At 67.7% G+C, this 57,671-nt stretch carries 48 protein-coding genes (1 of these 48 running past the window's edge); 28 read left to right on the forward strand and 20 right to left on the reverse strand.

Annotated features, from left to right (window positions below):
* The first annotated feature begins 268 nt into the window (after positions 1-268).
* From VGK20_14115 to VGK20_14125, 3 genes are all read left to right on the forward strand, one after another.
* Positions 269-1,678, forward strand: coding sequence for an OB-fold domain-containing protein (locus VGK20_14115; protein HEY2775178.1), 1,410 nt, complete (start codon positions 269-271; stop codon positions 1,676-1,678).
* A 12-nt stretch (positions 1,679-1,690) separates the two neighbouring features.
* On the forward strand, positions 1,691-2,863 hold the full coding sequence (locus VGK20_14120; GenBank protein HEY2775179.1) for an acetyl-CoA acetyltransferase: 1,173 nt from the start codon (positions 1,691-1,693) through the stop codon (positions 2,861-2,863).
* 125 nt (positions 2,864-2,988) lie between these two features.
* Positions 2,989-3,681 (forward strand): transglutaminase-like domain-containing protein, encoded by a 693-nt coding sequence (locus VGK20_14125; GenBank protein HEY2775180.1) that lies wholly within the window; start codon positions 2,989-2,991, stop codon positions 3,679-3,681.
* Positions 3,682-3,708: 27 nt separating this feature from the next.
* On the opposite strand, the gene VGK20_14130 is transcribed toward VGK20_14125, so the two are convergent.
* A complete protein-coding gene (locus tag VGK20_14130; protein ID HEY2775181.1) occupies positions 3,709-5,688 on the reverse strand; it encodes an ATP-binding protein in 1,980 nt (659 codons plus the stop codon).
* 201 nt (positions 5,689-5,889) lie between these two features.
* On the opposite strand from VGK20_14130, the gene VGK20_14135 reads away from it, so the two are divergent.
* Positions 5,890-6,651: a crotonase/enoyl-CoA hydratase family protein gene (locus VGK20_14135; GenBank protein ID HEY2775182.1), complete on the forward strand. Its 762-nt coding sequence runs from the start codon at positions 5,890-5,892 to the stop codon at positions 6,649-6,651.
* Here VGK20_14135 and VGK20_14140 read toward each other — a convergent pair.
* Genes VGK20_14140 through VGK20_14150 form a run of 3 tightly spaced genes read right to left on the reverse strand, consistent with a single transcriptional unit; the run spans position 6,614 to position 10,019 of the window.
* A complete protein-coding gene (locus VGK20_14140; protein ID HEY2775183.1) occupies positions 6,614-7,294 on the reverse strand; it encodes a nitroreductase family protein in 681 nt (226 codons plus the stop codon). The two genes, VGK20_14135 and VGK20_14140, sit on opposite strands and share 38 nt — an antisense overlap.
* Complete coding sequence (locus VGK20_14145) at positions 7,291-7,554, reverse strand: hypothetical protein (protein ID HEY2775184.1); 264 nt, start codon at positions 7,552-7,554, stop codon at positions 7,291-7,293. Before VGK20_14145 ends, VGK20_14140 begins: the two co-directional genes overlap by 4 nt.
* A gap of 38 nt (positions 7,555-7,592) precedes the next feature.
* Positions 7,593-10,019: a hypothetical protein gene (locus VGK20_14150; GenBank protein HEY2775185.1), complete on the reverse strand. Its 2,427-nt coding sequence runs from the start codon at positions 10,017-10,019 to the stop codon at positions 7,593-7,595.
* 187 nt (positions 10,020-10,206) lie between these two features.
* On the opposite strand from VGK20_14150, the gene VGK20_14155 reads away from it, so the two are divergent.
* The 4 genes from VGK20_14155 (at position 10,207) to VGK20_14170 (ending at position 12,504) form a co-directional block, all read left to right on the forward strand.
* Entirely contained in the window at positions 10,207-10,917 is a 711-nt protein-coding gene (locus tag VGK20_14155) for a HEAT repeat domain-containing protein (protein ID HEY2775186.1), read from the forward strand.
* Positions 10,918-10,922: 5 nt separating this feature from the next.
* Positions 10,923-11,684 (forward strand): glucose 1-dehydrogenase, encoded by a 762-nt coding sequence (locus tag VGK20_14160; protein ID HEY2775187.1) that lies wholly within the window; start codon positions 10,923-10,925, stop codon positions 11,682-11,684.
* A gap of 79 nt (positions 11,685-11,763) precedes the next feature.
* A complete protein-coding gene (locus VGK20_14165) occupies positions 11,764-12,102 on the forward strand; it encodes a 4a-hydroxytetrahydrobiopterin dehydratase (GenBank protein ID HEY2775188.1) in 339 nt (112 codons plus the stop codon).
* A gap of 21 nt (positions 12,103-12,123) precedes the next feature.
* A complete protein-coding gene (locus VGK20_14170; GenBank protein HEY2775189.1) occupies positions 12,124-12,504 on the forward strand; it encodes a DoxX family protein in 381 nt (126 codons plus the stop codon).
* A gap of 16 nt (positions 12,505-12,520) precedes the next feature.
* Here VGK20_14170 and VGK20_14175 read toward each other — a convergent pair whose 3' ends face one another.
* Positions 12,521-16,942: a DEAD/DEAH box helicase gene (locus VGK20_14175; GenBank protein HEY2775190.1), complete on the reverse strand. Its 4,422-nt coding sequence runs from the start codon at positions 16,940-16,942 to the stop codon at positions 12,521-12,523.
* Positions 16,943-17,287: 345 nt separating this feature from the next.
* Between VGK20_14175 and VGK20_14180 the strand changes: the two genes are divergently transcribed.
* The 4 genes from VGK20_14180 (at position 17,288) to VGK20_14195 (ending at position 20,047) form a co-directional block, all read left to right on the forward strand.
* The gene (locus VGK20_14180; GenBank protein HEY2775191.1) at positions 17,288-17,611 is read left to right on the forward strand and encodes a hypothetical protein; all 324 of its coding nucleotides are present in this window, start codon (positions 17,288-17,290) and stop codon (positions 17,609-17,611) included.
* 204 nt (positions 17,612-17,815) lie between these two features.
* Positions 17,816-18,409: a hypothetical protein gene (locus tag VGK20_14185; protein HEY2775192.1), complete on the forward strand. Its 594-nt coding sequence runs from the start codon at positions 17,816-17,818 to the stop codon at positions 18,407-18,409.
* Positions 18,410-18,494: 85 nt separating this feature from the next.
* Positions 18,495-19,097: a TetR/AcrR family transcriptional regulator gene (locus tag VGK20_14190; protein HEY2775193.1), complete on the forward strand. Its 603-nt coding sequence runs from the start codon at positions 18,495-18,497 to the stop codon at positions 19,095-19,097.
* Between the two features lie 74 nt (positions 19,098-19,171).
* The gene (locus VGK20_14195) at positions 19,172-20,047 is read left to right on the forward strand and encodes a lipid-binding SYLF domain-containing protein (GenBank protein ID HEY2775194.1); all 876 of its coding nucleotides are present in this window, start codon (positions 19,172-19,174) and stop codon (positions 20,045-20,047) included.
* A 131-nt stretch (positions 20,048-20,178) separates the two neighbouring features.
* Here the strand turns inward: VGK20_14195 and VGK20_14200 are convergent, their stop codons facing one another.
* Positions 20,179-20,628, reverse strand: coding sequence for a nuclear transport factor 2 family protein (locus VGK20_14200; protein ID HEY2775195.1), 450 nt, complete (start codon positions 20,626-20,628; stop codon positions 20,179-20,181).
* 47 nt (positions 20,629-20,675) lie between these two features.
* A complete protein-coding gene (locus VGK20_14205; protein ID HEY2775196.1) occupies positions 20,676-21,662 on the reverse strand; it encodes an NAD-dependent epimerase/dehydratase family protein in 987 nt (328 codons plus the stop codon).
* Between the two features lie 346 nt (positions 21,663-22,008).
* Between VGK20_14205 and VGK20_14210 the strand changes: the two genes are divergently transcribed.
* Positions 22,009-23,910, forward strand: coding sequence for a PQQ-dependent sugar dehydrogenase (locus VGK20_14210; protein HEY2775197.1), 1,902 nt, complete (start codon positions 22,009-22,011; stop codon positions 23,908-23,910).
* Here the strand turns inward: VGK20_14210 and VGK20_14215 are convergent, their stop codons facing one another.
* Complete coding sequence (locus tag VGK20_14215; protein HEY2775198.1) at positions 23,911-24,558, reverse strand: glutathione S-transferase family protein; 648 nt, start codon at positions 24,556-24,558, stop codon at positions 23,911-23,913.
* Positions 24,559-24,822: 264 nt separating this feature from the next.
* The gene (locus tag VGK20_14220) at positions 24,823-26,463 is read right to left on the reverse strand and encodes a hypothetical protein (GenBank protein ID HEY2775199.1); all 1,641 of its coding nucleotides are present in this window, start codon (positions 26,461-26,463) and stop codon (positions 24,823-24,825) included.
* 77 nt (positions 26,464-26,540) lie between these two features.
* On the opposite strand from VGK20_14220, the gene VGK20_14225 reads away from it, so the two are divergent.
* From VGK20_14225 to VGK20_14250, 6 genes are all read left to right on the forward strand, one after another.
* Positions 26,541-26,945 carry a VOC family protein gene (locus tag VGK20_14225; GenBank protein ID HEY2775200.1) on the forward strand — a complete coding sequence of 135 codons (405 nt, stop codon included), beginning with the start codon at positions 26,541-26,543 and terminating at the stop codon, positions 26,943-26,945.
* A 167-nt stretch (positions 26,946-27,112) separates the two neighbouring features.
* Positions 27,113-28,747, forward strand: a complete 1,635-nt coding sequence (locus VGK20_14230; protein HEY2775201.1) for an acyl-CoA synthetase — start codon at positions 27,113-27,115, stop codon at positions 28,745-28,747.
* Positions 28,748-28,790: 43 nt separating this feature from the next.
* Entirely contained in the window at positions 28,791-29,588 is a 798-nt protein-coding gene (locus VGK20_14235) for a glycerophosphodiester phosphodiesterase (GenBank protein ID HEY2775202.1), read from the forward strand.
* Positions 29,585-30,376: a Rieske (2Fe-2S) protein gene (locus VGK20_14240; protein ID HEY2775203.1), complete on the forward strand. Its 792-nt coding sequence runs from the start codon at positions 29,585-29,587 to the stop codon at positions 30,374-30,376. The genes VGK20_14235 and VGK20_14240 overlap by 4 nt, the downstream gene beginning before the upstream one ends.
* The gene (locus VGK20_14245) at positions 30,373-31,989 is read left to right on the forward strand and encodes an adenylate/guanylate cyclase domain-containing protein (protein ID HEY2775204.1); all 1,617 of its coding nucleotides are present in this window, start codon (positions 30,373-30,375) and stop codon (positions 31,987-31,989) included. The genes VGK20_14240 and VGK20_14245 overlap by 4 nt, the downstream gene beginning before the upstream one ends.
* On the forward strand, positions 31,986-33,011 hold the full coding sequence (locus tag VGK20_14250) for a hypothetical protein (GenBank protein ID HEY2775205.1): 1,026 nt from the start codon (positions 31,986-31,988) through the stop codon (positions 33,009-33,011). The genes VGK20_14245 and VGK20_14250 overlap by 4 nt, the downstream gene beginning before the upstream one ends.
* Before the next feature lie 22 nt (positions 33,012-33,033).
* Here VGK20_14250 and VGK20_14255 read toward each other — a convergent pair whose 3' ends face one another.
* Positions 33,034-34,383: an Npt1/Npt2 family nucleotide transporter gene (locus VGK20_14255; GenBank protein ID HEY2775206.1), complete on the reverse strand. Its 1,350-nt coding sequence runs from the start codon at positions 34,381-34,383 to the stop codon at positions 33,034-33,036.
* Between the two features lie 233 nt (positions 34,384-34,616).
* Between VGK20_14255 and VGK20_14260 the strand changes: the two genes are divergently transcribed.
* A complete protein-coding gene (locus VGK20_14260) occupies positions 34,617-35,324 on the forward strand; it encodes an MgtC/SapB family protein (protein ID HEY2775207.1) in 708 nt (235 codons plus the stop codon).
* A gap of 25 nt (positions 35,325-35,349) precedes the next feature.
* Here the strand turns inward: VGK20_14260 and VGK20_14265 are convergent, their stop codons facing one another.
* From VGK20_14265 to VGK20_14275, 3 genes are read right to left on the reverse strand one after another with little or no spacing between them, the layout of a single operon-like run.
* Positions 35,350-36,678, reverse strand: coding sequence for an FAD-binding oxidoreductase (locus tag VGK20_14265; protein HEY2775208.1), 1,329 nt, complete (start codon positions 36,676-36,678; stop codon positions 35,350-35,352).
* The gene (locus VGK20_14270; protein HEY2775209.1) at positions 36,675-37,715 is read right to left on the reverse strand and encodes a fatty acid desaturase family protein; all 1,041 of its coding nucleotides are present in this window, start codon (positions 37,713-37,715) and stop codon (positions 36,675-36,677) included. The genes VGK20_14265 and VGK20_14270 overlap by 4 nt, the downstream gene beginning before the upstream one ends.
* Complete coding sequence (locus tag VGK20_14275) at positions 37,712-38,581, reverse strand: PaaX family transcriptional regulator (GenBank protein ID HEY2775210.1); 870 nt, start codon at positions 38,579-38,581, stop codon at positions 37,712-37,714. The genes VGK20_14270 and VGK20_14275 overlap by 4 nt, the downstream gene beginning before the upstream one ends.
* Positions 38,582-38,767: 186 nt before the next feature.
* Here VGK20_14275 and VGK20_14280 point away from each other — a divergent pair, with 186 nt between their 5' ends.
* From VGK20_14280 to VGK20_14305, 6 genes are all read left to right on the forward strand, one after another.
* Entirely contained in the window at positions 38,768-39,034 is a 267-nt protein-coding gene (locus tag VGK20_14280; GenBank protein ID HEY2775211.1) for a hypothetical protein, read from the forward strand.
* Positions 39,034-39,789: an N-acyl homoserine lactonase family protein gene (locus VGK20_14285; protein ID HEY2775212.1), complete on the forward strand. Its 756-nt coding sequence runs from the start codon at positions 39,034-39,036 to the stop codon at positions 39,787-39,789. Before VGK20_14280 ends, VGK20_14285 begins: the two co-directional genes overlap by 1 nt.
* Positions 39,790-39,793: 4 nt before the next feature.
* Complete coding sequence (gene ilvA, locus VGK20_14290) at positions 39,794-41,347, forward strand: threonine ammonia-lyase, biosynthetic (GenBank protein ID HEY2775213.1); 1,554 nt, start codon at positions 39,794-39,796, stop codon at positions 41,345-41,347.
* 1 nt (position 41,348) lies between these two features.
* Positions 41,349-42,227 carry a DUF2461 domain-containing protein gene (locus tag VGK20_14295; protein ID HEY2775214.1) on the forward strand — a complete coding sequence of 293 codons (879 nt, stop codon included), beginning with the start codon at positions 41,349-41,351 and terminating at the stop codon, positions 42,225-42,227.
* Between the two features lie 122 nt (positions 42,228-42,349).
* Positions 42,350-46,471, forward strand: coding sequence for a chemotaxis protein CheB (locus VGK20_14300; protein ID HEY2775215.1), 4,122 nt, complete (start codon positions 42,350-42,352; stop codon positions 46,469-46,471).
* Between the two features lie 35 nt (positions 46,472-46,506).
* Entirely contained in the window at positions 46,507-47,343 is an 837-nt protein-coding gene (locus tag VGK20_14305) for a glycoside hydrolase family 16 protein (GenBank protein HEY2775216.1), read from the forward strand.
* A 2-nt stretch (positions 47,344-47,345) separates the two neighbouring features.
* On the opposite strand, the gene cysA is transcribed toward VGK20_14305, so the two are convergent.
* From cysA to VGK20_14330, 5 genes are all read right to left on the reverse strand, one after another.
* Positions 47,346-48,488: a sulfate ABC transporter ATP-binding protein gene (gene cysA / locus VGK20_14310; GenBank protein ID HEY2775217.1), complete on the reverse strand. Its 1,143-nt coding sequence runs from the start codon at positions 48,486-48,488 to the stop codon at positions 47,346-47,348.
* Positions 48,485-49,612, reverse strand: a complete 1,128-nt coding sequence (locus VGK20_14315; GenBank protein ID HEY2775218.1) for an ABC transporter permease subunit — start codon at positions 49,610-49,612, stop codon at positions 48,485-48,487. The genes cysA and VGK20_14315 overlap by 4 nt, the downstream gene beginning before the upstream one ends.
* Positions 49,602-50,426 carry a sulfate ABC transporter permease subunit CysT gene (gene cysT, locus VGK20_14320; protein HEY2775219.1) on the reverse strand — a complete coding sequence of 275 codons (825 nt, stop codon included), beginning with the start codon at positions 50,424-50,426 and terminating at the stop codon, positions 49,602-49,604. The genes VGK20_14315 and cysT overlap by 11 nt, the downstream gene beginning before the upstream one ends.
* Before the next feature lie 37 nt (positions 50,427-50,463).
* On the reverse strand, positions 50,464-51,468 hold the full coding sequence (locus tag VGK20_14325) for a sulfate ABC transporter substrate-binding protein (GenBank protein ID HEY2775220.1): 1,005 nt from the start codon (positions 51,466-51,468) through the stop codon (positions 50,464-50,466).
* A gap of 189 nt (positions 51,469-51,657) precedes the next feature.
* Entirely contained in the window at positions 51,658-53,244 is a 1,587-nt protein-coding gene (locus tag VGK20_14330) for a sigma-54 dependent transcriptional regulator (GenBank protein HEY2775221.1), read from the reverse strand.
* A 194-nt stretch (positions 53,245-53,438) separates the two neighbouring features.
* On the opposite strand from VGK20_14330, the gene VGK20_14335 reads away from it, so the two are divergent.
* Positions 53,439-54,824 (forward strand): porin, encoded by a 1,386-nt coding sequence (locus VGK20_14335; GenBank protein HEY2775222.1) that lies wholly within the window; start codon positions 53,439-53,441, stop codon positions 54,822-54,824.
* Between the two features lie 12 nt (positions 54,825-54,836).
* Here the strand turns inward: VGK20_14335 and VGK20_14340 are convergent, their stop codons facing one another.
* Complete coding sequence (locus tag VGK20_14340; GenBank protein ID HEY2775223.1) at positions 54,837-55,691, reverse strand: alpha/beta hydrolase; 855 nt, start codon at positions 55,689-55,691, stop codon at positions 54,837-54,839.
* A 236-nt stretch (positions 55,692-55,927) separates the two neighbouring features.
* On the opposite strand from VGK20_14340, the gene VGK20_14345 reads away from it, so the two are divergent.
* Complete coding sequence (locus tag VGK20_14345; protein ID HEY2775224.1) at positions 55,928-56,695, forward strand: 3-hydroxyacyl-CoA dehydrogenase; 768 nt, start codon at positions 55,928-55,930, stop codon at positions 56,693-56,695.
* 215 nt (positions 56,696-56,910) lie between these two features.
* Here the strand turns inward: VGK20_14345 and VGK20_14350 are convergent, their stop codons facing one another.
* Positions 56,911-57,671: the 3' portion of a zinc-dependent alcohol dehydrogenase gene (locus VGK20_14350; GenBank protein HEY2775225.1), read on the reverse strand. Its footprint extends 406 nt past the window's final position; only the last 761 of its 1,167 coding nucleotides appear in the window; its start codon lies off the right edge, out of view; the stop codon is at positions 56,911-56,913.

Here is a 57,671-nt window from a genome sequence, read left to right on the forward strand (position 1 = left end):
CCTTGCCCGCGCTCGCTACGTCCTCGGCCGCGATCGCGGTACGCGCTTCGCGCGTCAATGCGGCCTGCGGAGCCGCTCGCACGGGCAAGGCCTGCGCCCGCCCGGCGGCGCGGAGGTTTGCGCGTAGGCAATGCCCGCGCCTGCTACGTCCTCGGCCGCGATCGCGCTGCGCGCTCCGCCCCACGCGTTCGTGCGGTTTGCCCGGGTCGCTCGTTACGGGAAGTAGAAGGCGGGGGCACCCACTTTTCTTTTCGCGACGAGGATCACGATGGCTGGTATCGTTTCGTTCGCAAGCTACGTTCCCTTCCACCGCATCGCGCGCAAGACCATTGCGCAGGCGCTCGGCACCGGCGGCGGCAAGGGCGAGCGTTCGGTTGCCTCCTACGACGAAGACACGGTGACGATGGCGGTCGAAGCCGCGCGCGATTGTGTTCGCAGGCGCGATACGGCCGGGGTCAAGGCACTGTACTTCGCGACGACGGAGCCGCCTTACGTCGAGAAGCTCAATTCCGCGACGATCCATGCGGCGCTCGATCTTCCTGCTGCCGTGCGCTGTCTCGACATCTCGTGCTCGATCCGCGCCGGAGCCGGCTCGTTGCTCGCGGCGCATGACGCCGCAGTGGCCGGCGGACAGGCGCTGGCGACGATGGCCGACATCCGCATCGGTGCCCCCGAGGGAAGCGCCGAGAGCAGCGGCGGCGACGGCGCGGCCGCGTTCCTGTTCGGCACGAGCGACGTCATCGCGCAGGTGGAAGCCACCTGGAGCGGGACCCTCGAGTTCCTCAGCAGCTGGCGCGTGGCGGGACAGCGGTATTCGAAAACCTGGGAGGAGCGCTTTTCGCTGACCCAGGGTTGGGGGCCGCTGCTGGCAGACGCCGCAAAAAACCTTCTCGCTTCGGCCAAGGTTTCTCCCGCCGACATCGCGTGGTTCGTCGTCGACGCGCCCAACGCCCGTGCCAGCGCCGGTTTTCTCGCGCAGGCCGGAATTCCCGCCGAAAAGATCATCGATGCGCGCCTCGACACGATCGGGCACGCCGGCGCCGCCCAGGTGGGGCTGATGCTCGCGACCGCGCTGGAGAAGGCCAGACCCGGCGACAGGATCGCCGTGATCGCGGCTTCCGACGGTGTCGATGCGATGCTGCTGCGCGCCACCGGCCTCATCGCGGACGGGCGGCCCGAACGCACCGTGGACCGCTGGGTCGACTCCAAGCGCGCCGATTTGCCGTACACGCGCTTCCTCAAGTGGCGCGGCATCCTGGAGACCGAGCCGCCGCGGCGACCGGATCCCCAGCGGCCGGCCGGGCCGCCGTCTCTTCGCAGCCACCGCTGGAAGTTCGCGCTCGTCGGCAGCGAGTGCACCGCCTGCGGCGCCCGCCACCTTCCTCCGCAGGAGGTTTGCGTCGCGTGCCGCGCTTCGCACAAGATGCGCGACGTTTCGTTCGCCGACGGCAAGGCCACGATCAAGACGTTTGCCGTGGACCGCCTGGCGTTCACGCCGCAGCCGCCGATGGTCGTCGCGGTGATCGATTTCGAGGGAGGCGGACGCGTGCAGAGCGAGCTCACCGACGTCGAGCCGGCCAAAGTCGCGATCGGCGATCCCGTCGAGATGACGTTCCGGCGGCTGTTCACCGCCGACGCAGTACACAACTACTTCTGGAAAGGGCGCCCGGCGCGCTGAAGAGGGAAGCATATGGCGAGCAACGGAATCCGCGACCGCGTGGCAATCGTCGGCATGGGCTGCACGTCGTTCGGCGAGCACTGGAACCGCGGCCTCGACGACCTGCTGATCGAGGCGGCAGAGTCCGCGCAGGCTTCGGCCGGAATCGACGCCGACAAGATCGATGCGTACTGGCTCGGCACGATGGGGAACCTTTCGGGACTGACGCTGTCGGAACCGCTCAAGATCAACTACAAGCCGGTCACCCACGTCGAGAATTACTGCGCCACCGGCAGCGAGGCGCTGCGCAATGCAGCGTACGCGGTGGCCTCGGGCGCTTACGATTGCGTGATGGCAATTGGAGTCGAGAAGCTCAAGGATTCGGGTTTTTCGGGCCTCGTCGTCACGCCGCCTCCGAGCGACGGGACGCATCCGGCGATGACCGCTCCCGCGCAGTTCTCGCTGCTGGCCCCTGCCTACTTCAAGAAGTACGGCCTCGACGACGAGACCGGCAAGGAAGTGCTTTCGCGCATCGCGTTCAAGAACCATTCGAACGGCGCGAAGAATCCGAAGGCCCAGTTCCGCAAGGAAGTGCCGATGGAGCAGATCCGCAACTCGCCGCGCGTGGCCGATCCTCTCGGCATCATGGACTGCTCGGGAGTGAGCGACGGCTCGGCGGCGGCGATCGTCGTGAGGGCCGAGGACGCGCACAAGTACACGGACAAGCCGATTTTCATCAAGGCGCTGTCGTTCATCGCCGGACCGGCCGCCGGTCCCCTGTCCCAGGACTACGACTTCACGACCTTCCCCGAAGTCGTGGCCTCTGCCCGGGACGCCTACTCGCAGGCCGGCGTGAAGAACCCGGCCGAAGAAATTTCGATGGCCGAGGTCCACGACTGCTTCACGCCCACCGAGCTGGTTCTCTACGAGGACCTGGGCTTTGCCGAACGAGGCGGCGCCTGGCGCGACGTCCTCGCCGGTGCCTTCGACCTCGGCGGCCGCCTTCCGGTCAATCCGGACGGGGGGCTGAAATCTTTCGGCCATCCGATCGGCGCCTCGGGCCTGAGGATGATGTACGAAATGTGGCTGCAGCTTCGCGGAGAGGCCGGGCCGCGGCAGATTTCCAATCCGAAGCTGGGACTTACCCACAACCTCGGGGGAGCGCCGGGCCGCTGCGTGAGCTTCGTGTCGGTCGTCGGTCTCTGATCGCCGTTTCAGCTTTCCCTGCGGCCCCTCTTGTTGTCAGCGCCGGGAAGACCCTTAATGCTTTCGAGGGGGCCACGCCCGTCGGGGCGTGGCCTTTCCAATTGAGAAATCCCGGAGGACCACCGGTGTCCGCTCATCAGGATACCGTCAATCTTTTCGTCGACCTTGTCAGCCGCGCTGACGAGGACATCCATCTGCCCGCGGCGGCCCTGGCGATCGCCCGCATCGCTTACCCCACCCTGGACATGGACCTTTGGCTCGACGAGCTCACTGCGCTGCGCCACGAGGCGCGGGCAGCGGCAGACGCATACACGGGCTCCGATCCGCTCGAGCCGGTGCTCGACGTCGTCTTCGAGGAACGGGGCTTCGACGGCGACCGCGAGAACTACTACGATCCGCGCAACAGTTTTCTGAGCGACGTGATCGAGCGGCGCCGCGGCATTCCGATCACGCTGGCGATGGTGCTGCTCGAAGCCGCGCGCGGCGCCGGCGTCCGCGTCGTCGGCATCGGCTTTCCGGGCCATTTCCTGGTCTGTCATCCGCAGAGCCAGCGTTACCTCGACGTTTTCCGCAAGGGACTGGTGCTCGACCGCCCGGGTCTTCTCGAGCTGCTGCGTCGCCAGGGCCTCGGGCCCGATGCGTGGAGGGACGAGTTCCTGGCGCCGGTGGGCCGCTCGCAGATGCTCGCGCGCATGCTCAACAACCTGAGGCGCCACTACACGCAGACCGGCAACGAAGGCGCACTTGCGACGGTGATCGCGATGTCGCACGGCCTCGAGCTGGCCCGCGAGCACAGCTCCGCGGCGCTCGTTCAGTAGCGGCACGCTTGCGGCGCGCCGCGCCGCTCAGAGCGGCTCTCCCGCCGGGCGCGGGCGTGCGTCGACTTCGCTCGCGTCGAGCGCCGTACGCAGCGTCCGCAGAAGTTCGTCATCCGAAAACGGCTTCTCCAGCACCGCGGCAAACCGGCCGCTGCCTCGGTCGACGAGCCCCCCGGTCATCAGCACGATCGGCAGTTCGGGTTGCTCGGCGTGCAGGCGTTGCTCGAGCTCGCGGCCGTTGCCGCCGGACATCACGAGGTCGGTGACCACCGCATCGATGTCGCCGGTGTGTTCGCGAAACCGTTCGAACGCCTCGTTGCCGCTGGCGGCCGTGACGATGCGATAGCCGCTGCGCTCCAGGTTCTGGCGGCAGCGCAGCACGACCATCGGCTCGTCGTCGACGAGAAGAATGGTCTCGGTGCCGCGAAAGTCGGCGCGGGCGGCAGACGTCTCCGTGCTGACGGCAAGCGGCAGGTGAAGCTCGACCGTCGTCCCGCTGCCGACTTCGGAGCTGATCTCGACCGTTCCCCCGTGGGCGGTCGCGCATGCATACACCATCGCGAGACCGAGGCCGGTTCCGCCCCCTTCGGATTTGGTCGTGAAGAACGGCTCGAAAAGCCGGCCGCGCACGTTTTCGGCAATGCCCACGCCGTCGTCGCGGACACTCAGGACGATCATCGAACGGCCGTTTGACGGCTTCTCCCAGGCGCGGATCTCGATGCTGCCGTCCGCCGCGATGGCGTCGCGCGCGTTGAGCCCCAGGTTGAGAATCGCCTGCGTGAGCTGGCCGGCGTCGGCGAGCACCGCCGGCAGCTTCTCGCTCGCGACCCGGACCGACATCCGCGACGGGACGGATGCACGCAGGAGCCGGGCGGTCGTCTCGACGATCTCGACGAGATCGCACCTGGCCAACCTCGCCGGCGACCGGCGGCTGAGCTGCAGGAGGCGGCGCGTGAGCTCGGAGGCTTGCTCAGCTGCCTGGCGGATGGAATCGGCGTACTCGGCAACCTGCTGCCGGCTCGTCGTCGGCAGGCGCAGCAGATCCGTATAACCGAGGATCCCGGTCAGCGAGTTGTTGAAGTCGTGCGCGAGTCCGCCGGCCAGCGTGCCGAGCGCTTCGAGCTTCTGGGACTGCGCGAGGCGCTGCTCGAGCAGGATCCTGCGACGCTCGGCCTCTTTCTGCTCGCTGACGTCGCGGCCGACGGCCTGCACCTCGACCAGGCTGCCGTCCTCGTCGAAGATCCCGCGATCGACCCAGTGGGTCCAGCACAGCACGCCGTCGTGGCGCCGCGAAAGGTGTTCGTCGACGAGCACCTCGACTTCTCTCGAAACGAGGCGCTGGATCTTCTCGCGCACTCCTTGACGGAACTCTTCGGCGATGAGGTCGAAAAAGTTCGTACCGATATGGTCGTCGGGCCTGCCGCCGAAAAAATCGGCGTACGCCTGGTTCACGAACGTGCGGACACCGTCGATCGTGTAGCGCACGATGAAATCGGTCTGGTCGCGCACGATCGCTTCGTAACGGGCCTCGCTGCGACGCAGTCGCCGAGCCGCCGTGGTTTCGACCGACCGAAGGATCATGATCGAGTAAGGCTCTTCGCGTGAAGGGCGATGCAGGCGCACGCCGCTTACCGTTCGCTCGTCGAAGACCGCGGCCGGAGCAGCAGCCTCGTACCTGCCCCCGTTCTGGAACTCGCGCAGCCCGAAAAGGCCGCCGCCGGGAATCATCCCGAGGCCGATGCGGAATCTCTCGGTGATCACCGCAAGATCGCTGGTCCGGAAGATCGCTTCCGCGGCCGCTGTCGCGTAACGCACGAAGAGCATCGGCGGCAGGAGATCGGAGCGTTCGGGCACCGATCGGAGCCACGCCTCGAACCGGTCGTCGTCCCAGAAGTCTTCGCGATCGAACAAGGACCGCACGCCGGTCCAGTCGACCACGATGAGCGCTGCCGCCTCGCCATCGGTCGAGCAGGCGAACGCGACGGCATCCTCGAACGTGCGGATCATCGGTGTCCTCCTACCATGAATCGCCCGAGCGTAGCGTTCCGGCGTCACTCAGACGAGCCGCGGCGTCGCGCCCAGTCCGTGGATCGCGTGTCGTCCAGGGTGCCGCGCTCGATCGGCAGCCGCATTGACACCAGCCCCCGCATGGGCAAGCAGTGCTCGCCCGCCGGCGGCGGGACATCTCGCCATGCGGAGGCCCGCAACGTGATCGACTTCGAAACTCGCGGCAACATCGCCGTCATCTCCATCAACCGCCCCGAAGCTCGCAACGCCGTCAACGGCGCCGTCGCAAGCGGCATCGAAGCCGCGATCGACCGGCTCGAGTCCGACGATTCGTTGTGGGTCGGCGTGCTGACGGGAAAGGGCCCGGTGTTCTGCGCCGGGGCCGACCTCAAGGCGATCAACTCGGGACAGGCCGCCGACCTTGCCACGGCAAAAGGCGGATTCGCAGGCTTTGTCGCGCGCGAGCGCAGCAAGCCGGTGATCGCAGCCGTGGACGGCCCCGCGCTGGCCGGCGGCTGCGAGATCTGCCTTGCCTGCGATCTCATCGTCGCCAGCCGCGAAGCCCGCTTCGGCGTGCCCGAGGTCAAGCGTTCGCTGGCTGCCGCAGCCGGCGCCTTGTTCCGTCTGCCGCGCGTGCTGCCGCGCAACGTCGCAACGTGGATGATCGCCACCGGCGAGCCGATCTCGGCCGAAGAGTGCGCGCGCTACGGCATGGTGAACACGCTGTGCGATCCGGGCCAGGCCGTGGACCAGGCCGTCGAGCTTGCCGGACTGATCTGCAAGAACGCACCGCTTGCCGTGCGCGAAAGCCTGCGCGTGATGCGCGAGACCGCGATGGCCGGCGACGAGGCCGCGTTCCGCCGCTCGACCGAAGCGATGATGAACCTGGCTGCGACCGAGGACTTCTGGGAAGGACCGAAGGCTTTTATCGAGAAGCGGCCGCCGGTGTGGAAAGGGAAGTGACGCCGGGATCGATGTTCTCCCAGTGCAGGCACGTATCGATGCTGCGCCGCTGCGGTCTCCTGTAGGGCTGCAGCGGCCAGCCGATCGGGATCAGCGCTGCCGACGGCTGCGAAGGCGCGAGGCCCAGCCAGCGGTCGAGCTCGTCGTGGAACGCGAGCTGCATCATCGTAAGGCACGCTCCGAGCCCCACGGCACGACACGCCAGCAGGATGTTCTGGATCGCGGGGAACAGCGCCTGATACTGCGCGTGACCGCGGCGCGTCCAGCCCGCGACGACCAGGTGCACCGGCACTTCGTGGAAATGCTCGGCGAGCCAGATCGCCGATTCCATGTTGCGCCGTTTGGCCGGCGCGTACGATGGATCGCGCGCCGCTTCGACGGCAGGCGCGATGTACGCCGAAAAGGCGGCGCGGTAGCGCTCGGCGATCCACGCGCGCCGCTGCGGCTCGGTCACGGCGATGAAGATCCACGGCTGGCGGTTGCCGCCGCTCGGCGCGAAGGTGCCGGCCTCGCAAACCTTGCGGATGAGCTCGCGCGGCACGGGATCGGGTTTCAGGCGCCGGATGGCGCGCGTCGTGCGGATCCCTTCGAGAAGAGGAACGTCCTCGCCGATGGTCTCCGGATCGGGAACGGACCTGCTCACTGGCACTTCTCGCTGGCCGGCGGCACGCGGTGGCAGGCCATCGAGTCGGTGACGCCGCCGGAAATGTACGCGCAGGCGTTGGTGATCGCGCCTTCGCGCGCGAGCTCGACGGTTGCAGCGGCGACCGAGCGGCACTGGGAGCGGCCGTTGTAGGCCATGCAGACGTCGCAGGTATGCTCGCCCGCCGACATGCTGCCTGCGAGAATCCAGCCGAGCCCGGCAAGGCTCAGCACGAGTCCAACGATACCGGCGCGGCTCATCGGCGCGCACCATAGCGGCGGCCCTGCCGCCCGGCAACTTACGCCGCGCGCTCCGTCAGCAGCAGCCCGGCCGCGCCGATCACGTAGACCAGCGTCGCCCAGGCCGCGACGAACGGAAAGCCGTACGTCATCGCCAGCACGATCGCGACGACGGTGCCGATCACGGTCGTGCAGCCGTTGACGGCCCACGCCCACGGGATCAGGCGCTCGTCGATGGCCGCGACGATGCGGATTCCGGTCGGGAAGAAGGTTCCCAGCACCAGGCCCAGCGGCGCGAGCAGCGCGACCGAGATCGCGATGCGGGTGGCAAGCGAGGCGCTGAGGTTCGCGGAGATCAGGCTCGAGGCCACCTGGTCGAACAGTCCGACCAGCACGACGAGCAGCGAAACCTGGACGAGGATCGCCGTGCGTGCCGGCAGCGGGAGTCGTTCGGACAGCATGCTTCCGGCCCCGGCCGAGACCAGCAGCGAGCACATCACGACCGACAGCGAGTAGGTCGGATAGCCGAGGAACAGCACGAAGCGCTGCAGCAGCGTGATCTCGAGCAGCATGAAGCCGAGACCGAGAGCGGAAAAATAGAGGATCAGTCCGAACGGTTTGCGCACGGCGCGACTGCCTCGCAGGCGCGTCAGCGGCCACACGATCATCGCGAGCGACACGACGATCGATTCGACGAGCATCACCAGCAGGATCCTCTGGCCGGTGGCCGGCGTCGTGCGCGCGTCGTCGGCGCGCGGGAACACGAGGCCCTTCCACGTGTAGAAATTGAAGAAAAAGGGGCTCGAATCCGCCACCGGATCCAGGCGCAGGTAATGGTTGGCGATGAACGACTGCTGGCCTTCGGCATCGAGCGCGAGGAACTCGGATACCTTGTGCGGCTCGCGCGCGCCCGGCTCGTGCCAGAACGAAAACCCCTCGGCGGCCGCGAACGATTCGAGCGCGGAGAGCTCCGTGGCCGTAAAAGGCTCGCGCTTGACCAGCGTCGTCACGAGCGGCGTCGTGCCGGCGCTTGCGAGGATCACCATCTGCGACTTCGGGTCTTTGGCGCCTGTTGCCGCCAGCGCGCGCTCGATCGTCGTCGCAAAGCGCAGGATGATGTACGTCGGAGCCGCCACGCCGAAGTTGTCGAACGAGAACAGCGCGAACGTTCCCCCCGGTTTCAGCTGCTCGAGATAGCGCGTGAACGCGTCGGTCGTGTACAGGTAGCTTTCGGCGAGCACGTAGGCGCCGGATGACAGTGCCGACAAGGTGTCGATGCTGTTGAGCTCGATCAGGTCGAACTTTCGTTCGCGGTTGGCTTCGATCCAGTGTCGCGCTTCGGCGTTGACCACCGTCAGGCGCGGCGAGCGGAAAAGATCGCCGTTGAAATCGCGAAACCGGTCGCGGCCGAGCTCGATGGTAACCGGGTTCAGCTCGAGGCCGGTCATGGGCCCCGCGCCGTTGGCGATGCCGGCCAGCGCGTCCGCGCCGCCCCCGAGGCCGATGACGAGCGTCTCCGGCGACTTCATGATCCGGTACGGGGCGGCCATCAGGTGGTGCCGGAACATGTCGAGGGACTCATCCTTGCCGTCCCACTGGTACATCACGGCGAAGGATCCGCCGTCGTAGCCGACCATGCGGAACTCGGGCGCACGCGCGGTCGAGCCTTTGCCTGCACCCGACAGCGCGTAGCTGCCCGCCCAACTCGTCTCGGTCCTGTCCCAGCCGACGGCGTCGACGCGATTGATCGGGGTCCAGCGCTCGAAGAGATGATGCGATCCGGGCGAGGCGAGGAACTGGGCGAGGAATTTTTCCGGAGAAGGAGGAAACGGTCCGTAACGATCGACGAGCGCGCCGCCGGTGAGTGCGACCGCGGCCGACGCCAGCGAGACCAGCGCCAGTTGCCGCCTGCCGCGTACGTACGGAAGGCCGCTTGCGGCCATCGCCGCGGCACCGAGAACCACGGCGGCCGGCGTGCCGACTGCCCAGATCACCGGTACCGACAGCGCGCAGCCGAGCGCCGCCCCGGCAAGATCCAGGCCGTACAGGATCCCGACGCGCGAGTGCATGGCCGAAAGTACGGTGACGACTCCGGCACCGGCGAAGAAGAACGGAACGGTGATCACCGCTCCGTACAGCGTCAGCGTGACGATTGCCGCGGCGTCGTTGCCGAAGACGGCAGGGTCGAGGCGCACGACCGAGCTGAATGCGAGAGCTGCAATCGCTGCAAGGCCGGCAAGCGCGCCGCTGACAACGAGTCGCCGGCGGATGCTCGATGCGGGGCGAGACACGGCCAGCAGCGAGCCGGCGCTGCCGAAGCCGAGCAGCGCCGTGGCGATCGTCACGTAAGCGAAGTGGTACGAGATCGCCATCGAGAAAATGCGCGTGAACGCGATCTCGATCGAGAGCACCCCGTACGAAAGCAGGAAAATGCCGGCAGCGAGCTGGCGCAGCGACGGGCAGTCGTCTTGGTCGGGCGGGTGCAAGGGTGGGTCGGCTCCGTGGGACTCGGTGGGGCTTCGTCGGGCTCGATTGCGCTTCGTCAAGGGAAAAGACAGGCACGCAGCGAGCCTGTCCGCAGCTTGCCAATGTAGCGGAGCCCGCAGGTTCGTTCGAGCCTGGCACGGGGTCAGCGGCTTGGCCTCGACGCTGCGCCGACGCTAAGAGACGCTCGTGACCACGATCCCCGGCAAAAGCCGCGAGCTGCACGACGACGAGGCGCATTTGCTCGCGGCGCTGGCGGCCATCGATGCAGCGGATGGCCGCCTGGATGCAGCGCAACAGACGCTGGTCATCGAAGCCCTGTCGCATCCGGCCAAACCGGCACGGCGCGAGGCTGCCGTTCTCGTTGCGCGGCTGCTGCAGGCGAAACGGATCGAGGCATCGCCGGTCGCGGCCCAGCTCGAAGGGCAACCCGCGGCGCGCTGGGGCGCAGCGTTTGCTCTTGCCCGAGCCGGCCTCTGCGACGATCGCGTCGTCGACGCGGCGGTCGCGGCTCTCGGCGACAGCGACGGCGATGTTCGCTGGGCTGCCTCTTCGATCGTCAGCCCGCGCGCGCGTGTCTCCGAGGGTCTGGCGCGAAGGCTCGCCGGGCTTTCGCGCACCGGGGCGCCGGCCGTGCGCAAGATGGCGCTGCTGTGCCTGTGCGACAGCGGTTGCACCGACGCGGCGCTCTTCCGCCACGGACTCGACGACGACGACCGCTACGTGCGGCTCGCCGCGCTGGCGTGTCTCGGCCGCATCGCGGATCGCTCGCAGGAAACCATCGCGGGAGTCGAGCGAATCGCCTCTTCGGATCCGTACCCGAACGTCCGGCGCGCCGCCTGCGCGATCCTCGAGCGCCGGCTCACCAATCCTGCACCTTCGAGCACCGGCAAGGAGTGACGGCGATGCCCCGATCCGTGCGTGGTCTGTTCGACCTCAGCGGCAAAGTCGCCGTCGTCACCGGCGCAAGCCGCGGGCTCGGGCGGGAGATGGCGCTTGCGATGGCCGAGGCCGGCGCCGACGTCGTCGTCGCGAGCCGCAAGCTCGACGCTTGCGTGGCCACGGCGCGCGAGATCGAGGCTCTCGGTCGCCGCGCGCTTGCCCACGCCTGCCACGTCGGCATCTGGAAGGACGTCGACTCGCTGGTGGACGCGGCGTACTCGAAGTTCGGCCGTGTCGACGTGCTCGTGAACAACGCCGGAATGTCGCCGCTTTATCCGTCACTCGACGCAGTCAGCGAAGAGCTGTGGGACAAGGTGCTCGCCGTCAACCTGAAGGGGCCGTTCCGCCTTTCGGCTCTCGTCGGCACGCGGATGCAGGCCGCAGGCGGAGGATCGATCATCAACATCGGCAGCATCGCGGCCGAGCGGCCGACACCGACGGAAACGCCTTACGCCGCTGCCAAGGCCGGTCTCCATGCGATCACCGTCGCATTCGCTCACGCGTTCGGACCGACGGTTCGCGTCAACGCGATCCAGGCCGGGCCCTTTCTCACCGACATCTCGAAGGCGTGGCCGGAAGGCGTCGAAGCGGTCCTGGCGGCGCGCTCGGCACTGCGGCGGGCCGGGCGGCCCGACGAAATCGTCGGAACGGCGCTGTACCTCGCCTCGAACGCGTCCAGCTTTACCACCGGCGCGGTGATCCGGGTCGACGGAGGGCAGGTGTGATCGTGCGACGCGGCCTCGTGCGCAGCCGCTGCGGCGCACTGCTTGCAGCGGGGCAGTTTCTCGCGCAGGAAGGGACGCCATGACTCGCCTTTCGCAGAAGCGCTGCACGCCGTGCCACGACGGGATGCCGTCGCTGACCATTCCCGAAGCGACTGCGCTGGTGCGCGATCTGGACGGCTGGCAGCTCGAGCCGGGGCCCCGTCTGGTCAAGCAGTGGAAACTGCCCGACTTCGCGTCGGCCCTCGCGCTGGTCAATCGCATCGGGGCGATTGCCGAGGCCGAAAACCATCATCCCGACATCACGCTCGGATGGGGAAAAGTGGCGGTCGAGCTGTGGACGCACGCGGCGCGGGGGCTGACCGAGAACGATTTCATCGTCGCGGCCAAAATCGACGAAGCCCAGGCCGGGCACCACTGAGAAAAGGAGACGACGACGGCGATGCACTGGATCCAGCTTCTGACCGCGGCTTTCCTGGCCGTGCTTTTCCTGCAGTCGGGCCTCGACAAGCTGATCGATCGCGACGGGAACGCAGCGTGGTTGCGCGAACATTTTCAGGCTTCCCCGCTGGCCGGCCAGGTGGAATTGATGCTGACGGTGGTCACCGTCTTCGAAATCCTTGCCGGAACGCTGAGCGGGCTCGGCACCGTCGCGCTGCTGCTGTGGGGAGGACGAAGCTTTGCCTACGCGGGCGCGATTGTCGCGGGCGTCACGATCGTGATGCTGTTCCTCGGCCAGCGTGTCGCCAAGGACTACGCGGGAGCGGCCGTGCTCGTGCCGTACTTCCTGCTGACGCTCGTCGCGTTGCAGGTGCTCCAGTAGTCGCACTTCGCACGATTCATGTTCTTGCCGGACCCCGGCGCCGCGACGCTGCTCCTTCGGCAAAACGTCCGCCGAAGGACTGCAGGCGGCTTCGCACTTCGCCGAGCTCTCCGACCTCGATGACGCTGCCGCCGCGGTAGGCGATGACCGCCGAGCTGGTGGGTGAGAGGCGCGCGCCCGGCACGATCGTCCCGAGAAGATTGAGCGGGTCTGCCGCCGAGACGACCGCGATTTCGGCGGAGCCGTCCTCGCGCCGCACCGCTCGCAGCGCCTCGACCGCATGAGGCAGCGCGAACTGCTCACCGACGAAGCCGGCAACGAAGCGGCCGCCACGCACGACGCCTCGCGCTTCCATTCGGCGCAGCGCCCACAGGATGCGACGCCACGGCGGTAGTCCCCGCTCGCGAAGGACCACGTCGCGGAAGACGACACCGTAGCGATGCAGCAGACGCGTGGCGGTGCGCGCGTCGGTCTCGTCGTCGGCCGCGACAGGCTCCAGGCCCGCGCGCAGCAGCGACCAGCGCCCGGTCGGCAGCAGGCGCCGGCTGCTGCGGCCGGAAATGGCGCGAAGGCGGGTGCCGGCAACGGCGCGCGCGCGCGCGCCGCCGGCACCGGCGCGCGGGCGCGCGCCGCCGGAAAGTCCGAGGCTTGCCGCGGCTGCGCCGACATTGGTCGTGCGCGCTTTTCGCCGGTCGTCGCGCTGCAGCAGGGCACGCAGGCCCGCGATGCCGTCGCCGGTCACCAGCCCGCAGGCAACCAGCTCCCACAGCGCGTCTTCGACTTCGGCCGCGAGCTTGCCCGTGGCCCGCGAAAGATCGGCGAGGAAGGATGCACCGCGGGCCTCGAGCGCGCGCAAGACGGCGCAGCCGGCGGCCGTAAGCGAATCTTCGAGGCTCACGCCCGGCGCGACCGGCTGGAGAAGATCCTCGAGCACGCTGCGCAGGCAGAACGCGATCGGCGCAGAGCGCGTCGGTCCCCGCGTGCGACGCCGGCGCGCGACTGCAGCTTCGTCGTCTTCGTCAGACAGGCTCGGTGCCAGGCGACCCCACGCGACTTCTCCGCTCAGGCACAGCTGCTCGAGATCGGCGCCGTCGTAATTGTCGATGCGCGCCGGCAGCACGTCGCGCTCCCACGCCGTCGCCGGCAGCTCCAGGCCCGAAAGCTGGGCGACGATGCTGCGCACGCCATCGCGGCCGTGCAGCTGCGAGTTGTCGTGCACGTGCTGCCAGCGCAGCAGGAAGCGCACGAAATCGGCGGAGGACACCGGCTCGATCTCGCTTCGCAGGCGCCCGATAGTCAGGCGGTGGATTCGCGCCAGCAGGCCGCGCTCGCACCACTCGATTTCCCCGGGCGCCTCGTCGGTGAAACTTCCCTGCAACACGCAGCCTTGGGATTCCAGGCGCGCAAGGGCCGCATCGACGCGCTCCGGCGCAAGGCCGATTCGTGCGGCGAGGGCGGCAGCAGTGGCTGGGCCGACGCTGTCCATCCACCCGCGCACCACGTCGAGAGCCGCCTGCTCTTCGTCGAGGGCACCGCCGCGGGAGGGGATCGAAATATCCGGAACTTCCGGTTCGACGTGCGCCGCGGGGAACAGCATGCGAATCGCGCGAACGTATTCCGTGGCAACGACGGCTGCCTCGCGCCCTCCTGCAACCAGTCGAGTCGCGCGCCGCGATGCGATCAGCGTTTCGATGTGCGCGCTCCACGCAAGCGCATCCCGAATCGGAACCAGCCCGAGCGTCAGCAGCGCATCGTGCACTTCGTCGGCCGTCCTCGCCTGGGGCCACGCCTGGCGCCGCACCTCGTCGATGGCGGCGCGATCCAGAGCGCCGATGTCGCCCGTAGAGACGGCATCGGTCCGTCGAAGGCTCACGGCGCGAGCGCGGCGTTCCTCGAGCGGCGCGTCGTCGAGAAAGGCGTAAGGCCCCGCGCCGAGCAGCTCGTGCGCGAAGGGCGACGGCGCGGGCGTCTCGACGGCGATCGTGCGGATCCTCCCGTCGTCGATGGCTGCAAGCACCTGCGCGAGACCTTCGGTGTCCATCGCCTCGTACAGGCAATCGTCGATCGTCTCGTCGACCAGCGGATGCGACGGCGGCTCGATGCGGCCCGGGTGATTGTCCTGGCAGCCGGCCTGCTCGGGAAAGACGGCGGCCAGCAGGTCCTCTGCCTGCATGCGCTGCAACGCGACCGGCACCTTGCGGCCGCCGCGGAATCGCAGCAGCACCAGCGCGCGCGAGGCGTTCCAGCGCCAGCGGTTCGTGAACATCGGCGACTGCAGCGCGGCCTGAACGAGGTCGTCACGGAACGTGGCCGGCCTGACGAAACGGAACACCGACTCCAGCGGAAAGCTGTGCTGCTCACCGAGCGAAATCAGGATGCCGTCATCGGTCGCGGCGGCCTGCAGCTCGAAATCGAACGAAACGCAGAAGCGCTTGCGCAGCGCCAGCCCGAACGCGCGATTGATGCGCGCGCCGAACGGGGCGTGCAGCACGAGCTGCATGCCGCCTGCTTCGTCGAAAAAGCGCTCGGCGATGATCGTGTCGGGCGCGGGCACGGCGCCGAGCGAGGCAATGCCGTCGCGCACGTACGCGACGAGCTGGATCGCGCCCTCGCGCGATACCCGGGTCTCGGCGACGAGCCAGCGCACCGCGCCCTCGACGTCGTGGCGGCGCGCGGCGATCTCGCGGCGCAGATCGCCGACGGCAGTGGACAGCTCGATCGAGCGTCCGGGGCCTTCGCCGAGCCAGAAAGGGATCGTCGGCGGCGTCACTCCCGCGTCTTCGACCCTCATTCGTCCCGTCTCGACGCGGCGCACCCGCCACGAATGGTTGCCGAGCTGGATGATGTCGCCTGCCAGGCTCTCGACCGCGAAATCCTCGTTGACCTTGCCGAGCAGGGTGCCGTCGGGCTCGAGCACGACGTCGTAGTCGGCAGTGTCGGGGATCGCGCCGCCCGACGTGATCGCAGCGAGGCGGGCGCCGCGACGCGCGCGGATCACCCCGCCGACGCGGTCGAAGTGCAGATGAGCGCCGCGCCGTCCGCGCCTGGCGCTGACGCCTTCGGAAAGCATCTCGACGATGGCATCGAACTCGCTGCGCGGGAAATCGCGATAGACGAACGCGCGAGTCACCAGCGTGAACAGCTCGTCGACGCCGATCTCGCAGGCGGCGGCAATCGAGACGATGTGCTGCGCGAGAACGTCGCGCGCCGGGCGCGGCAGCTGGATCGCGTCGAGCTCTCCGGCAAGCGTCGCACGGACCGTTGCCGCGGCCTGCAGCAGCTCATCGCGTGTTCCGGGGAACACGACGGCACGCGGCACCGCACCGAGCCAGTGCCCGGCGCGACCGACACGCTGGAGGAACGTCGCGATCCTGCGCGCAACACCGAGATGGCACACGAGGTCGACGTGACCAACGTCGATGCCGAGCTCGAGGGATGCGGTCGCGACCACCACGGGCACTTCGCCGGATTTCAGTTTCTGCTCGGCCTCCAGCCGCGCCTCGCGCGAGAGGCTGCCGTGGTGCGCCGCCACTTTCTCCTTGCCGAGCCTCTCGCCGAGCGCATGCGCGACGCGCTCGACCATGCGCCTGGTATTGACGAACACGATCAGTGAGCGGTGCTCGCCGGCCAGTGTCGCGATGCGATCGTGAATCGCCGCCGCGAGCTCGTGGGTCGCAACGGGTCCCAGCTCGAAATCGGGGATTTCCACGCGCAGGTCGAGCGGGCGGCGATGGCCGCTGTCGACGATCGTGCAGATCGCGTTGCCGTCGCCGTCGAGGCGTCCGGCGCCGACGAGCAGCCGCGCGATCTCGTCGATCGGCTTTTGCGTTGCGGAAAGGCCGATGCGTGCAACGGGGCGACCGGCTTCGCGGTCGAGGCGCTCGAGCGACAGCGCGAGGTGGAGACCGCGCTTGTCCTGCGCGATCGCGTGGATCTCGTCGACGATGACGCGACGGATGCCGGCCAGCAGGCGGCGGCTGCGCTCGGCTGTCAGCAGGATGAACAGCGACTCGGGAGTCGTGATCAGGATGTGCGGCGGATGGCGCAGCTGCATCGCGCGCTCGCGCTGCGAGGTGTCGCCGCTTCGCACGGCGACGCGGATCTCGCCGAGAGGCTCGCCGCGCTCTTTGGCAAGCGCGCGGATGCCGGCCAGCGGCACCGCGAGGTTTTTCTCGATGTCGTTGCCGAGAGCTTTCAGCGGCGAGACGTAAAGCGTGTGGATCGTGTCGGCGAGCGAGCCGTCGCCCGCTTCGCGCACCAGCTCGTCGAGCGACCACAGGAACGCCGCCAGCGTCTTGCCCGAGCCGGTAGGGGCGGCAACGAGCGTGTCGCGTCCGGCGGCGATGCTGCGCCAGCCCTCCTTCTGGACCGCCGTCGGCGCGCGGAACGACTGCTCGAACCAGTCGCGCACGAGAGGGTGGAAGCCGAGATCCTGCACTTCGGGCCTTTTATCCGATCCACGCCGCAAAAGCGGGGACCGCTGTGCCCGGTGGCGTGCGGGCGGGGCCGGATCGCCCGGCCCGGTCGGTCGTCAGCGGCCGGGGGCCAGCCCGGACCGCCGGGCGATCGGCATGGCTTTGATCACCTTGCCGCCGGCCTGATCTGCGTGACTGCGAAGTGGGCACGGCCGCAGGGCTGGACTCGTGCCCCCATCGACGGGCACAATGACGGTATGCGTCGGGCATGGGCCCGCCCGTTGCCGGTTGTCGCCGGATACCCCCTTAAAAAGGACGCAACAAAAGGACGAGCCATGGCAGTCAAACCCGTAGATCGAATCCGAAAGATGATCACTGAGCTGGAGCGAGGCGCCCGCACGCTGGGTGACGACATTCGCAAGAGGGCGGGCAACGTCACGGTCGGTCCCGATCTCGACAGCGCGCTGCGCCAGTTCCTCCAGGGCCTGTCGGCGATCGCGGCCCAGCTCGAGAAGGCGGCCGGGGAGCTTCGCCGTTACCTCGCGGCCGGTGCCAAGGGCGGCAAGAAGGCGGCTCGCAAGACGGCGCGCAAGACTTCGAAAGTCTCCGCCAAAGCGGCAAAGGCCGGCAAGGCCGCGGCAAAGAAGCCGTCGAAGAAGAAGAAAGCCACTGCCAAAAAGGGCGCACGCTAGGCCGCTCGCCGGGCCGGCCGAGGCCGCCAGGCCGTTTGGATGAGAAACCGGCACCGGGACAGCAGCTGCCGGCACCTCGGGCCGAGGGCCGTGCACGAAGTGATTGTGACGGGTCGGGAGCGCTTCTAGATTCCCGCATGCTGAGGGTGGTGCACCCGTGAACCACGGGTGCACCTGGAAGACCGAAAGAAGGAGACCAAGCAGATGACGAGACTGATCCCGGCATCCCGGGCAATCGCGGTGGCCACCGGCCTCGTGTTGGCGAGTGCAGTATGGGCGACGGCGGCGGAAACGACGACGACCGAGACCACGACCACAGAGGTGAAGCCGTTCCACCCGACGATCTACGCCGGCTCCACTATCGGCTGGGGAGAGCAGGAGTCGACCGGCAGCGGCGCCAATGCCGTCGGTAGCCGCTCGAACATGGGCTGGGGCGTGCAGGCGCTGGCCAGGCTGATCAAGTACGGCGGGCTGCAACTCGAGTACTGGAGCGTCGGCGAGGCTCGCCATAACCCGGCACAAAGCGACAATTCGGGACACCTGGACGGTTTGTATCTCGGCGTGATGCCGATCCTGCCCGTCGGCGCAGGATTCTCGCTGTTCGGCCAGGTGGGACCGGTATTCTCCGGCCACGGCGACAACGTCGCCGGCGGCGGCGGCGTGCTCTACGCCGTCCCGATCGATTTCCTCATTCGCAACAACATGGACCTCGAGCTGAGGGCCGACTACAAGTACATCAACGTGGACGGAGGCGACCACCTGCTGACGTTCGGATTCATGCTCGGCTTCCACAAGTAGGACGCCCGGCGTCGGCAGGCGACTGCACCGCCTGCCTCGGATCGAAGACGGGGGGAGCAAAACGCTCCCCCCGTCTCGTTTTTCGATGGCCTATCACCACGGAGACCTGCGTCGCGCGCTTTTGCAGGGAGCCCTCGAGCTTCTGGCAGAAGGCGGTCCCGCCCACCTGACGCTCCGGGGGGCGGCGCGCCGCGCAGGTGTGTCGGTCGCTGCGCCGTACCGTCATTTCGCCGACAAGAGGGAACTGCTGGCCGCCGTGGCCGAGGAAGGATTCCTCGCGCTGCAAAGGGCCTGCGACGAGGCCCTGGCAGAAGCGGGACACGACGTCGTCGCACGGTTCTGGCGTCACGGCATGGCCTACGTCGGCTACGCGGTCGGCAATCCCGCGCACTACCGCGTGATGTTCGGGCCGGAGATTCCCGACAAACGTTTGTACGAAGACCTGAACAAGGCGGCGCGCGCGGCGTTCGATTCGCTCCGGGACACGCTGCAGCGATGCGCTGGAGCAGGTCTTTTCCCGGCCGAACAGATCGACATGCGGGCGATGAGGGCGTGGGGACTGGTTCACGGACTGGCGTCCCTGTTCATCGACGGACAGCTCAATTTCGACGAGGAAGTCGATCGCGAAGGTTTCCTCGCGCGGGTGGGCAGCGTACTGGCTCTGGAGGCAGCGATCCTCGAAAAGTGAAGCACAACGCCTTCCTCGCCTCGCCACGGCAGCGGTATACTCGACGTACTTTTTGCCCGGCCGCCGAGGTTGCGATGCAGTTCACGCCGATCCGCGTTCTTCCCATCCTTGTCCTTGGAACCGTTCTGTCGACGGCCCTTCCGGCGGCGTCGTCGCCTGCCGCCACGAGCCGCGCCGAGCTGGACGACAGGGTCGAGCACGCCTCTCAGGTCTTCCGCGAGCTGCGTGACACTCCCGACCGCCAGATTCCCGACGACCTGATCGCACGCAGCCGCTGCGTCGCGGTGGTTCCGAACGTCCTCAAGGCGGCGTGGATCTTCGGCGGCCGCTACGGTCGCGGGATCCTGTCGTGCCGGACGCGCAGCGGAGAATGGAGCCCGCCGGTGCACGTGATGATGACCGGAGGCAGCTTCGGCCTTCAGTTCGGCGCCAGCTCGACCGACATCGTGCTGTTCTTCATGACGACCGACAGCGTGCGGTCGCTGCTCACGAACCGGGTCAGCCTTTCCGGCGAGGCGGGAGTGGCGGCCGGGCCGGTAGGACGCGAGACGGCGGCCGGTACCGATGGCCGCTTCCGTGCGGCGATCTACTCGTATGCCCGCTCGCGCGGGCTGTTTCTCGGCATTTCGCTGGCCGGCGGCTACCTCGGCGTGCAGCGCGAGGATACCGATGCCTATTACGGGCAGCGCTACACGACGACGGGAATCCTGTTCGACGGCAAGGTCACCAGCGTACCGAAGTCGGCGTGGAGTTTTTTGAGCTCCCTGCCCGGATCGCGCGTCGCGACGATGCGCGGTGACGCTCCGGTCGCGGCGCGAAGCGCGGCGTCGGCGACTGCGCCGACCGTGCACGGCCCTTCGGCCGCCGCGCCGGTTCCCGCCCCGGTGCCCGGCGAGACGTTCATCGGCCCTCCCCAGCCGATCGATCCCGGATCAGCCTATCCGCGCTGATGGGGTCAGGGTGGGGTCAGGCACCAGGCGCGCGGTGCGGCACCTGCATTCACTGTGGCTGCTGCTGCTCCAATGAACGTCTGGTGCCTGACCCCATTCCTCTGGTGCCTGACCCCATAACATAGCTGTCATCAGGGCAACCAGCTGCAGTGGCTCCTTTCGGTGATGCCGGCGGGGATGAACAGCTTTCGATATGCATAGAGCGAATCGAGGTGCTCGCGGATCTCGATGATGCGGCCGTCGCGGATCCGGAACAGGAAGTGGTACCAGTTCTCGTAGTCTTCGCCGCCTGCGGCCGCCCGGCCGCGGATCTGCAGCTCGGCTGCCACGCGGTCTTCGTCGGCTGTCAGCGTGTGGATCTGCACCGTGAGGCCCGCACTGGTGTCGTAGAGCCCCACCGACTGCGTGAACAGCTTGAGCACGTTGTCGCGTCCGCGAAACACCACTCCGTCGGGCAGCGACGGCGGCACCCAGAAGCTCGCGCTCTCGTCGAGCAGCGAAGTGATCGTCTGCATGTCCCCCGCATCGACCGCTGCAAAATAGCGGCGCACGACCTGCTTGTTGTCGTTCGGCGAATCCATCGGCGCTCTCCTCGTGTTGCGGCCACTCCGCGGCAGGATCAGGCAGGTCAGATGCGCCCGCTCGAGCGCAGGAAATCCAGTGTTTCGGCCAGGCCCTGTGAAAATGGACGGGGATTCCAGCCGAGCTCCCTCCGCGCCTTGTCCGCCGCGGGCACGGCGCCGTACTGAAGGAACGTGAGCTGGCCTCGCGGCAAGAGCGGCAGCCGGCCCGTCCATCCGGAGACGAATTCGCCGACGGCGGCGACGATGCTCGCCACCCCGACCGGCATCACCGGCGGCACGCGACTGGCGCCGCCGGTCGCGGCGCGCACGGCCGCGGCGATCTCCGTCAGCGACAGCGTCGATTCGCTCAGAATGTAACGCGCACCGATCTCGGCGTGCTGCTCGGCAAGCAGATGCCCGCGGGCGACGTCATCGCTGAACACCATCGGGATCGCGCCGGGAAGCAGCATCGGAACCTTGCCGCGCACGAGGTCGGCAATGAGGTGATTGGTGCCGGGCGAAGTCAGCGGTCCCGGCCCGTAGATTCCCGATGGATGCAGGAACACTGCCGGAAGGCCTCTGGTGACTTCGTCGGTGACGAGGCGATCGGCGACCTGCTTGGATCTTTCGTACGCCGTGGCCTTCGGTGACGCGTCGATCTCACTCTCGTCGAAAGGGCGGCCCGGCGGCGGAAAGCGGAACACGTCGATCGTGCTCGCGTAGACGAGGCGGCGCACCGAGCACGCCTTCGCCGCAGCGATGATGTTGCGCGTGCCGTCGACGTTGACACGATCGAACTCGCGCTCGTCGGCAAGCCACTGCTCGGGCAGGCCCGACGCGTGGTAGACGACGCTGCAGCCGCGCGTCGCTTCGAGCACAGAGCTCGCGTCGGTAACGTCGCCGGCAACGAGCTCGCAGGCCTCCGGAACGACGGCCCAGGCGCGGGCGGGGGAGCGCACCAGCGCGCGCACCGTGCGACCGTCGGCGACGAGCAGCCGCGCAATCGCGTTGCCCAGCAGGCCCGTAGCACCGGTCAGCAAAACTTCGGCCATCGCATGTTCCTTTGCGGCCGCGGCTCGGGCCCGCCGGCCGGCCGCTACGTAGCACGGCGCCAAGGAAGCGAGAAAGGAAGCGAGAAAGGAAGCGAGAAAGGAGGCGGGAAAAGCAGCGGGAAAAGCAGGCGGAAAGGCAAGCGGGCACGAAAGCGTGCGGTGAACCCTGGAGCGGGAACCGGCCGGGCCGGGCCGGGATCGCCGGCGGGAAAGGTCTGGCCGACCGCTCGACGGCGCTCTATCATGCTGCCGTGCGCCCTGCCCGGCGCACCACGGGGAGAACACCATGACGGGACCTGGTCGAAACGCTGGAAGAGCGGCTGCACGGACTCTGGCAGCCATTGCCATGCTTGTGACCCTGGGCGACGCGACGTCGGCGCTGGCGGACACCGCTGCCGATCGCTGCGCCGGCGCCAAGGAAAAAGCGGCCGGACGTTACGGGCTCGGGCTGCTGCAATGCCAGTCGGCCGCAACCCGCGCCAATACGACCGTCAGCATCGACTGCACGTCGAAGGCGTCTGGCAAGCTCACGACGTCGTTCGGCAAGGCCGAGACCGCCGGCGGCTGCGTGACCAGCAGCGATTCGGGAACGATCGCAACGGCCGTCGGCAATGACGTGCAGGCGATCGTCTCGGCGCTGGCTCCCGATGACAACGATGCCGCGCGCCAGTGCGCGGCGACCAAGATGAAGGCTGCCGGCAAGCAGTACGGCGGCCGCTTGTCATGCTACTCCAAGGGCGCGCTGCAAAGCAGCGGCCCGTCGATCGATTGCCTCGGCGCGACGAGCGAAAAGCTCACGTCCGTGTTCTCCAAGGCCGACAATCACGGCGGCTGCACCGCCGTCGGCGACTCGGACTTGATCGAGGGACTCGGCGAAAGCGGCGTACGCGGCGAGGTCGCGACGCTGTCGCCGGTTTGCGGCGACGGGATCACCGGACCGACCCAGCAGTGCGAGGCGGCCGACGATGCGGCGTGCCCGGGCCTCTGTTCGGCCGCCTGCGCCTGCGTGATTCCTGCGAACTGCGGCAACGGCACCGTCGAGGCGCCCGAGCAGTGCGACGACAACAACAACACGAACGGCGACGGGTGCTCCGCGACGTGCCAGCTCGAGAACGCGAGCGCGATCTGCGCCGGAATCCCTACGTCTTCGGGCACCGGCGTCACGGCCGAGTTCGTCGCGAGCTTCTCGTTCCCGATCCATGCGACCGCGCCGCCGCTCGACCCGTCGCGACTGTTCGTCGTCGAGCGCGAGGGCTACATCCGCATCGTCAATCTTGCCGACGATTCGGTTCGTCCGACGCCGTTCCTCGACATCCACACGATGACGACGACCGACGGCGAGCGCGGGCTGCTCAGCATGGCGTTCGACCCCGACTACCGCACCAACCACCGCTTCTACATCGACTACACGAACAACAGCGGCGACACGACGATCGCACGCTACGAGACCAGCAGCGGTGATCCGAACGTTGCCGACCCTTCCACGGCCAAGATCCTGATCGTGATCACGCAGCCGTTCTCGAACCACAACGGCGGCCAGCTCGCGTTCGGTCCCGACGGATACCTGTATTGCGGGATGGGAGACGGTGGGAGCGGCGGCGATCCTTTCGGCAACGGGCAGAGCGATACGACGCTTCTCGGCAAGATGCTGCGTTTCGACGTGCACGTGGACTCTCCGCCGTACTACGCGGTGCCGGCGACCAATCCCCACTACACCGACGGCAGCGATCCGCTCCAGCTCATCTGGGCCAAGGGCACGCGCAATCCGTGGCGCTTCAGCTTCGACCGTTCCACCGGCGACCTCGTGATCGGCGACGTCGGCCAGGACACCGAAGAGGAAATCGACTTCCAGCCGGCGGGCGATGCGGGCGGCGAGAACTACGGCTGGAACCTGTTCGAAGGAAACCAGTGCTACAGCCCGCCGTGCCCGCCGCCGGCGGGGTTCACGTTCCCGATCTACACGTACGACCACTCCGGCAGCAGCGCCGCGATCACCGGCGGCTTCGTCTATCGCGGCTGCGCGATGCCGGATCTTCGCGGAACGTATTTCTTCTCGGATTCCGAGCGCGAGTTCATCGATACGATCAGGATCGCCGGCGGCGCGGCGACGGCCTTCCAGGATCGCACGAGCGACCTGACGTCCACCGGCGCGAGCTTCGCGGCAGTGGTCTCGTTCGGCGAAGACGCGCGCGGCGAAGTCTACATCGTCGATGCGTTCACCGGAGTGTACCGCATCGTGCACCACTGATCAGCCGCCGAAGAGCGCTTTCTCCTCGGCGATCAGGCCGGCGAAAGACGGGCGGCTTATCATGCGGTCGAGGTAGGCGGCCAGGTTCGGCCAGCGCGCGGCGTCGACCGTGTAGCCGGCGTGCGCGAGGTTCACGTACTGGCTGGTCACCGCGATGTCGGCGATGGAAAGCGCTCCGTTGACGAAGAACTGCTGGCCGCCGGCAAGCTGTGCCTCGAGGTATTCGTTGACCTGCGGGGCGTCCTCGTCGATGGCCTTCTTCACGACCGCTTCGTCGGTCGGCTGGCCCATGAAGCGAGGTCCCACGACGCGCTGGAAAAAGATCGCGCCGGTCATTTTCGCCGAGATCCCGCCGTCGGCGTATTCTTCGAGGAACACGGCACGCCCGCGGTCGCGCGCGTCCTTCGGATAGAGCGACGGCGAGGGATACGCGGTCTCGAGGTAGTCGAGGATGGCCGAGGAGTCGGGCAGGTAGTAGTCGTCTTCCTGCAGCACCGGGATCTTGCCGAGAGGGCTGATCTTGCGGAAATCGGCGCTGACGCCGAACGGGAAGACCGGCTCCAGCTCGTAGTCGAGCCCTTTTTCGGCAAGCGCGACGCGCACCTTGCGGACGAACGGGGAAGCCCCTACGCCGTGTACCTTTCTCATGCTCGTTCTCTCCTCCCTGCTGACCGGCAGGTTCTCATCGCTTCAGATAGCGCAGATCGCGCAGATCGCGCAGATTGCTCGCGAGCTCGCGCGCTGTCCCGAGTCCGGAAGGTCGTTGTCCGGACCAGCGTGGGCTTGTAGCGACAGCGTCTTTCGCAAGTCAACGTCGGCGGGGCCGTTTCGGCGCCGTGAAGTGGGCAGCGTCACCAGGATCGGCCGAAGCGCTCGAACTGGCGGGGCCCGTGCTGCAGCCCCTCGGGTGCGTCAGGGACGCCGGTGGATCCAGTACACCGAGTACTGCTCGTCGCTTTCGACCGCGTTGCCCAGGTGTACCAGCGCCCTGGGCGGACTGAGGAAGCCCTGCCTCGGCCCGAGCCCGTGCGACAGCACGAGCACCGCGTCGCGCTGCTGGCTCTGTATCAGGTCCTTGACCTGCGTTTCGAGTTTGGGTCGGTCGTGGATCTGGCGACGTGTATCGAACAGGACGTAGGAGCCGAACTCCTCGCGGTCGGGGTAGTACATGCGGTCCTGCTGGAGATAGCCGAGCACGGCGCTGGCTGCCGGAGAATAATCGCCGACGAAGACGAACGGCGCACGATCGGGGAAATACGAGTCGATCCATTCGGCCGTGGCCTTGGCCTGCGAGAACGGCGCGTTCCAGTCCGTCGACAGCGCCATCCACGCCGCGTAGACGTGCACGACCAGGAGTCCCGCGACGACGGCGGTGCGGCGGCGATCCCACCACTGCAGCGCAGCCTCCACGCGCGCATTTCCCGAAGTGAGCCTGCGCTCGTGGAACGACATCCACAGCGCCGTGACGAAAACGAGAAACAGGAACCCGTGATGGCGCACGGAGCCGAAATAGATCGCATGAAAGAACGCGAGCTGCGACGCGGTGCCGGCCGCGAACATCACCAGTGTCCACGGCCTGGTCGCGAGCACGAGAGTCGCAAGCAGCAGGACGGCGCTCGCGATGGCCGCGTGGGCTGCCGGCATCGCATACGCAGGTGGAGTCTGGCCTTCCCTCAGCTTCGGCCACAGCGCGTTGGTGTTCCAGAAGTGCAGGTCGTCGCGAGGCACCGGCAGGTAGCCGGAGATCACCGCGTGCGCGAGCAGCGGAGCGCTTTCGTTGGTCCACGCAAGGTAGGCGGGATGGGCGAAGCCCGCATCGTGGTCCGGCCGCATCAGGACGATCGATGTGGCGATTCCTGCCGCGGCGATCGCTGCCGCGGCGACGATTCTTCCGGCCCCGGCACGGGCCGCGCCGGCGGTTTCGGCGACCGTATCGTCGCCGGGCGTAGCGCCTCGCCGCGGCCACACGAGCTCCAGCGCGAGAACGGCGAGCATCGCAAGGGCGATCAGCAGTCCCTCGGCGTGGCTGAGGGACATCAGTACCAGTGGCACCGAGAGCAGGACGGGCCGCTGCCACCGCGACGGCCACAGCGAGCAGGCTGCGAACACGCAGCAGACCACGGGCGCGTAGTTGCGCGCGATCACCGCCCATTCGAACGCGAAGAAGTAGCCCGCGAGCAGCAGGATCTTCTGCAGCCAGGAGAACGGAGAGAACCGCAGCAGCAGCAGCGCCGATGCACTGGCGATCGCGACGTGCAGCACCTGCATCCACGCCGGATTCCACGTCACGTGGGCGATCGGCCACAGCAGCAGGTGCCACAACGGCGGATGACCCTCGTAGCGCATTGCGTGGACGAGGTCGCGAAACGACGAAGAATCGCGGGCGATGAGCCAGGCCTGGATCTCGTCGCGCCACATCTCGTGGCGGGAGACCGCTGCGGCCAGAAGCGCCGCGTAGACGGCGCCGAGCAGCCACGGCAGAAGGCGCCGGCGCGAGCGCAGGAAGGGGGGCAGCGCCTGGGCAATCTCAACGGTCGATGCGGCGCCGGCCACGAGCCATGCTACAACGCGCGCGGCGAGTGGGCGAAGAACGTCACGCCGCCTCGGCAACGGCGGAGGATGAAGAATCGATGAACTGCGAGCTCGATCACATCGTGCTTGCGGTCCGGGACATGGAAGCGATGCTGCGCTTCTATCTCGAGACCGTCGGCCTGGCGCCCCACCGCCTCGACCAGTACCGCGAAGGGGCAGCGCTGTTTCCGTGCGCGAGAATCAGCGCCAGCGCGTTGATCGACCTTCTCCCGCGCCCGTTGTGGGACCAGGGCGATGCGGTCGCCACGACGTTCCCGAACCTCAACCACTTCTGCATCGCGGTCGAGCGCAGCGACTGGGCCGCGCTCGTCGCGCGGCTCGAACGCGACGGCGTCGCCATCGAAGCCGGCCCGATGACGCTGTCCGGCGCGCGCGGCGACGGCACCTCGCTCTACGTCCGCGACCCCGACGGAAACCGACTCGAGCTCCGCTATTACGACTAAGTAATGGGGTCAGGCACCACAGGAATGGGGTCAGGCACCAGTCGAATGGGGTCAGGCACCAGAGGAATAGGCACCAGAGGAATAGGCACCAGAGAAATGACGAAAGGCGCGAGCGTTTCGCCCCGCTCTCTCTGGACTTGCCCGCGGCCGGCCGCTTAACTTCCGCAATGGAATTCAACCTGGCGGCAATTCACGAGGCCGTCTCCGAGGCCGATCCCGACCGCGAATGCATCCTGTGGCGGGATCGTCGCCTGAGCTATGATCAGGTCACCGACCGCACCCGGCGCCTGGCCAACTGGCTCGCCGCCCGCGGCCTCGGCATCCGGACCGAAAGAAGCTCGCTCCAGGGATGGGAGTCGGGCCAGTCGCACCTGGCCCTCTACCTCTACAACTGCAACGAATACCTCGAGGGAATGCTCGGCGCCTTCAAGGCCCGCGTCGCGCCGTTCAACGTCAATTACCGCTACGTCGAGGAGGAGTTGGTCTACCTGCTGCGCGATTCGGGCGCCGAGGCGATGATCTACCACGCCGCGCTTGCTCCAACGCTCGCAAAAGTGCTGCCGTCGCTGCCGCAGCTTCGCATTCTCCTGCAGGTCGCCGACGAATCCGGCAATGCGCTGCTGCCCGGCGCCGTCGATTACGAAGAAGCCCTTGCGTCCTCATCGGCAAGGCGTCCGGATCTCGACTGGTCGCCCGATGACCTCTACATTCTCTACACCGGCGGCACGACGGGTATGCCGAAGGGCGTGCTGTGGAGGCAGTCGGACATCTATTTTGCCGCTCTCGGCGGCACCCTTCCCGGCGCAGGCGAGCACGAAAGCATGCAGTCGGTGCTGTCGATGGCCAGTGGAGGGCCGAGGATGCTTCCGGCTCCGCCGTTCATGCACGGCGCCGCCCACTGGGCTGCACTGAACACGATGAACTCGGGCGGCACCGTCGTGATCCAGCGCGATACCGTCCGCTTCGACCCCGACGACATCTGGAGAGTCGTCGAGCGCGAGAAGGCCCAGGGGCTGCTGATCGTCGGCGATGCGTTTGCGCGCCCGCTTCTCGACCAGCTTCGCCGGGCCGCGTACGACCTTTCGAGCCTTGGCCTTCTCGTCAGCGGCGGCGCGGTTCTCAACGTCGGCATCAAGGAAGAAATCCTTGCGGCACTTCCCGACGTGATGATCTTCGACGGCATCGGCTCCTCCGAAACCGGAAGCCAGGCTGCGAACATGAGCAGCAAGGGGATGGGCACTTCGACCGGCTCTTTCCTCCCCCAGCCGGGCAACTGCGTGCTGTCGGAAGACCTCGGCCGCGTGCTCGCGCCGGGCGATACCGAAATGGGATGGTTCGCCAAAGCGGGGCGCGTTCCGCTGGGCTACCTCGGCGACCAGGCCAAGACGGAACGAACTTTCCCGGTAAAGGACGGCGTGCGTTACTCGGTGCCCGGAGACCGAGCGCGCCATCTGGCAAGCGGCCTCATCGAGGTGCTCGGCCGCGACTCGGTGACGATCAACTCCGGCGGCGAGAAGATTTTTGCCGAAGAAGTCGAGCAGGCGCTCAAGCATCACCCGTCGGTCTACGACGTCGTTGTCTGCGGCAGGCCGAGCGAGCGCTGGGGCCAGGAAGTGGTTGCGGTCGTCGCGCTGCGAAGCGGCGAGAACGCGAGCGAGCAGTCCCTGCTCGAGGAGGCGGCGCGGCGCCTGGCGCGCTACAAGCTTCCGAAGGTCTTCGTCTTTCGCGACGAGATCCTGCGCAGCCCGAGCGGCAAGGCCGATTACCGCTGGGCCCGCGAGCAGGCCGTGGCGCAAACCTGATTCGAGCGTTTTCGCAGCGGCGCGGCAATGTTAGGCTCCGGGTGTGACCTACCTGGACGGTCCGCGCCCCCGGCTTTTCGCGCATCGCGGCTCTTCGGGGACTGCGCCCGAGAACACGCTCGAGGCCTTTGCCGAAGGCGTGGCCGCCGGTGCCGACCGCCTCGAGCTCGACGTGCACGCCACGGCCGACGGCCACATCGTCGTCTTCCACGACGAGGAGTTGGATCGCACGACCGATGCCGCCGGCTCCTTGCATTCGCGCACCCTGGCCGAGCTGCGGCGCGTGGATGCCGGTTTCCGCTTCGAAGGACCGGCGGGCGATTTCCCGTTTCGAGGGCGCGGCGTGCGCATTCCCACGCTGGATGAAGTGCTCGACGCGTTTCCCGGCGTTCCGCTCAACATCGAGGTCAAGCACGACGACGGCCGCACCGTCGAGGCTTTCTTCGACGTGCTCGACCGCCATGGCGCCCGTGAACGCGTGCTGGCGGCGGCCTTCGACGACGACATCATCCGTCGCGTGCGCCGGGTTGCGCCGCGGGCCTTGACGAGTCTTTCGGCCGCCGAAGTCGCGATGTTCTTCGGCGTTTGCCTGTCGGGCACGAGGGACGGTTACCTTGTGCCGGGAATGGCGCTCCAGGTGCCGCCGACCCACGAGGATCTCGAGCTGGTCTGTCCCGTTTTCCTGGACATGGCGCACGACCTCGGGATGGAAGTGCACGTCTGGACGATCAACGACGAGTCGGAGATGGAGCGCTTGCTCGACCTCGGCGTCGACGGGCTCATGACGGATTTCCCGGCGAGGGCGCGCGCGGTGTTCGAGCGCAAGGGGCTGCGATCGTGAGCGCAGCTGCTGCCATCTACGAGCGCGAGCTCGACGCTTCGACCGAGCGCATCTGGGAGAACGTGCTCGACTGGGAGCACCTGCCGTACCTTCATGCCCAGGCCTTCGCGGGCATTCGCGTAGAAAGCGCCGATGCCGGCGGCTGGAAAGCCGAAGTGGAGCTACCCGGCACGCCGGGAAATTTCGCGACAGTCGACGTTCGCCTGGACCGGCCGAGCCTGCGCTACACCACGCGCACGCTCGCCGGCAGCGGCGCGGGCACCGAGATCACGACGAGCCTTTTCCCTCGCGAGGAGCGTCGCACGGGCATTCGCGTCGAATTCCACGTGCCGTGGGCGCCGCGGTCTGCTGCCGAAGCGATCGGCGCCGCCTACCGCGGGCTTTACGTGACGCTGTGGGACCAGGACGAGGCGATGATGCGCGAGCGCCAGCGGGTGCTCGACGCGGCGGCCGCTGTCAGTCCGGGTGAAAACGAGCGCAGCCTCGTCCTCGGACGAGTGCATGACCTGGCCTCGCGGCTTCCGTTGGATGTCGGGCTTGCGGGCCGCCGCTTTCGCGTCGTTTCGATCGACGGCCGGCTCCACGCCTACGACCTGCGCTGCCCGCATCTCGGCGGACCTCTCGGCGAGGGCACGCTGCACGGATGCGAAGCGGTCTGTCCCTGGCATGGCTACCGTTTCGACGTGCGCACCGGGCAGAGCTGCGACGGGCGAGGGCTGCGGCTCGGTGCGGCGGCGCGCATCGACGTCGACGCCTGCGGCGGCGACGTCACGCTGAGGCTGCCGTGACGCTGCGCCGCTTCCCGAATCCGCCGCTGTGGTTCTGGCTGAGTTTCGCGGTCGCGCTCGTCGCCAACCGCATCGCCGGCGTCTCGGCCGAAGAGTCGATCGTGCTGATGTCGCGGGTCAGCGTTTTCGCCGAGGAGGTGCGGGCCAACAGCCTGCAGTACGTGATGTACTGGCAGGGCATCGCGTATCCGTCGGTCGTCGTGTTCCTGTACTGGTACCTGCGGCCCGTGCTGGCGTGGTTCGAGAACGGGTGCGTGCAGCCGGCGCCGCTTCTCGTGCGCCGCCGCGTCCTCAGCGCACCGCTGATGTACGCGGTCTCCGGCTTCCTCGCGTGGATCGTCGGCATTCCGCTGTTCATCGGCATCACGCTCGGTGCATACGGACGCTGGTCGTCGGAGCTGGCTTCCCAGCACATCTTCACGCCGATGATCAACGGCTACCTTGCGGCGACCATCTCCTACTTCGTCGTCGACCGCATTTTCCGCGCGATCGTCTATCCCAAGGTTTTTCCCGACGGAGGCCTGGCCGGCGTGCCCGGCGCGATGGTACTCGGCGTGCGCGGCCGCTTCTTCCAGCTGCTGCTCTCGCTGTCGTTCATCCCGATGTTCGTGATGCTCGGCCTCACGCGCGCCGCCGTGGTACGCCTGGACGACCCGCACCTGCACCTGGATCCCGTCGAGCTTCTGCACCAGCTGAGCGCGGCCAGCCAGGCGACGTTCCTCGTCTACGTGCTGGTGGGCGGCGTGCTTGCGGTGCTGGTCACGCGCACGGTGACGCGGTCGATCGAAGAAGCCGCGCGCGCGCTGCGGCGCGTGCAGAAGGGCGACCTCAACGTGCGCGTCAGCGTCGAGTCGGCCGACGAGATCGGCGTGCTCGAGGACGGCGTCAACCAGATGGTCGCCGCGCTGCGCGACCGCGAGAAGATCCTGCAGACGTTCGGCCGCGTCGTCGAGCCGGGCGTGCGCGACCGCCTGCTCAGCGGCCAGGTAGGCCAGCACGGCGAGCTGCGCCGAGCCACGGTGATGTTCTGCGACCTTCGCGGCTTTACCGCGTATTCCGAAGCCAACGGTGCCGAAGAAGCGGTGGCGACGCTGAACGAGTTCTTCACCGTCACCACCGCGTGGGTACGCGAGTGCGGCGGTATCGTCGACAAGTTCATCGGCGATGCGGCGCTCGTCGTCTTCGGTCTCCTCGACGACGATCGCTCGATCGCGGCGGCCGAGCATGCGGCGGCCTCTGCGATGCGCTGCGCTCTCGGCCTCGAGGACCGTCTTCTCGAGCTCAACGTGCACCGTCGCGCCGACGGCCGCGACCCGCTTGCCGTCACCATCGCGATCCACAGCGGCGAAGTCGTCGCCGGCGTCATCGGATCGGTCGACCGTCACGAGTACACGGTGATCGGCGACACCGTCAACGTTGCCTCGCGCCTGCAGCAGGCGGCCAAGGACTACGGCGGCATCGTCGCATCGGAGGAAGCCCTTGCGCTGGCCCGCGCCGGCGGCCTCGAAGCGCCGGTGCGCGTCAGCGATTCGGTGAACCTGCGCGGCCGGCGCGAGCCCGTCGTTCTGCACGCGCTTGGCTTTCCCGGGCGCGTCTCGGTGGCCAGCGCGTGAGCGCGGCCAAATCGTCGCTGGCCAGGCTGCGTGCCCGGCACGCCGAGTTCCTGCTGTCGCGCCTGACGTCCGAGTCGGCGCGCGAGGACTGGGTCCAGGCGCTGCGCGAGACCTGGCAGCAGGTGCTGGCGAGCCCCGTGCGCGACCTCGTCGAGCCGCAGGCTGCCGCCGGCGCAGTGGTGCGCGTGCTCTCGGAAGACTCGGTGCGAGAGCTCTACGCGCCGATCCTGCGCGACGCGGGCCGCCGCGCGCTCGAATCGGCCAGGGCAAGCGAGACCGCGCTCGGCAAGCACGTGCCCGACGGCGCGCGCCGCGCGCTGGAGGCACTGGCCGAGCATCCGAGCCTGGTGCCCGACCGCCTCGTGCGCGAGGTGCTCGGCCAGGAAGCCGTCGAAAAAGCGCTGCGCGACGTGCTTTTCGACGGGCTGAGGGAGTTCCACGACACCGTCAACCCGTTCTTCGCCGACTGGGGAATCCCGTCGCTCCTGAAGTGGCTTCCGATCGGCGCCGGCGCGGTCAAGGCGTCGATGGGCACGCTTCGCGCCGAGTTCGACAAACGCCTGGAGCCCGAGATCCGCAAGTTCCTGCTGGTGTTCTCGCGGCGCGCGACGACGCACCTGGCCGACGTGCTGCTTTCGCGCAGCAACGACCCGAACCTGGTCGCGCTCCGGCGCAACGTCGTCGTGTTTCTCTACAGCCAGTCGATGCGCGAGCTTCTCGCGGGAGTCGACGACGGTGCCGCCACTCACGTCGAGACGGCGGCCGAAGCGGTGGCGCTTCAGGCCGTCTCGTCGCGGGAACTGCGCGCCTCGCTGCAGGACATGCTCGCGCGTTTCGTCGCCGACCACGGCGCCGAGCCGGTCGGCGACTGGCTCGCGCGCATCGGCGCGACCGCCGAGCCCGACTTCGAGGCGTGGGTCGAGCTTGCGTGGCCGCTGCTCCGGCGTTCGCTCGCGACTTCGGCGCTTCGCCGGATGATCGAAAGGATCAACGCAGAGTTCTACGACAGCCTCAAGGACTGAGCCCTGTGCACCAGCCCCATCGTCAGGCGGTCGTCGGCGGGCTGGTGCCGTCGTGGCTGGTCAGCTCGCTGTAGTTGCGGCCGATGCGCCAGGCCAGCAGCAGCCATACGGCCACCAGTCCTGCATTGACGAGCGCAAACGCCCGCGACCCGAGGGTGAGCCAGTCGTGCAGGATGAACACGACCGCTGCGGCAGTGACGTCGCCCAGGCGGACGAAGAACGAATCGATCGCCTGTTTCGCGCTGTACTTCTGCTCGGTGGTGCACGGCAGGAACAGCATGTTGCGCACGGTATTGTTCAGCGAGTAGTCGGTCGAATTCTCGGCCACTTTCGCGGCAAACACGACGCCGAGGACGGGAGCCAGGCCGATCGCGCTGTAGCCGGTCAGCGCCACCAGCGGCAGCACCAGCACCGCCAGCTGCACTCCGAATTTCTTGACGATGCGGGAGACGAGGAAGAGCTGCGTGATGAGGCCGACCGTATTCACCCACGCGAAGAAGTAGGAATACGATGCCCCGATCAGGCGCTTGATCCCCTCGGGGTCGCCCGCGCCGACCTTGCTGATCGCGTCGTTCTGCAGCGTCGTGCTGAGCAGGAACTCGCCGGTGGTCTTGACCGCGTTGTGCAGCAGCAGCATCAGCGCGATCAGCAGCAGGTAGCGCGTGCGCAGCACCATGCCGAAGGCCCCGCCGCGCGCGGCCGGCTCCTTCGTCATCGCGGCGCGCGGCGCAGCAGAGCGTCCGCGCCGACTCTCGCGCACGTCGATCAGGTTGGTCAGCACCGTTTCCAGCACGAGGATCGCCGCGCCGACGAGCATCGGCGAGTACGTTCCGAGTTTTTCGATGAATCCGCCGGCCACCGCGGCGCCGGCGACCGCGCCGAACGAAGCGCCGAACCCGACGATCGGGAACAGCCGCTCGCCTTCGTCCTTGCTGTAGAGGTCGTTCGCGAAGGACCAGAACTGGGCGACGACCATCATGTTGAAAATGCTGATCCACAGGAAGAACGCCATCCCGATGTGCACGCCGGCCTGGCCGAGCGCATAGAATATGAGGAGGCAGACAACGAAGAAGCCGGTGACCGAATTGATCAGCAGGCGCCGGTCCATGCGGCGCACGAGCGCTCCGTAGGCCGGCACCGCGCCGGCCAGCAGGAACACCTCGACGACCGACAGGTACGTCTTTGCCGCTGCGCTGCCTTCGCCGAGAACGAGGGCCTCGCGCACCGGCTTGAGCACGTAGTAGGCCATGAGGATCAGGAAGACGTTCAGGCCGAGAAGCAGAGCCGTACCGCCCTCGCCGGTGCGCACGTCGGCGAAGATCCTGAGGAAGCGGTCGAAGCCGTTCGGTGGCCGGGAGTCAGCAGTCGCCATCGCGCCACGATGGCGAACCGCAGCGGGTGCAGCAAGCGGGCGCCGCCATGCGCCTGCGCTACCTCGATGCGGGCCTCGCACCAAGAGGGGCGGTACTCTAGGATCCCGCGCCCGACCGGGCCGCATCTGCGGCGCGGTCATCGGAGCAGGCCAGTGCAAGGAATGGACACCGACGCGATGGAGCCGGATCTGCCGACGGACGACGTTTTCTGCGCGGAAAGAGCGGTGCGGCCGTGAGCGGCGGCGATCTGCTGCTTCGCATGGTGACCGCCGTCGTGTTCGGCACGCTGGTCGGAATCGAGCGCCAGTGGCACCACAAGACGGCAGGGGTCAAGACGAACACGCTCGTTGCCCTCGGCGCCGCGGCGTTCACGATCCTTGCCCAGGTCGGATTCGGACCTGCCAACGTGGTACCGCAAGTCGCGGCGGGCGTCGTGACCGGGATCGGGTTCATCGGCGGCGGCGTCATCATGAGGCGCGCCGGCAGCGTCCAGGGCATCAACTCGGCGGCGACGTTGTGGGCCACGGCGAGCATCGGCCTTGCAACCGGAGCCGGCTGCTTCGGGCTCGCGTGGATCGTTCTGGCTCTCGTCCTGCTGATCCAGTTCGTGGAGATCAGTCTTGCGCAATGGATCGACAGTCATTCGCCCGCAAGCGCCCAGACGCTGGCGGGGCGCCTGTCCGTGCGGGTCACCGATGCCGGCGCCGCGCGCGTTCGCGACGTCTGGAACGAGTTCGCGTCGCGGCCGGGAGTGAAGGCCGTCGACTACGACGAGCTTTGCGTGGACGCCTCCGAGGTTTCCGTGCAGGCCAGCATGCTGATCGAGGAGTCGCGATCGCGGGAGTTGACGCTGCTGGCGCAGCAGCTCGCGGCGCTTGCCGGAGTCCGTCGCGCCGGATGGTCGCACCTGCGCCGCGACGATTCCTCCGGCGAGAACTGACGCGGCTTCGGCGTCGGTCGGGCCGTTATCTTCGCGGAAAAAGCCGTTCGGCCAGCGCGCTCGTGATCCTGGCGTCAGGATCGATGCGCTGGCGCAGCGCAAGAAAGCGAGGCAGGCGAGGCTCCATCGCGGCGAACGCTTCGGGTGTCGTCAGCAGGTCCTTGGCAAGGTAGATGCGGCCGCCGGCCGCAGCGACGACGTCGTTCATGCGTGCAACGAGTGCTGCAGAGTCGGCAGCGACCGGGTAGTCCAGCGCGAACGAGATCCCGGGCATCGGAAACGACAGCATGCCTCGACCCTGGTCGCCGCAGGTCTTGATGACTGCGAGAAACGGCGGAGTTTCGCCGCTCGTCGCGGCTTCGACGAGCCGGCGCACGCTTCGCATCGAAGGGTCGCGCGGCAGCACGCAGTGGTACTGCATCATGCCGCGGCGACCGTACAGCAGGTTCCACGCGCCGACGGCATCGAGCGGATAAAAGAACGAGCGCGCCGGACGCACCCTGCAAGCTCCGTCGCGCGTTGCCAGCTCGTATCGCAGCGCGTGAAAAGCGGCGATAGCCTGACGATTGAGCAGCCACGACGGAGCGACCGTCGGAACGGTGAGGCGCGGAAGCGCACAGCCGCGCGCGTCGCCGGCTTCGCCCTGCGTCGCCCAGCGTCCGCACTGCACGACGCCGCGTCCGAACGAAGAGCCGCCGGCGAGCCAGTCCGACCACGCGACGGTGAACGGCCACTTCGCGCTCGACTCGTCGAGCACGGCAATCAGCGACTCGAGATCGCAGCAGCTGCGGCTCTCTTCGAAGATCGACGGCGAAGGCACGCGCTCGAGCGCCAGCGTGACGTCGAGGACATGGCCGGTAAGGCCCATTCCGCCGAGCGTCGCATCGAAGAGGTCTGTGCCGTCGACGGACGTGAGCGATCGGACGCTCGCGTCGGGCAGGCGCAGGCGAATCGCGTGGATCCATGCGCCGATGGTGCCGGCGACGCAGTGGTTCTTTCCGTGCACGTCGGCCGCGACCATGCCGCCGAGCGTGACGTCGGCCGTCCCCGGAGAGACCGGGACGAAGAATCCGCGCGGAAGAAAAAGGTCGACGAGGTGCCCGAGGCGCAGCCCGGCTTCGGCGCGAAGAAGGCCCGTCGCCTCGTCGAACTCGAGCACGCGGCCGGCGCCGAGCGAGCTCGCGACCGGCTCGCGCCCGGCCGCAGGAAGCGAAGCGTCGCCGTAGGAGCGGCCGAGGCCGCGCGTCAGGACGGCCCCTTCGGTGATTGCCTCGAGGTCCCTGCCTTCGATCTCGACCGCGTCGACGCAGAGGGCCCGGCCCCAGCCGTGCAGGGTCTTGCGGGCCTGGTTCAGGCCGCGCCTGTTGCGGCCGGCGCCGCGCCGATGCCTTTGGACGCCGCGACCGCGAGCACGCTCGCATAGCCACGCATCACGTTGGCATCGCCGAGAAGGCCGCGGTCGCGAAGCATGCGGTGGAACACCGGCAGCTTGTAGTGGGGAACCGTCATCAGCAGGTGATGCTCGAGGTGGTAATTGACGTAGTTCGGCGCAAGGAACAAGCGCTCCCACCACGAGACCAGCGTCGTGCGCGCATTGTGGAACGGGTCGGATGCGTCCTTCGGCATCGCGTGCTCGGCGATCGCGCGGATCCTCAGCACCAGGCTGTACGTCGTCATCCACGCACCGATCCACAGCAGGTAAAGGGCAGGGTGTCCGAAGGCGGCGAGGACCGCGAGCAGCACGAAGTTGCTCACGACGACGCCGCGCAGCGCTTCGTTCGCACTCTGGCCCTGGCGCCGCTTGGTCTTGCCGGCGCTCATGCCGAGATCGCGGCGCACGAGCGCCTTGACGCGCTTCCATCCGGTCTGTCCCGACAGGTCGCGCCAGATCTTGCGGCGAAGGCTCGCGTGCGAAATGGGAAACGGCATCGCAAGGTCGAGATCCGGATCGTCCCTGGTCCAGTTCTTCGCGTGGTGCCTGAGGTGGTAGGGCCGGTACGGCGCAAGGTCGGACCAGACCGGATACGCGGCAAGCCAGTTGCCGGCAAAATCGTTGAGGCGGCGATTGCGGAACAGCGTGCGGTGCGAGGCCTCGTGCATGAGGATCGACATGCCGAGCTGGCGCCCGCCGATGGCGAACAGCGCGACGACGATCGTCAGCGGGTTGGGCCAGCGCGCGACCATCGCCATCGACGCGAACACCAGGCCCCAGTTGACGAGCAGCGCGTTCCACGAACGGCGGTCGTCGAACGACAGCAGGTCGACGATCTCGGCGCGCGTGAAGCGATCGAGCCAGCGCTCGCCGCCGGCGGATGCCTGGATCGGATCGGCCGGCCCGCCGGCCGCGGCGGAATCGATCGTGGCGGATGCGGTTGCAGCGGTCTCGTTCATGCGGGTTCTCCGGGAGAAGTAGCAAGCTCGCTCACGGCCGCGTCGCGCCAGAGCTGGCGATCCATCGGCGCTTCGGTCGTCAGCACTCCGTAACGTGCGATGAACGGTGCCCAGCAGCGGCGGCCGATCTCGTCGTAGGCTGTCATCGCCTTGACCAGGGTGTCGCGCTCGCCGGTGGGCACGATGGCGTCGGGGAGCAGCGGGTCGAGCACGATACGCCGGATCGCCTCGCCGCCGATCAGGAAGCTCTCGGCCATCGCGCGCTTTTCGTCGAGGCGCGGCAGCCGTGCGGCGCTGCGTTCGAGGTCGGCGGTCAGCGCCCGGTAGAGGCTGCGTACCTGCGCCGCGTCCCAGAGCTTGCGCGCCCTGGCGTCGGCGACGTCGTCGAGGTCGACGATGCGGAAGACGGGGCAGTCGGGCGCCAGGCGAAGCGCCTGCAGCGTCTCGCGCGCGGCGTCGATGCCGCCGTCGAGATTGTCGGGACGAACCCACAGCCCGCTGGAGAACTCGCGCATGCCGACGAACTCGAGGGCCCGCACGCTCGTCGTGCGGGTGTCGCGAACGCAGCAGCAGGCGTCGGGCGTGGCGCCGAGCCACGAGCCGTCCCAGGGCCGCGTGCGCCGCTCGAGGTTGCGCCAGCTGTTCAGCCGCGACGTGATCGGGCCGGCGGCCGCGCCGGTACGGTAGGCCCCTCGCTCGTCGCGCTCGATCAGGCCGCAGGCGAGAAGGCGGGTGATGGCGACGCGGGTTGCGTTCGGGTCGATGTCGAAAATCTCGGCCGCGGCGACGAGGAAGCGCACCGGCGCCGAGCGTCCGCGCAGCGTGGACAACAGATCGAGAACGACGCTTTTCGGCCTCGGCTTCATCGTGACCGGCTGGTGAGCAGCAGACTCCCCAGCCCGCTCCGTCTCGGGACCTTACGAAACAGGGCCGTCCCGGTCAAGCCATGTAATATGGGTAGTGCGCTGACCGTCCCGACTCCGGGCGCGTTTTGGCTCGCGCGCGTTCCTCTGATGTAACTCCACCGCAAAGCCAGCGCGGAGGGCCACACCGTGGAGGAAGTAAAGCTATACTTTGATTTCAAGAGCCCATTTGCCTTCCTGGCAAAGGATCCTGCGATGGAGCTCGGGCGGCGCTACGCGCTTTCGGTGCGGTGGATCCCGTTCGCGCTGCGCCTGAAGGGCAAGGACGAGCGCAGCATCTACTCCGAGTACATGGCGCGGTATTCGTACCTGGACGCCCGGCGCTGGGCGAACCGGCGAGGGGGGTTCCCCACGACGGGGGTCTCCTCCGCCGCGTCCTCCCGGAGATCCTCCTGATGCGCGTCCACGCCCTGGAGTGCGGATGGCTGACCGGAGAGATGTCGGGGTTCATCGCCGGCAGCCCTGGCCGCATCAAGGTGCCGGTGCCGGTGTTCGCCATCGAGCACGCCGGCCAGGTCGTGCTGTTCGATGCCGGCATGCACCCCGAGGCCGGCACCGATCCCGCGGCGCGCCTCGGTAACCTGGCCGGTCTCTTCGACGTCGACTTCGGTGCGCGCGAGAACGTCGCTGCACGCCTCGAGGACGTCGGCATCGATGTCGCCAGGATCGACCGCCTCGTGCTCTCGCACCTGCACTTCGATCATGCGGGCGGCGCCTCGCTGGTGCCCAACGCCAGGCTCGTCGTGCAGAAGCTCGAATGGGAGGCCGGCGCCGTTCCCGAGATCGCCGCGCGCTGCGGTTTCGACGTGCGCGACTACCAGCTCGGCCACGACGTCGAGCTCGCCGACGGAACCCACGACCTGTTCGGCGACGGCCGCGTCGTCTGCATTCCGACGCACGGGCACACGCCCGGCCACCAGTCGCTGCGCCTTCGCCTCGACGACGGCCGCGAAGTCGTGCTGTGCGCCGACGCCTGCTACCTCGAGCGCAACCTCGACGAGATGATCCTTCCGAGCGTCGTCTTCAGCCGCCGTACGATGATGGCCTCGCTCGAGCGCCTCGCGCTCTTTCGCGCGGCCGGCGCATCGATGGTCTATGGACACGATCCGGCAGCGTGGCCGTCGGCCGTCTCGTTGCTGTCCGGTTCGTGAGCGGATGATGGATTACCTCGAGCGCAGCCTGAATGCCGCGGTTTACGACGTCGCGATCGAGACCTCTCTCGACCCGGCGCCGAAGCTGTCGGCGCGCCTTGGGTGCGAAGTCCTGCTCAAGCGCGAGGACATGCAGCCGATCTTCGCGTTCAAGGTGCGCGGTGCCTACAACAAGATGTCGCGGCTGGCGCCCGAGGTGCTCGCACGCGGCGTCGTCGCTGCGTCGGCGGGAAACCACGCACAGGGTGTGGCGCTCGCGGCCCAGCACCTGCGCTGCCCGGCGTGGATCGTGATGCCGGTGACGACTCCGTCGATCAAGGTCGATGCGGTTCGCGCGCGCGGCGCCCACGTCGAGCTGGTCGGCGATACGTACGCCGACGCCGCGACGTATGCGCTCGCGATGGCGGGCGAGCGCGGCCTCACGTTCGTGCATCCGTACGACGACCCCGACGTGATCGCCGGGCAGGGCACCGTCGGCCTGGAGATCCTTCGCCAGGCCGGTCAGCGCCTCGATGCGATCTTCGTGCCGATCGGCGGCGGAGGGCTGGCCGCCGGAGTCGCGAGCGTCGTCGCGCGCCTGAGGCCGAACGTGCGCGTCATCGGCGTCGAGCCGAGCGATGCCGACGCGATGTATCGTTCCCTGCGCGAGGGCCACCGCGTCGTGCTCGACCAGGTGGGCCTCTTCGCCGACGGCGTCGCCGTGCGCCAGGTGGGCGAAGAGACGTTCCGCATCTGCCGCGAGCTGCTGAGCGAGGTGGTCGTCGTCGGCAACGACGCGATCTGTGCGGCGATCAAGGACGTGTTCGAGGATACGCGCACCGTGCTCGAGACTGCCGGCGCGCTTTCGATTGCCGGCATGAAGGCGTGGGCCGAACGCGAGAGCGCCAGCGATCTCCGGCTCGTCGCGGTGTGCTCGGGTGCGAACATCAATTTCGATCGCCTGCGCCACATTGCCGAGCGCGCCGAGATGGGCGAACAGCGCGAGGCGCTGTTCGCGGTGACGATCCCCGAAAAGCCCGGGAGCTTTCGCGCGTTCTGCACCTTGCTCGGGCGCCGCGCGATCACCGAGTTCAACTACCGCTACGCCGATGCGTCCGAAGCGCACGTGTTCGTCGGCGTCGAGATCGCCGACCGCAGCGAACGGGCATCGCTGCTCTCCCAGCTCCATCGCGCGGGCCTGCCGGCCCTCGACTTGAGCGACGACGAGACGAGCAAGCTGCACATCCGTCACATGGTCGGAGGCCGCGCGATCGTGCCCGACGAAGTGCTTTACCGCTTCGTGTTTCCCGAGAGGCCGGGCGCCCTGGCGGGTTTTCTCGATGCCGTCAGCCAGGGATGCAACATCTCGCTGTTCCACTATCGCAACCACGGCGCCGACTACGGCCGCGTGCTCGTCGGCGTCCAGGTGGGCACGGGCGGCGAAGACGGCAGCGCGGCGTTCCGACGGCGCCTGGATGAGCTCGGCTTCGAGTTCACCGAAGAAACCGCGAATCCTGCCTATCGTCTCTTCGTCAGAGGAGACCGCGACGAGGAAAACGATGAGAGCGAGGAGAGCTGAGATGCCGAAGACCCGCACCGCGACCAAACCGCCTTCGAAGAAGCCCGCAGGTGCGGCACCAAAGAAAGCCACGCGGGCGGGCCGCGCAAGAGATGGCGCCGCGGCCGAGACTCCGTCGCGCAGCAAAGGGACGGCGGCCGCCAAGAAGCCCGCGCCCGCGCCCGGGAAATCGGCTCCGGCGCCGTTCGAAGGCTTTCCGAAGGATTTCCACGCGTTCTTCCGCGAGCTCGCCAAGCACAACGAGCGCGAGTGGTTCCAGGCCAACAAGGACCGCTACCTCGGGTCGGTGCTGGCGCCGATGGTGTCGTTCATCGCGGCGATGGACCTTCCGCTCGGGCGCGTTGCCGACTGCTTCGTCGCCGATGCCAGGACCAACGGCGGATCGATGTTCCGGATTTATCGCGACACGCGCTTCAGCCACGACAAGACTCCGTACAAGACCCACGCCGCGTGCCATTTCCGCCACGAGGCGGGAAAGGACGCGCATGCGCCGGGTTTCTACGTTCACCTCGAACCCACTCGCGTCTTTTTCGGCGGCGGCCTGTGGCACCCGCCGGGGCCCGAGCTTCGCAAGCTTCGTGAAGCCATAGCCGAAGACCCGGACCGGTGGATCGCCATCACGAAGGCGCCGGCATTTCGCCGCCGTTTCGGGGAGGTCAGGGGCGACGCCCTGAAGCGGCCGCCCCAAGGGTTCGATCCCGACCATCGGCTCGTCGAAGAGTTGAAGAGAACCAGCTACTTCGCGATCCAGGAGGCACCGCCGGCCGTCATCCTGACGAAGGATTTCGTGCGCGACGTCGCCAGGTGCTTCGAGGCGATGGCGCCGTTCATGGAGTTCCTGACCGGAGCGCTCGGGTTGCCGTTCCATCGCGAAGACTGAGCGGATGGCGGCAAAAGGTGCCGAAACATTGCACGGGGTATGGCCTCGGGGCGTGGAACTTCGTAGGCTCGGCGAGGGGGAGCCGTTCGCGCGGGCGGTTTCCCCGTGTCGAGGCAACAAGCATGAGCTCCTCCGACAATCGCGACGACTCTGAAGGCGGCGAGCAGCCGTCGATTCCCGACGAGGAGCACAACCGGGCGGCCCAACCGGTCGACGGCGAAGAATCGCCGCGGCTGCCGTTTCCGGTCGTCGGCATCGGTGCGTCGGCGGGTGGGCTCGAAGCGGCGATCGAGCTGTTCAGCGGGATCCCGGCAGACAGCGGCATGGCGTTCGTGCTCGTGCAGCACCTGCCGCCGGACCGCAAGACGTTGGTCGCCGAGATCCTGCAGAAGAAGACGGCGCTTACGGTGCTCCAGGTCCAGGCCGAATCCAAGGTCGAGCCGAACACGCTCTATGTCATCCAGCCCGGGCGCACGCTGCGCATCGAGAACGGCAGGTTCCACCTGACCGAACCGCTGGATAAGCCGATGCACTCGCGGCCGATCGACGACTTCTTCCGCTCGCTGGCCGAAGAGCAGCGGGAAAGAGGCATCGCGATCATCCTGTCGGGAATGGGCAGCAATGGCGCTGCCGGATGCCAGGCGATCAAGGCGGTGGGCGGACTCTGCATCGCGCAGGACCCAGAGACGGCCGCCTTTCCGTCGATGCCGCATCACCTGATCGATGCGGGTTACGCCGATTACATCCTCAAGCTGCAGGACATTCCTGCAGTCCTGCTGTCGTACGCCAATCATCCTTACGCGAAGGAACGCCGGCCGGCTGTCACCGAGCGCCACCAGCAGCAGCTGCGCGAGATCCTGGCGGTGCTGCGCACGCGCACCCGCCACGACTTCGGCGGCTACAAGAAGGGAACGGTGATGCGGCGGGTCCAGCGGCGCATGGGACTGGCGCGGCTGACCAAGCTCGGCGATTACGCGCGCATGCTGCGCCAGACTCCGACGGAAGTCGCCGCGCTCGCCGACGACCTGCTGATCCACGTGACCGGTTTCTTCCGCGATCCCTATGCCTGGGAAGCGCTTCGCGAGCGCGTGATCGTCCCTCTGGTTGCCGCCAGGGAGAACGATTCGTCGATCCGGGCGTGGGTTGCCGCCTGCGCCAGCGGCGAAGAAGCCTACACGCTGGCGATCCTGCTGGTCGAGGAGGCCGAGCGCGCCGGCAAGCGGCTCGACATCCGGATTCTCGCGACCGACACCGCCGAGCGCAGCCTGCAGAACGCGCGCCTCGGCGTCTATCCCGGCGGCATCGAATCGGAGCTTACACCCGAGCGCCTCGAGCGCTTCTTCCAGCGCGAGGACGCGGTGTACCGCGTGCGCCAGGAGCTTCGCGAGCGCGTCGTGTTCGCGCCGCAGAACGTGCTGCAGGACCCGCCGTTCAGCCGCCTCGACATCGTCACGTGCCGCAATCTGCTGATCTACCTCGAGCCGGATCTGCAACAGCGTCTGCTTGCGCTGCTGCACTTCGGGCTTCGCGACGGCGGCGCATTGTTCCTCGGGACCAGCGAGACGCCGGGACCGAGCGACGAGCTGTTCGAGCAGGTCGACAAGAAGGCCAGGATCTTCCGGCGCGTCGGCCCGACTCGCCACGGCAGCGTCGAGTTCCCGCTGCCGCGACGGATGACAACGACGCCCACCGAGCCCCGCACCGCGGAAGTCAAGGCAGCAGCGGTACTGCGTCCGACGATCGCGCAGCTGACGACGCGGGTGCTGCTCGAATACCACACGCCGCCGGCGGTGACCATCGACCACGACTACTGCATCCTGTACTACCACGGCGACGCGTCGCCGTATCTTGCGCAGCGTTCCGGCGAACCCACGCGCGACCTGATGGCGGTCCTGCGCGAGCCCCTGTATCCCGCCGTGCGCAGCGCCTTCCATCGCGCGGCGCACACGCGTGCGACCGCTACCGAGGATGCGTGGATCGATCGCAGCGACGGCGTTCGCGAGCACGTACTGGTTGCGGTCTCACCGGTCTCGCGCCAACCCAAAGCCGACCTTTTCGTCGTCAGCTTCAAGGATCTCGGCCAGTCGCTCCCGGAGCAGTCCCCGGTGCGGTCGACCGACCGCGAGAAGTCGACCGGCCTCCTGCGGCGGATGCGCGACGAGCTGCAGGGGACGGTCGAGGAGCTTCAGACCAGCAACGAGGAGCTCAGGGCGGCTCACGAGGAAGTCATCAGCACCAACGAGGAGCTGCAGAGCGCGAACGAGGAGATGGAGCTCAGTCGCGAGGAGATGCAGTCTCTCAACGAGGAGCTCTCGACCGTCAACAGCCAGCTCCAGGCCAAGATCGACGAATACCAGGCGGTGACCAACGACCTGACCAGCCTGCTGACGAGCACCGACCTGGCCGTGCTGTTCCTCGACACCAGCTTCCGCATCCGCCGCTTCACGCCGCAGCTCAAGGAGCTGATCGAGCTCATCAGCACCGACGTCGGGCGACCGCTTTCCGACCTTGCGCTCAAGTTCGACGATCCGGACCTGCTCGCGGACGCAGCCACCGTGCTCGAGCGCCTCGTTCCCTGCGAACGCGAGATCGCGGTCGACGGCGGTCGCTGGTTCCTGCGCCGCATCACGTCGTACCGAACCGGCGAAAACCGCATCGAAGGCGTCGTCGTGGCGTTCATCGAGACGACGGCGCGCAAGCGCGCCGAGGAGGCGCTGCGTGACCGCGAGGAGCAGTTCCGTCACGCAATCGAGCATGCTCCGATCCCGGTAATCCTCCAGAACGACCGCGGCGAGGTGGTCCAGCTCAGTACCGCATGGACGGAGCTTACCGGTTACGGGATCCGCGACATCCCTGTGCGCGAGGCCTGGCTGAGCCTGCTGCCCGTCGAAGAAGCCGCACGCCTCGCGGAAAAGCTGGACGCACTGTTCAGCGGCCAGCAGCGCTCGATCGAGATGGAGTTTCCAATCCGTACGCGCGACGACGCGATGCGATACTGGCGCTTCTCGGCTTCCTTGCCCCACTCCAGCAGGGACGGTCGAAGGATCTGCGTCGGCATGGCGGTGGACATCTCGGACCTGAAGAGGGCCGAAGCGGACCTGCGTGCGTCGCGCGACACCGAAGCCGCCGCCAGCGCGATGAAGGACCAGTTCCTGGCCAGCATTTCCCACGAGCTGCGCACGCCGCTTTCGGTGGTGCTGATGTGGGCGAAGCTGCTCAGCCGCGACGAAGTGCCGCAGGCCCAGCGCGCCGAAGCGATCGAAGCGATCGTGCGCAGCGCCGAGGCGCAGCGGCGCCTGATCGAGGATCTTCTCGACACGACGCGAATGGCGTCGGGCAAGCTCCGCGTCGCGCTGAAGCCGATCGAGCTGGCCGCGGTGGTGCAGGCCGCGGTCGATCTCGTCGCGCCGCTTGCCGACAGGAAGGGCGTCGAGCTGAAGGTCCAGGTTCCCGCCACGGTTCCTGCGGTCATGGGAGACTCGGGGCGCCTGGAGCAGGTGGTCTGGATCCTTCTGTCGAACGCGATCAAGTTCACGCCTCGCGGCGGGCGAGTCCAGCTCAAACTTCGAAAGGAGAGCGAGTCGCTCGTCCTCGTCGTCAGCGATACGGGCGAGGGAATCGCGCCGTCTTTTCTCCCGGACGTCTTCGCGCCGTTCGCGCAGGCGGGACGCGGCGATCGCGTCACGATCGGCCTCGGGCTCGGGCTTTCGATTGCGCAGTCGCTGGTCCAGCTTCACGGCGGTTCCATTTCGGCGGCCAGCGACGGACAGGGGCGCGGGGCGACGTTTACGGTACGCCTCCCGATCGCGACGACTGCCACCGTCGAGCCCGACGCAGGTTCGCCGGGACGGGAGAGCCTCGAAGGCGTCTCGGTGCTCGTGGTCGAGGACAATCCCGACACGCTGAAAGTGGTGCAGACCGCGCTCCAGAGCGCCGGCGCGACGGTCCACGCTTGTTCGTCCGCTGCAGAGGCCCTGAGCGCCTATTCCGATCTCCAGCCCGGTATCCTGCTGAGCGACATCAGCATGCCGGACATGGACGGCCTGGAGCTGATGCGCCGCATCCGCGGAATGGAAGCCGCCTGGCACCGCAAGCCCGTACCGAGCGTCGCGCTGACGGCGATGGCGGCTGCGTCCGATCGCGATGCGGCCAGGGACTGCGGTTTCGACGAATTCCTGGCCAAACCCATCGACCCCGAATCGCTGGTGGCCACGTTGCGCGCGGTCCTGGATGGTGGCCGGTGAAACGACTTGCAGCAATTCGAGCGATTGTTCTTGCCATGACTGCGTGCGTCGCTGCGGCTGCGGCCACGGCCGCGCACGCGTTCAGCGACGATTTCGCGGCACCTCTCTCGCCGCAATGGGCTGCGGCGCGCACGAGCGAGCCGGGTTCGGCGGTCTCCTCGCCGGTGGCGGACACCGAGGCTCTCGACGGCAACGTGCTCGAGCTCGTCTATCCCGGCGGCACTTCACCGGATGACAGCGGCCCTGCGTTTGCGACGGAGCTCGAGAGCGCGTCGCCGCTCGGCTACGGCACCTTCCGCGCGCGCCTGCGCACACCCAAGGCGAGCCGCGCCACCGGCCTCGTCTCGGCGTTTTTCACGTATTTCAACGACGGGGCGGATCACGACGGCGACGGAATTATCGACAACGACGAGATCGACATCGAGATTCTCGCCAACGAGCCGTCGTCGATCTACTTGACGGTGTGGACCGACTACACCGACGACAGCAACTTCCACAAGACGACGCGCAAGGTGGACGTTCGCAGCGGCCGCGTGTGGCAGACGCCGCCGGGCGGCGAGAGCAGCTACGACCTCGTCGAGACCGATCCGCTCGGCTGGAGCTCGAGGACGTTCCGCTCGTGGAAAGCGTTCGCGACCTACCAGTTCGTCTGGTCTGCCGGCAGCGTCGAGTATTCGATCGACCTCGAGGACGGAACCGGTCCGCACGTGCTGTGGACGCTGGCCGGAGACCCCGACGTGACGATTCCGTCGCAGCCTGCTCCGGTGTTCTTCAACCTGTGGCACAACGGGTACCACTGGAGCTCCGGTCGCGCGGCGCGTGTCCCTCGCGGCGGCGCCCTGTTCCACGTCGACAGCGTCAGCGTCAACTGAGCTCAGCCCGCGAGCGCTTCCTCACGGCGGCGCTCTCTCTCGCGTCCGGTCGGCACCGGTGCCGCCGCTGTGTGCGTCGGCAGCCGTTCTCCGCGCGAATAGACGCTGAACTGCATCAGGCGAAGTCGCACCACGCTCGCGACGACGAGCCTCGGCACGTCGTGGTGCAGGTGAGGAAATTCCGCGTGCAGCACGGCGGCGTCCGCCACGGTCTCGACCGTGACCTTGACGACGGGGCCGGTGCGCTGGATCGACATGACCCGCACGTCGATTCCGACTGCGCCCGCATCGGCAAGACGCAGGTCGGCCGGGCGCACGTAGACGTCCACCGGACCGCCGGGATGGAGACCGGCGGTATGGATACTTTCGGTGGAGATCGGCTGCCCGACGCCCGGCAGGTACACGCTCCCGTCGCGAACGGCGCCCGGCAGAACGTTGGTCTCTCCGAGGAAATCGAAGACGAACGGGCTGGCCGGGCGCTCGTAGAGGTCCTCGGTCGAGCCGATCTGCTCGATGCGGCCGCGATTCATCACGACGACGCGGTCGGCCAGCTCCATCGCTTCTTCCTGGTCGTGCGTGACGAAGATGCTGGTCACGTGGATCTCGTCGTGGAGCTTGCGCAGCCATTGGCGCAGCTCGTGCCGCACCTTGGCGTCGAGCGCACCGAAAGGCTCGTCGAGCAGCAGCACTCTCGGCTCGGCGGCCAGCGCGCGCGCCAGCGCGACTCTCTGGCGCTGGCCGCCCGAGATCTGGCCGGGATAGCGCGCGTCCAGTCCGTCCAGCCGCACCAGGTGCAGAAGCTCGCGCACGCGGTCGCGGATCTTCGCGCGCGAGACGTTGCGTACCCTCAGTCCGTAGCCGATGTTGTCGGCGATCGTCATGTGGCGAAACAGCGCGTAGTGCTGGAACACGAATCCGATGTTGCGCTCTCTCGCCGAAAGACCGGTGATGTCGTCGCCTCCGATCGAGACCGAGCCCGAGTCGGCGACCTCCAGTCCAGCGATGATGCGCAGCAGCGTCGTCTTGCCGGACCCCGACGGGCCGAGCAGCGCCAGCAGGTCTCCGTCGGGCACTTCGAGGCTGACGTCGTCCAGCGCGGCGAAATTGCCGAACTCCTTGCTTACGTTGCCGATGCGGATGCTCATGATGCTCCCTTCGCTGCGGCGCGGGCTCCGACTGTGCCGGCAACCCCGCCAAGGCTTGTCGCCGGTGCCTTGCGCTCGAGCCTGCTCCTGGCCACCAGCGTGACGATTGCAAGCAGCGTCAGCGTGGAGGCGACGGCGAACGCGCCCGGCATGTTGTACTCCTCGAAAAGCTTCTCGATGCGCAGCGGCATCGTGTCCGTCTGTCCTGCGATGTGTCCGGAGACCACGTAGACGGCACCGAACTCGCCGACGGCGCGCGCGTTGCAAAGGATGATCCCGTAGACGAGCCCCCAGCGGATGTTCGGAAGCGTGACGTCCCGGAACATCTGCCCCGGCGTCGCGCCGAGGCTGATCGCGGCGAGGTCTTCGTCCGGGCCGAGCGCTTCGAGCACCGGGATGAGCTCGCGCGCGACGAATGGGAACGTCACGAACGAAGTGGCCAGCACGAGTGCCGGCAGCGCGAACAGGATCTTCAGGCTGCGACCGTGAGGCCACAGGTCCAGGCCGAGCTGCACGGCGAGCAGCACCGCGAACACGATCGCGCCGCCGGCGATTGCCGCCAGGGCCCTTCGGCGTCCGAGACGCGAGCGGGAACCGGTCGGAAGCAGCAGCAAGAGCGCGAGCGCGAAGGCCGCGGCGACAAGTGCCGACACGAGGTACGGCATCACCGAATAGCCGTCCTCGCGCAGGAACTGCCCGCAGCAGCCCTGCAGCCCGAAGATCAGCACGAACATCAGTCCGGCCACCACCGGCGAGACCGCGAACGGAAGGTCGACAAGAGCGGTGAGAATGGTGCGGCCGCGGAAGTCGAAGCGCGCGATCGCCCACGCCGCGGCAATGCCGAACACCGTGTTGGCGCCGAGCGCGATCGGCACCACCGTGGCCGTCAGCAGGATCGCCTGGCGCGTGTCGGCATCGCCGAACAGGTTGTTCCAGTAGGCTCCCACTCCATTGCCGAACGCCACGACGAAGATGTTGACGACGGGAACGACGATCAGAAGACCGACCAGCGCGAGCACGAAGGCGGTCAGGCCCCAGCGCACCCAGGCCGGGTCCTGCTGGGCCGTGCGTCCGCGGCGAAGAGGCCCCGCATCCGCAGGCGACACGAGCGAATCAGCGCTCATGGCGCAAGCTCCAGCGTTCCAGCCGGTTGGTCAGTACCAGCAGCGAGAACGACGCCAGCAGCAGCACGACGGCGATCGCCGTGGCTTCGCCGTACGCGAACTCTTCGAGGCGCGCGACGATGAGGATCGGCGCGATCTCGGTCTTGTACGGCATGTTTCCGGAGACGAAGACGACCGAGCCGTACTCGCCGATGCCGCGCGCGAACGCGAGGGCGAACCCGGTGATCAGCGCGGGAAGCACGGTGGGGAAGACGACGTGGCGGAAAGCCTGCCACCTCGTGCCGCCGAGCGAGGCGGCGGCCTCCTCGCATTCGGGATCGAGGTCCTCGAGGATCGGCTGAACGGTGCGCACGACGAACGGCAGCCCGACGAACACGAGCACGAGCACGATCGCAAAGCGGCTGTACGCGCCGTAGATCCCGAGAGGAACGAGCCAGTGCCCGAGCCAGCCCTTCTGCACGTACAGCGAGGAGTAGACCAGGCCCGTCACCGCCGTCGGCAGCGCCAGCGGCAGGTCGACGAGGGAGTCGACGATCCGTCGCCCGCGAAAACGGTAGCGTACCAGCACCCACGCGACGACGAGCCCGAGCAGGGCGTCGGCGATGGCCGCAACCAGCGCAGCGCCGAACGTCAGCGCGTACGCGGCGCGCGCGCGATCGGTCCACACGGCGTGACGGAATTCGTCGAAGGTGAGCGAGCCCGCCTTCGCGAAGCACGCGAGGATCGGGATCACGACGAGGAACCCGAGGTAGAACAGCGTGTAGCCGAGGCTCAAGGAGAAGCCCGGCAGCACGCGGCGGTCGACGGTCACCATGGTCTTCGGCCTCGCGCCAGTTCGCCGCGCGCCGGCCTCATTTCGGCTTGTAGATGCTGTCGAACACACCACCTTCGGCGATCAGCTGCCGGTGCGCATCAGGAAAGTCCTTTGCGATCTCGGTGATGTCGAACAGCCGGATGTCCGGGAAAGACGAGGCGTGCGCTTTGAGCACCGCCGGATTGGTCGGCCGGTAATAGTGCCGGGCGATGATCTCCTGCGCCTCGTCGCTGTAGGTATACTCGAGGTAGGCCTGCGCGGCGTCGCGGGTGCCCTTGCGCGCGACGTTGATGTCGACCACGGCAACGTGCGGCTCGGCGCGAATGCTGATCGGCGGGTAGACGATCTCCAGGTCGCCGCCTGCTTCGTCCGCCTCGAGGTGGGCCTCGTTCTCCCACGTCAGGTGCACGTCGCCGATGCCTTTCTGTGCGAACGTGGTCGAAGCGCCGCGGGCACCGGAGTCGAGCACCGGCACCCGGCTGTAGAGACTCGTCACGTAGTCGATCGCGTCCTGGCGGGTCCCGCCGCGAAGGATCACCGAGCCCCACGCGCTGAAGAAGCTGAGGTAGCCGTTGCCCGACGTCTTCGGGTTCGGAGTGACGATCTCGACGCCCGGTTGCACGAGGTCGGGCCAGTCGTGGACGTGCTTCGGATTTCCCTTGCGGACGACGAAGACGATCGTCGAGAAGTACGGCAGTGAGCGATTCGGCAGCCGGTCCACCCAGCCTGCGGAGATCAATCCCTTCTGCGCGATCGCGTCGGTGTCGAGGAAGGACGCCAGCGTCACGACGTCGGCCTCCAGCCCGTCGATCACGGCGCGTGCCTGGCTGCTCGAGCCGCCGTGCGACTGGTGGATCGTCAGCGTGTCGCCGGTCTGCTTCTCGTACAGCGCGATGAAGTGGCTGTTGAGGTCCTTCCAAAGCTCGCGCGTCGGATCGCACGAGACATTGAGCAGAGTCAGGTCCCTGGCGGACGCAGGCGCCGACGCGGCGACGATTGCAGTCGCGGCCAGCGCGACCGCAACGACGAATTTCGGGTTCATCTTCGGGTACTCCTCTGTCCCGGAGGACGTGCAGGAGATTGCAACCGGCGTGCCGCCCGCTAACTGGCGGAAATGACAGGATGTCGGGATCCGGCCACCCGTGAAATCTGCTGGATTGCCGTGAGTGATGCGGGGCAGGGGGCTCAGAGTCCGCCGCAGCAGCGCGACCGGTCGATGAGGCGACGGAGCTCAGCGCCCGCCGCGATACCGCGACCAGTCGATGCCGAGTTTTCGCATGCGCGCGCGAAGTGTGTGCGGGTTGATGTCGAGCAGCTCGGCGGCCCCGCCGCGTCCTTCGATGCGCCCGCGACAAGTGGCCAGCGCCGATTCGATGTGCTTGCGCATCGCCTCGTCCAACGCCGAGTTGGCTGCGCCGCTTGCCACCGTCGATGCGCGAACGCGCGCCGGCGCAGTGTTCGATCCCGGACGGTGGTGCAACGAACGGTCGGGCAGGCCGAGTGCCGCGGCTACCTCGAGGCGGTTGCCGTCGCCGAGAATTGCGGCGCGATCGATCACCGAGATCAGCTCGCGCACGTTGCCGGGCCAGTCGTAGCTCGTCAGGAGCGCGATGTCCTCGGCCGTCAGCCGCGTCGGTCGCAGGCCGAAGTGCCTCGCCGCCCGCGCCGCGAAGTGCGCGGCCAGCGCCGGCGTATCGTCGCGACGCTCGCGCAGCGGCGGCAGCACGATCGGAAATCCGGCGACGCGGTACCAGAGATCCTGGCGGAATTCCCCATTCTGCACCATTGCAGGAAGGTCGCGATGCGTCGATGCGATGATGCGCACGTCGACGTTGACGCTTCGCTCTCCGCCCACGCGTTCGAAGCTTCCCTCCTGGAGCACGCGCAAAAGGCGCACCTGGGCCGGCGGCGGAAGGTCGCCGACTTCGTCGAGCAGCAGGGTCCCGTTGTCGGCACGTTCGAACCAGCCCCGTCGCGACGAGGTTGCGCCGGTAAAGGCGCCTTTTTCGTGCCCGAACAGCTCCGAATCGATCAGCTCGGCAGGGATCGCTCCGCAGTTGACGCGGATGAAAGGCGCGCGGCCGCGGGAAGACGCTTCATGGATCGTGCGCGCGATGACTTCCTTGCCGGTGCCGGTTTCTCCGAGAAGAAGAACGGGCACATCGAGGCGCGCCACCAGCGCGACTCGTTCCATCACCGGACCGAGTCCGGCGTCGGCTCCGATGATCGTGTCGCGCAGGTCTTCACGGCCGAGCCGGGCCAGCGCCGAGCGCTTGTCGGCCTCGGCCGCCTCGCGAAGCGCGGCGAGCTCGTGGTAACGGCGGTCGCTTTCGAGCGCCGCCGACACGGGCTCGAGCAACGCTTCGAACATCTGCCTGTGCTGCGCGTGCAACGGAGATCCGCGGCGGGCACGAACCAGCATCGCACCGGTCGGTCCGTCCTCACCGTGCAGCGCGCCCGCCATCCAGCTTGCGGCTGGAGACGATGGAAACAGGATCGCAGCAACGGCGGTATCGCGGGAATCTGCGCCGTTGCCGCCGCGAGGAAGAATGCTTCTGCTGTCCGCCCACGCGCGCAGGGCCGCCGTCTCCCGAGGCTCGAGCGTGCGCTCGACGGCAGGCAGCCGGCCGCTGTCGCCGAGACCCGACGCGCGATGCAGGATGCGCGCGCCTGCCCAGTCGATCGCGAGCACGCTCATATGGTCGGCGGGAATGCGCTCGGCAACGAGCGCCGCAATGGCGGCGGTGGAAGTCGCGATGTCGGTGTGGCGACCGGCTTCGCGCCAGACCTCCACGAGGAGACTCGAAAGCTGTTCCATGGTGCGTAGCCGTCAAATACCGCGGTGATCAGACTATACAACCGTATCGTGGCCAGCAATAATCACGGTCGCTGCTCGGATATTTCACGGAGCTGGGATAGAAGTCCTCGGTATTTCAGCTACTTGTGAGTCCAGACCTGGCCGGCATGCGCATTGCTTCAGTCGAGTCCATCGCTACCCAGAGGAGTCTCCCGATGAAAGCCATTCGTATCGTCGCGGCCGCCGCGGCGCTGGCCGCGCTCGGCGCGGGCGTCGCACACGCCGGTGCCGCTGCCGGCAACCCGAGCCAGGCCGAGCTGCTCCAGAGGATCGAGCAGCTCGAAGCCGAAGTGAAAGAGCTCAAGAAGGACGCGCGCAAGCTCGAAGCCTCCGATGATACGCGCGCGAGCAGCAAGCCGGTTGCCGGTTACAAGGACGGTTTCTTCCTCGCGACCGAGGACGGGCGTTACAAGCTCAACGTCGACGGTTACGTGCAGGCCGACAGCCGCTGGTCGGTCGACAACGGCGACGACCCCAGCGTCGACCAGTTTTCGATCCGTCGTGCGCGCCTCGACATCCGCGGCACTCTCGCCGACCGTTTCGATTTCCGGTTCCAGCCGGATTTTGCCGGCAGCCAGGTCGTGCTCCAGGATGCGTACCTCGACGGCAGGTTTGCGCCGTGGGCGGTCACGCGTTTGGGCAAGTTCAAGACGCCCTTCGGCCTGGAGCAACTGCAGGCCGATTCGAACCGGGTCTTCCTGGAGTCTTCGCTGGTGGACAACCTGACGCCCAATCGCGACGTGGGCGCCCAGCTTTACGGGGATTTCCAGCACGGCGCGTTCACGTACCAGCTCGCGGTTCTCAACGGCGTTCCCGACGGAACCAGCGGCGACACGGACTTCAACGATGCCGTCGATGTCGCGGCCAGGGTTTTCGCGCTGCCGCTGCGCAATACCACCGTCGTTCCGCTTCGCGGGCTCGGCCTCGGCGTGGCGGCGACCGCAGGTCGCGAGCAAGGCACGGCATCCTCGCCGCAGCTTCCGTCGTTCAGGACGTCGTCGCGCAACACGTACTTCAAGTACTCGGCCGATAGCCCCTCGACGTCGGCCGCAACGACCGTTGCCAACGGCGATCACTGGCGCGTCATGCCACAGGGGTACTACTACTACGGGCCCTTCGGCTCGATGTTCGAGTACGGCGTCTCCAACCAGGAGCTCTTGAAGGGAGCCACGAAAGGCGACACGCAGAATACCGCGTGGCAGCTTCGCGCCCAGTGGCTGCTCACCGGCGAAGCGGCGACGTACGACGTGCTCGTCCCCAGCCATGACTTCAACTTCGGGCACGGTGGATGGGGAGCCTGGGAAGTTGCGCTGCGGTACGCCGAGCTGCACGTGGACGGCGATACCTTCACGAAGGGCTTCGCCGATCCCACGAAGTCGGTGAGCCAGATCGACTCGATTACGGCGGGACTGAACTGGTACCTCAATCGCAACATCAAGCTGATGTTCGACTACGAGCACTCGACGTTCGACAAGGGATCCAAGACGGGCGACCGGGATCCCGAAGACGTGTTCCTGACTCGCGCCCAGTTCTGGTTCTGAGCAGCGGGCCGATTACCCGCGCTCGGCGAGAAACTCTTCGAGCGCGCGGTTCCAGGCACCGGGATTCTCGATGTACGGCGAATGTCCGGCATCGGGAATCTCGGTGACACGCGCGCCCGGAACGAGCACGGAAGCGTGCCGCAACAGGTCGGGCGGAAACAGCTGGTCTTCGCTTCCGACGAGGAACAGCGTCGGCATGCGAAGGGCGCGCAGCGAGGCAGGCTCGACGCGCGCGGCGGCAAGCTGCGGCGTGATCGTCGCGACGGGCGGCGATCCAAACGTCGAGAGCGACTGGTAGAGGCACGCAAGGGCAAGGTTTCGCCTGGAAAAACCCTGCGAGAGCGCGGGGTGCACTCCGAGCGGCAGCGGCGCGGCCCCTGCTGCCGCTGCAGCGGCACCGATTGCGCGCATGTGGCCGTGGATCTTCTCGTCGCTGATGCCGCCAGCGGTGTCGGCAAGCACCAGGCGCGTCACCCTGCCAGGGGCGCGCAGCGCGAGGCCGAGCGCCGTCCAGCCTCCCATCGATTGGCCGACAACGGTGGCCTCCGCGATGCCCGCTTCGTCCATCACCGCTTCGAGATCGGCGACGACGGTATCGACCGAGTACCGGTCCTGGTTGCCGGTCGACGGTGCGAAGCCGCGCTGGCTCAGCGTCACGACCAAGTGGCTGGAAGCGAAGTGCGCGACCTGGTGGAACCAGACAGCATGGTTTCCGCCGAGACCGTGCACGAGCACCAGCGCAGGACCCGAGCCGCACGCTTCGAAGTAGATGCGGGCGCCACCTGCGGCCGTGACAAATCCGCTGCGACGAGAGATGGTCGCGCTGTCTGGCGCGTTCTGACGTGAAGGATCTTCGATAGAGCGCATATGGCGCAGGTGGCGACCTGAATGCCGGATTCTGGTCCGGAAGCGCAGATGACGAAAGGGACGGTTGCGCCGCTTCCGGTGCTTGCTAAGAACCATCGCCGGCCCGACCAGCAGGCGCCCGACCGCCGCCGGTCCGACCAGTCGACCGATGGTCGCCCGGTTCGATCACAGTCGGCCGATGGCCGGTCCAACCGGAGGCGGCCCGTGGCCGCCGGTCCCATAAGGAGAATACGCGCATGCATCTTTCCGATACCGTAGCCGTCGTCACCGGAGGGGCCTCGGGCCTCGGCCTGGCCACTGCCGAAGCCATCGTCGCCGGCGGCGGGCGTGTCGCGCTCCTCGATCTCGAGCGTTCCAACGGCGCCGAGGTCGCCTCGGGCATGGGCGGCCACGCGATGTTCACTCCTGCCGACGTCACCAGCGAGGACGAGGTCAACAAGGCTCTCGACAAGGCCATCGCGGCCTTCGGCAGGATCAACGCGGTCGTCAACTGTGCCGGAATCGGCACGGCGATGAAGACCACCGGCAAAGGCGGTCCGTTCCCGCTGAACCTTTTTGCCAAGACGATCGAGATCAACCTCATCGGAACCTTCAACGTGCTGCGCCTGGCCGCTACGCGCATGCTGTCGAACGATCCGAGCGAGGACGGCGAGCGCGGCGTCATCATCAACACGGCATCCGTTGCCGCGTTCGACGGACAGATCGGGCAGGTGGCCTACACGGCGTCCAAGGCCGGCGTCGTCGGCATGACGCTCCCGATCGCGCGCGACCTGTCGCGCGACGGCATCCGCTGCTGCACGATCGCGCCCGGCACCTTCGATACGCCGATGCTCGCGCTGCTGCCCGAAGAAAACCGCAAGGCTCTCGGCGCAGGCATCCCGTTCCCGCAGCGCCTCGGAAAGCCCTCCGAGTACGGCCAGCTCGCGTGCGCGATCATCACCAACCCCTATCTGAATGGGGAAACGATCCGTCTCGACGGCGCATTGAGAATGCCCCCGCGCTGAACGACGACGCCGCTCGACGAACGAATGCCCCGTCCGCGCGCTGAACGGCGACGCAGCCCGGCGGGCGAATGCCTGGCTCCGCCCGCTGAACGGCGACGCAGCCCGGCAGGGCACAATGGTTGCACACGAAGCGCGCGCGGGACTTCGTTCGCCACGGCACGACGGTTGCACACGGAAGCGGCGTGGCATTCGCGACGCCCGTGCATCCCAAGGGCTCAGGGCCGGAGCACCACCTTGATGCAACCGTCGCGGTTGCGGAACATCTCGTAGGCCTCGGGAGCCTGGTCGAGGCTCATGTGGTGCGTGATGACGAACGACGGATCGATTTCCTCGTTCTGCACGCGACGCAGAAGCTCTGCCGAATAGCGGGGTACGTGCGTCTGCCCGGTGCGGATGGTGATTCCCTTGTTCATCGCCGCGCCGAACGGAACGTCGTCGAGAAGCCCGACGTAGACGCCGGGTACCGACAGGGTACCGCCCTTGCGGCAGCAATAGATCGCCTCGCGCAGCACGTGGGTGCGGTCGCCTGCCATGACCGCCGATTTCGCGCGGTCGACGATTGCGCGCAGGGTCCCGGGCGCGTGGGCTTCGCAACCGACCGCATCGATGCAGCGGTCCGGTCCCCGCCCGTCCGTCATCTCCATCAGGCGGTCGTAGACGTCGGTTTCGAGGAACTGGATCGTCTCGGCGTCGCCGTGCTGCTCAGCCATCGCCAGGCGGGCCTGCACGCAGTCGATTGCGATCACTCGCTCGGCGCCGAACATCCACGCACACTGGATCGCGAACTGCCCGACGGGGCCGCAGCCCCACACGGCGACGGTGTCGCCGGCCTCGATGTCGCAATTTTCGGCTGCCATGAACCCGGTGGGAAAGATGTCGGACAGGAACAGCACCTTGTCGTCGGACAGTCCCGCCGGAATCCGAATGGCGCCGACGTCCGCGAACGGCACGCGAAGGTATTCGGCCTGCCCGCCCG

The sequence above is a fragment of the Candidatus Binatia bacterium genome (genome assembly GCA_036493895.1).
Classification (GTDB): domain Bacteria; phylum Desulfobacterota; class Binatia; order UBA1149; family CAITLU01; genus DATNBU01.

What these genes read in the sequence shown, in the direction of transcription:
- ilvA (HEY2775213.1), top strand. Translation starts at nt 39,794, where the DNA reads ATGATGGATTACCTCGAGCGCAGCCTGAATGCCGCGGTTTACGACGTC.
- VGK20_14225 (HEY2775200.1), top strand. Translation starts at nt 26,541, where the DNA reads ATGAACTGCGAGCTCGATCACATCGTGCTTGCGGTCCGGGACATGGAA.
- VGK20_14345 (HEY2775224.1), top strand. Translation starts at nt 55,928, where the DNA reads ATGCATCTTTCCGATACCGTAGCCGTCGTCACCGGAGGGGCCTCGGGC.
- VGK20_14195 (HEY2775194.1), top strand. Translation starts at nt 19,172, where the DNA reads ATGCAGTTCACGCCGATCCGCGTTCTTCCCATCCTTGTCCTTGGAACC.
- VGK20_14215 (HEY2775198.1), bottom strand. Translation starts at nt 24,558, where the DNA reads ATGAGAAAGGTACACGGCGTAGGGGCTTCCCCGTTCGTCCGCAAGGTG.
- VGK20_14295 (HEY2775214.1), top strand. Translation starts at nt 41,349, where the DNA reads ATGCCGAAGACCCGCACCGCGACCAAACCGCCTTCGAAGAAGCCCGCA.
- VGK20_14315 (HEY2775218.1), bottom strand. Translation starts at nt 49,612, where the DNA reads ATGAGCGCTGATTCGCTCGTGTCGCCTGCGGATGCGGGGCCTCTTCGC.
- cysT (HEY2775219.1), bottom strand. Translation starts at nt 50,426, where the DNA reads ATGGTGACCGTCGACCGCCGCGTGCTGCCGGGCTTCTCCTTGAGCCTC.
- VGK20_14300 (HEY2775215.1), top strand. Translation starts at nt 42,350, where the DNA reads ATGAGCTCCTCCGACAATCGCGACGACTCTGAAGGCGGCGAGCAGCCG.
- VGK20_14190 (HEY2775193.1), top strand. Translation starts at nt 18,495, where the DNA reads ATGGCCTATCACCACGGAGACCTGCGTCGCGCGCTTTTGCAGGGAGCC.
- VGK20_14130 (HEY2775181.1), bottom strand. Translation starts at nt 5,688, where the DNA reads ATGATCCGCACGTTCGAGGATGCCGTCGCGTTCGCCTGCTCGACCGAT.
- VGK20_14185 (HEY2775192.1), top strand. Translation starts at nt 17,816, where the DNA reads ATGACGAGACTGATCCCGGCATCCCGGGCAATCGCGGTGGCCACCGGC.
- VGK20_14160 (HEY2775187.1), top strand. Translation starts at nt 10,923, where the DNA reads ATGCCCCGATCCGTGCGTGGTCTGTTCGACCTCAGCGGCAAAGTCGCC.
- cysA (HEY2775217.1), bottom strand. Translation starts at nt 48,488, where the DNA reads ATGAGCATCCGCATCGGCAACGTAAGCAAGGAGTTCGGCAATTTCGCC.
- VGK20_14165 (HEY2775188.1), top strand. Translation starts at nt 11,764, where the DNA reads ATGACTCGCCTTTCGCAGAAGCGCTGCACGCCGTGCCACGACGGGATG.
- VGK20_14285 (HEY2775212.1), top strand. Translation starts at nt 39,034, where the DNA reads ATGCGCGTCCACGCCCTGGAGTGCGGATGGCTGACCGGAGAGATGTCG.
- VGK20_14270 (HEY2775209.1), bottom strand. Translation starts at nt 37,715, where the DNA reads ATGAACGAGACCGCTGCAACCGCATCCGCCACGATCGATTCCGCCGCG.
- VGK20_14305 (HEY2775216.1), top strand. Translation starts at nt 46,507, where the DNA reads ATGACTGCGTGCGTCGCTGCGGCTGCGGCCACGGCCGCGCACGCGTTC.
- VGK20_14205 (HEY2775196.1), bottom strand. Translation starts at nt 21,662, where the DNA reads ATGGCCGAAGTTTTGCTGACCGGTGCTACGGGCCTGCTGGGCAACGCG.
- VGK20_14335 (HEY2775222.1), top strand. Translation starts at nt 53,439, where the DNA reads ATGAAAGCCATTCGTATCGTCGCGGCCGCCGCGGCGCTGGCCGCGCTC.
- VGK20_14230 (HEY2775201.1), top strand. Translation starts at nt 27,113, where the DNA reads ATGGAATTCAACCTGGCGGCAATTCACGAGGCCGTCTCCGAGGCCGAT.
- VGK20_14210 (HEY2775197.1), top strand. Translation starts at nt 22,009, where the DNA reads ATGCTTGTGACCCTGGGCGACGCGACGTCGGCGCTGGCGGACACCGCT.
- VGK20_14325 (HEY2775220.1), bottom strand. Translation starts at nt 51,468, where the DNA reads ATGAACCCGAAATTCGTCGTTGCGGTCGCGCTGGCCGCGACTGCAATC.
- VGK20_14115 (HEY2775178.1), top strand. Translation starts at nt 269, where the DNA reads ATGGCTGGTATCGTTTCGTTCGCAAGCTACGTTCCCTTCCACCGCATC.
- VGK20_14330 (HEY2775221.1), bottom strand. Translation starts at nt 53,244, where the DNA reads ATGGAACAGCTTTCGAGTCTCCTCGTGGAGGTCTGGCGCGAAGCCGGT.
- VGK20_14145 (HEY2775184.1), bottom strand. Translation starts at nt 7,554, where the DNA reads ATGAGCCGCGCCGGTATCGTTGGACTCGTGCTGAGCCTTGCCGGGCTC.
- VGK20_14340 (HEY2775223.1), bottom strand. Translation starts at nt 55,691, where the DNA reads ATGCGCTCTATCGAAGATCCTTCACGTCAGAACGCGCCAGACAGCGCG.
- VGK20_14120 (HEY2775179.1), top strand. Translation starts at nt 1,691, where the DNA reads ATGGCGAGCAACGGAATCCGCGACCGCGTGGCAATCGTCGGCATGGGC.
- VGK20_14180 (HEY2775191.1), top strand. Translation starts at nt 17,288, where the DNA reads ATGATCACTGAGCTGGAGCGAGGCGCCCGCACGCTGGGTGACGACATT.
- VGK20_14255 (HEY2775206.1), bottom strand. Translation starts at nt 34,383, where the DNA reads ATGGCGACTGCTGACTCCCGGCCACCGAACGGCTTCGACCGCTTCCTC.
- VGK20_14170 (HEY2775189.1), top strand. Translation starts at nt 12,124, where the DNA reads ATGCACTGGATCCAGCTTCTGACCGCGGCTTTCCTGGCCGTGCTTTTC.
- VGK20_14200 (HEY2775195.1), bottom strand. Translation starts at nt 20,628, where the DNA reads ATGGATTCGCCGAACGACAACAAGCAGGTCGTGCGCCGCTATTTTGCA.
- VGK20_14275 (HEY2775210.1), bottom strand. Translation starts at nt 38,581, where the DNA reads ATGAAGCCGAGGCCGAAAAGCGTCGTTCTCGATCTGTTGTCCACGCTG.